The following is a 57671-nucleotide window of genomic DNA, read 5'->3' on the forward strand; positions in this document are numbered from 1 at the left end:
TTCGAGATTTCCTGCAATTCTTTTCTGCGCCCACTAAAATGGAAGAAACCGTCTTTGATGTTCATCGGTAGCGTTTTAAAGTTAATTAAGATTTCCTCGTCTTTATCAAAACTATTTAAAAAACCTTGCGCGCAGACGAGCTGAATATTCGATTTTAATTGACCAATATTACCAAAAGTGGTGTTACCAATCAACGCTTTTGCGGCTTCATCTTCAATCCGTAACGGCTTACTAATGCGGTGCGCTTCGTTTGAAAGTAGGTTCTTCAAGAGATCGACGCGTTCTTTGGCGGTGCGTTCTTCCAAGCTTGGTAAAGAAATCACAATCGGAATCCGCCGAACAAAGGTGCGCAGTAAAGAGGACTCGGGGTCTTCTGTCGTTGCACCAATGATGAGTACGTTCGATTTGCGGCGCCGATCCGTCTCGCCTAACTTATTAAATGTCCCCGTATCCATCAAGTAGAAAATCATCTCTTGACCTTCTGGTGGGAGACGATGAATTTCATCTAGAAACAAAATACCGCCATCTGCTTTTTCGACGAGCCCTTCTTTTTCATTTTCCGCACCGGTAAAAGCACCTTTCGTATGACCAAAAATGTGAGACATCAGGAGCTGCGGGTTGTTATAGTAATCCGCACAGTTAAAAATGATGAATGGAGATTGGCTCGATAAGCGTTCGGCGTGTTGGGAATAGCGATACATCAAGTTTGCAAATAACGTTTTTCCGACGCCAGTTTGCCCAACTATCAACGTGTGCAGACCACTTGGCGGATAGAGTACAGCGGCTTTGGCTTGCTCGACTTGTGTTCGCAAACTGGCGTCTGACCCGATTAAGTCGTCGAACGGGCTTCTTTGTACCATATTATGACGGAGTATTTTTAGTAATGACTGGCAATTTTCAAATTCTAGTTCGTCATCTGGCAGTAAGCGCTCGATTTTTTCCTCGATGGCTTGGCGATCAAAATAGCGAACTGGGCGACCTGCAATTTTGATGATTTTTCCTTGGCGGTGCAGTTCATTGAGCTCCATACTGACATTGTTTCGTAAAATATCGAGTGCATCTGATACTTCGGTTGCAGTGATGCCTTCATTTTGTTCCAGTTGTTGCTTTATATTGTCATAGTCGTGTTGCTTTATATACTGATAAATACGCTCTATACGCTTCATTACGTATCCCTCCACTTCCTCTATTGGAAAAATAGTGTATTAATAACTACGATACACTAGTGAATTTCTGTATTTAGTTTAGCATGCTGTGCTGATTTGTCAAGCGCTTACAGGTTGTAGAGGTAATCTAAATTGACGAGGGAGGCGTAACTAGTATAGAATAATGAAGAAATAACTAAACAGAAAATGGGGTTGAATTCCTTTGACAAAATTATTATTTATTAAAGCATCACCGCTTCCAGATGATGTTTCACGTAGTATGGTTGTAGCAAGTGCCTTTTTAGAGAAGTATAAACAAGAAAATCCAGATGACGTAATCGAGCGTGTGGACGTGTATGAGCAAGATATTCCGTTGATCGACGGTGCTTTCTTGGCAGCTGGGAATGAGTTACGCGCGGGTAAAGCTTTCACTGATTTAGACCCTGCAATGCAAGAGCAGTTGACGAAGTTTGATGCGTTGACACAGCAGTTTATGGATGCGGATCGTTATGTGATCGTGTCCCCGCTTTGGAATCTTGGTATTCCTCCAATGTTGAAAGCCTATTTTGATACAGTGGTTGTTGCTGGGAAAACATTCCGTTATACAGCAAATGGCCCAGAAGCGTTGTTGAAAAATAAGAAGGCGCTACAAATTCACGGTAGTGGTGGGGTTTATTCTACCGGTGAATCGGATCTTGAAACGCATGGCGAGCCTTACATTAACACGATTTTGAATTTCATTGGCGTGGAGACATTGCCGAGCGTGTTTGTAGAAGGTGTTGATTACGATCCAACGCGTAAAGATGAGATTTTGAACGCGGCGATTGAGGAAAGTACTCGTCGGATTAGTTTGTTTTAATAAGAAATAAGGAACTAGGGACTTGCTTTCGGGCGAGTTCCTAGTTTTTACTTTACTTTCTATTTAAAAAATGTGATAAATTCACAAACAAAAAAATAGCTAAAATTACTACTTCATTGCTATAATTTGAACTTAGAACGGGTAAAGGAAAGCATGGAGGAGGGATTCACGATGATTTATTTCGCGAAGCTTGCCGGAATTGCCTTTGTTGTCTTTTTGGTAATAGATGCTGTATGGCTAGGGCTCATCGCCAAGAATTTGTATAAGCAGTATTTGGGCGATTTGATGGCGTCGAACATGCGATTTGGCGCGGCACTTTTGTTTTATCTTTTGTTTGTGGGTGGAATGGTCTTTTTTGTTATTGAGCCAGCGCTTGCCAAGGACAGTATTCCGTTTGCGATTTTTGCAGGAGCGTTCTTAGGGTTGCTCTGTTATGCGACCTATGATTTAACGAACTTGGCGACGCTAAAAGATTGGCCAGTACTTGTTACGGTGATTGATTTAGGCTGGGGTGCGTTTATTACAGCCGCGACATCGGGCATTGTATTTTGGCTAGCAAAAGTATGGCAGATTTCTTGAAAGTGGGGACTAGAACGATGACGGATTTTTTGGATAGTAAAAAGTTGTATCATGCCTTCTTAGGTGGCGCCAGAGCAGTTATTGATGCAAAGGATGGACTGAATGCAATCAATGTTTTCCCGGTGGCAGATGGTGATACGGGAAGTAACCTTGCGTCGACAATGTTATCGATTGTGGAAGAGTCAAAAATAGCAGCATCGGCAAAAGAGACGCTTTATACGATTTCAGAGGCAGCTTTATTTGGTGCTCGTGGTAACTCGGGAATTATTTTTGCGCAATACGTTAATGGTATGCATCTTCATTTATCGGATGATAAGCATGTCTCTTTGGGGTGTTTTGCGAGTAGTGTTTCGGGAGGGGCTGATTACGCGTACAATGCGATGGGAAATCCGGTGGAAGGCACGATGATTACAGTGATTCGGGCATGGTCAGAGGCGATTGCGCAGGCGAAGGATCATGGGGCTACTTTTCAGGAGGTTTTGGTGCATGCGTTGAAACAGGCTAAAACGGCTTTGGAAAGTACGCCAAATATGTTGCGAGTTTTGCGGGATAATGGAGTTGTAGATGCTGGTGCGAAGGGCTTTTTCACGTTTGTTGAAGGGTTTACATCGGTGATTAATGAGGAGACGTATGTGGCGGAGGTGGAGCATTTACCGCGTTTGGTGAGTGGGGATGCTTTGGACCAAGCGCCAGTATTTCGCTATTGCACAGAGGTTTTGTTGCAAGGTGAGGGGCTGGATGCGGACAAGATTCGGATGGGATTGACGTCGTTTGGTGATTCGCTGATTGTCGCGGGGACGGATACGAAAATTCGGGTACATATTCATACGGATGAGCCGCGCCTGGTTTGCGCTTATTTGGCTGATTATGGCGTGATGGTGCAGCAGAAAGTGGATGATATGCAAAATCAGTTTGACGTGATTCATCATCGGAAATATCGGATTGCGTTGGTGACGGATTCGGTGGCGGATTTGCCGCAGTATGTGATGGAGGAGTATCAGATTCAAGTAATTCCGCTACACATAACGCTTGCGGATAATGACTATTTGGATAAGGTCACGATGGATACGGGGACTTTGTTTGCGCGGATAGAGGGCATTGACGCGTATCCAACTTCTTCTCAACCGAGTGTGAAGGCGGTCGCGAACCAGTTATCATTTTTGGCAGACCATTATGAGCACGTGCTGGTTTTGACTGTATCTGGGAAATTAAGCGGCACGTATGAAACGGTGAAAAAAGCGGCGGCTGGTGTTTCGCCGGATATTGTGGTGCTGGATACGCGGCAAAATTCGGGTGCACAAGGATTGCTCGTGAAGGCGGCAGCGGAACAAATTGCGCTCGGAAAAACATTTGCGGAAGTGCAGTCGTTCGTGACGCAAAGCATTTCGCACACGAAGATTTTTGTTAGCGTACCAAATTTGGATGCGATGATTCGGTCGGGGCGCCTCGGTGAAAAAGGTGGCGCGATTGGGAATACGTTGCGTTTGAAGCCTGTTGTTTCGCTGTCTGATACGGGAGCTGGGACGGTGAGCGATGTTGCGTTTAGTTTGCCTAGTAGCACGAAGAAGATCGCGGCGCGCGTGAAGAGAATGCTTGTACGTAATCAGGTTGCTGAATACGCGATTGTCCACGCGGATACGCCAGAACGAGCGGCGGAATATGAGGCGTTGTTTACGGCTATCATCGGAAAGTCACCTGCCTACGTGATGGAGATTTCGTCGATTATTGCGATGAGTGCTGGGAAAGGCTGCGTGGCAATTGCGATTCGAATGCAGTTAGATGATGGGGAGGAAATATAAGATGGTATATTGGATAGCAGGCTTATTATTATGGATTTACTTTACAATTTTGTTCCTATGGGCGCAAAAATTAAAAAATAACTCGATTGTAGATTTAGCATGGGGACCGGGGTTCGTTCTCGTCGCGCTATATACATTTTTTTTCGGCGGCGAGATGACGACGCAAGGTTTGATTGTAACCATTTTCGTTTTTATTTGGGGCATGCGACTATTTCTACACTTGGCGAATCGAAATATCGGGAAACCAGAGGATTATCGTTACGTGAATATGCGTAAACGTTGGGGGACTCATTTTGCTAAATTGAAAGCGTATTTGAATGTTTTTATTCTGCAAGGGGTATTGCTTTATATTATTAGCTTGCCAATCCTGCTTGTGAATACCACATCGGCGGACACACTCGTATGGTGGAATTATGTAGGAATTGCTGTTTGGCTTATTGGCTTCTTTTTCGAAGTCGTTGGAGACGAACAACTACGCCGGTTCAAAAAGAATCCAGAAAATAAAGGAAAACTCATCATGACGGGACTTTGGAAGTATACACGTCATCCAAATTATTTTGGCGAGGCGCTGAGTTGGTGGGGAATTTTTCTAGTAAGCATCACTGGTGCAATGAGTCTTTGGGGCATTATTGGTCCAGCCATCATCACGTTGCTACTTTTATTCGTATCCGGTGTGCCATTGCTTGAAAAGAAATACAAGGACCGCCCTGACTTTCAGGCATATGCCAAGCGCACGTCTAAATTTATTCCAAACATTCCGAAGAAGGGAAACTAATAGATTGTCTCGATGGAAGATAAAAGATAGCGAAAATTTTGCAAACAATTTGTATCGCGCTTTCTTTACAGGAACAGCGCAATAAAAAATGTAGCGTGATTATTTCTAGATAACCCATGAATAAAAACTACTATTTGATATATTTCCGTCTAAATACTTGTAATCTGTAGGGATTCCTTTAAAATAGGAAGAGTATGAAAATAAGGTTGGGAAAAAGGAGTGTATCACATGAAGAAAAAGTTAGCTTTAATGCTTGTCGTTGTTTTAACAGCCGCGATTACCCTAGCTGCATGTGGAAGTAGTGCTGTGGAACCGAAAGAAGCCGCAGACATCGCTGTCAACACAATCATCTATAACAAGGACACAGATAAGTTCAAAGACGTTTTTGGTGAAGATGCGGAGAACTTAGAAAAAGAAATCAAAACAGGCTTCAAAAAAGGGTTTACGAGTAGCCTAAACATTACAGATGGTAGTATCGATGATGAGGTTGATAAATTATACGATACATTTGCCAAACGCGTAAAAGAAGTAACAAAATATACAACAAAAGTAACAAACGATGATAAAGACAAACCAACTGTTGAAATTTCTGTAAACGGTCTGGATATGACAGGCGTGCAAGCAGAAATGACAACTGCTTTACAAGCGAAAGTAAAAGCTGACCCATCGATTCAAACCGATGCGAAAAAAGCCGCTACTGCGATGCTTGATGTTTATCAAGAAACCATCGCAAAAGCAAAAGTTTCCGAGAAAGCTGTTAAAGTGAAAATGAATCTAGAAGCGAACAAAGATCAGTGGAAAATTAAAGATGCAGACAAGTTTGCACAAAATCTTTATTTAGCATTCTTCACTGGAACGGTTCAGTCTTAAGATTTGAAGCGAAAAAGGAAGCACGACTAGTCTCCAAAATTTTGGAGTTAGCCGTGCTTCCTTTTTTTATTGTTGTCCAACTGTGAAACGAGCGCGCACATGTTTGGCGTTTTCTGCTTCGTCAATAAGTGCAATGGCATAGTCTTCCATACTGATATAGCTATTACCATTTGCATCGACAATGAGTTCGTCGGTTCCTGTTGTATAAGTACCTGTACGCTTGCCTGGCTCGAATAATCCAGCAGGGCTAATAAAGGTCCAATCAAACGTTGCATCTGATTTTAAGTGATCTAATTGAATCGTTTGTGCGGCTCCTGTCGCGTAGTAAGGAGCTTCTTTGAACGATGGGGTATCTAAAACGCGTGTCCCTTTATCGTCTACTAATGAGCTGGCTGCACCACCGACAACGATTAGGCGAGGCTTTGTTGTTCCGTTTAATTCAGTAATCAGGTGGTCGATGGATTTCCAATGATTATCTGATGCTTCGATAGGTGCGCTAAAAGCATCCACTAAAACGTCAAAAGTAGCGACATCGTTTTTCGTAAGGCTGAAAATATCTTTTTCAATGGTGGGAATGGATTTATCCTCTAATTTGCCAGCGTTGCGAATGATTGCTGTTACCTCATGCCCTCGATTTTTAGCCTCCGTCAATATGCGTGAACCTGTGCGCCCTGTTGCTCCGATAATACCAATTTTCATAATAAATGACCTCCTCATGATTTGGTTGTAATCGTTATTGTTACAACGATTGATTTTAGTATACCGATAATCCTGCTAAATGTAAAGTATAAAGTTCGTAGCTATAAAAAAGAGGCAAGGAGTCGTTGGTAGACCTTGCCTCTTCGCTATATTAAGATTGGATTGATTTTTTCATTTTTTGTGCGATGAAGACATGTGAGATAGTGAAAATAAGCAGTGCGGCCCAGATGAATAGGAACGCGGTGAATTGTGTGCTGTCGAAGGCTTCGTGGAATACAAAGACGCCTAGGATTAGCATCAGTGTTGGTCCAACGTATTGGATGAAGCCGAGCATGATATAGGAAATTCGTCTCGCGCTTGTTGCGAAGAGAAGTAGTGGAATCGCTGTAACGACGCCGGCTCCGAAAAGAACGAGATTCGTATCCAAACCGAATTGCATGAAAGCATCCTGCGCGAAAAATAATAAAAAAATCAGCGCGAATGGTGTCATAATCAGCGTTTCAATCGTTAATCCACCCCACGCGCTGATTGGAACTAATTTCTTAATGAGCCCGTAAAGCCCGAATGTGACAGCCATTGAAATCGCGGCCCAAGGAAAAACGCCTTGATGAATCGCTAAAATAAAAACGCCGATTGCAGCGGACAGTACAGCTAACATTTCGCCACGGCTAAGTTTTTCTTTTAAAAAGACCGTTGCGAGTAGGACGTTCACCAAAGGATTAATATAATAACCGAGGCTTGCGCTAATCACGTGACCATCATTCACTGTGAAAATAAAAATAAACCAGTTTGCCGTGATTAGAACGGAGGCAACGGAAATAGCTATAATCAATTTGGGACGTTTGAAAATCGAGATGATTTCTGTCCAGACCTCTTTTGTTTTGCCAAGAATGGCGATAATCGCGATCATAAATACGAACGACCAAATAATTCGGTACGCTAGAATCTCACTAGCCGGGACATCTCCAGCCATTTTCCAATATAGCGGTAATACTCCCCAGATGATATAAGCCCCAATAGCAGCTAATATCCCTAACGTTTTCTCTTTTTCTGCATGCATGTCCTCACCTTTTCTATTACAAAATAATAGAACCATTGTAACATATATTTGGGGATGAAAAGTCGGAAATCAAGTATAAGTTGCTGAAATATTTTTTTTCGCATATGATAGTGAGAGGACAAATGGGAGAAGGTGTGTGATTATGCTGACGAAAAAGCAATGGATTGATGAGAAAAGAGAACAATTAACGCCGGATAAACAAGCGTATATGAAGACGGTAGAATGGGTAATTACTGCGGAGAAAAATGTGTCGGAGCAGGAGAAAGATGCTTTTGTGTTAGAAGCGATAGAACAACTAGCAGCATCAGAAAAAGCAGATCCCGCACAGGTTCTAGGGATGGACGCAACAGCTTACGGTAGGCAATTGACGAAACAAAAGGCGGGGCAATCGCCAAATACAAAGACGAATTATACGAGTCAGATTCCGTTGTTTGTTTTGATAGGAATTTTGGCCATGAGTCTCTTTTTAGTCGTTATGGGGATTATCGGTCTAGTCACTAAAGATAGTGTTATTTATGCAGGGACATTTGTACTGACCGTTTTGATGGTTTTTATTTGTATCGTGTGTATTTTAATAGGCGGGTACATATTGTGGAAGCATTATTCGGTCACAGAATCGAAATCACTTGCTGCCTACTTTCTAATTGGCAGTGGTATTGTCGTTATGTATGTTTTTGTACTTGTATTCTTGTTGATGATTTTGCCAGACTTAGGCCCCGTAATGAGCGGCGGCGCTTTGCTTGAATTGATACTAGGCGTTGGAGGATTTATGACAGCAGCATTCGTATGGAAAAAAATCCAGAAAAAATAAAAGGTGAAGTTAGGATACTCATAAATGTTTAGAAAAGGAGATAAATCGTATGCGTCTTTCATTAATTGTACATATATTCGGAAGCATAATATTTTTTCTATTCTTAAGCTATATGACAATCACAAAAGCAGATAAAAGCCTTATACTCTTATCATTAGGAGTCATGATATATTTCATATTGATGACACTAATTACCTACCGAAATTACAAAAAAAATAAAAAAAGCAAGTAACACTAACAAACAAAAAGCGCCCTTATACACCCTAAATAAAGTGGTACCCATGTCAAAGACACTTGTAAAAAAAGAATTAAGCACTTGCTAGAAGATGGTTTCTGTATTGTACAGGAGCCATTTTTTGAGGTTCTATTGATAGCGATAATTATTATGGTAAATCATATAGTAGTCTATTGGATTTTGGCGTTCGAGAATAGTTTTTTTGCTCATGATTGCTTCCTTTATGGCTGAGTTATTGCTTTATTTGAGTATACAAAAAATACCTATAGAACGCACTTCTTTTTTGAAGTGTCCATTCTATAGGTACCATTGTATTAACTCGACTTTTATATTATTTGGAGACTTCGATTTGGATGTTGAGTTTTACTTCATCACCGATAAGTACGCCGCCAGTTTCAAGCACTGCGTTGTAGTTTAGGCCAAAGTCTTTGCGATTGAATTTACCAGTTCCTTCAAAGCCAGCAACCATATTGCCTGACATTGGGTCTTTGCTTGTTCCTTCATATTCCACGTTTAGTGTGATTGGTTTGGTAACGTCACGTACCGTCAAATCACCAGTTACTTTATACTCGTTACCACCATCAGCAACGATATTAGTCGATTTAAACGTAATCGCTGGATATTTCTCTACATCGAAGAAATCCGGGCTCTTCAAGTGACCATCACGTGCTTCTTGACGTGTATCGATAGACGCCACGTCCACGGTGAATGCAAGGCTAGCTGTTGTTAAGTCTTCAGGATCAAGTGTTAAATCAGCGCTGAAATCTTTGAAAGCGCCTTTCACTTTAGATACCATCATGTGTTTTACTTGAAACTCGATTGAACTGTGTGCTGGGTCTACATTCCATTTTTCTACTGTCATTTTAAAATTCCTCCAATTAATATCATTTTTTTGTTGGCGCCATCTTCATTTTGCTCGCCAGTGGGACTCGGCGTTTAGTCCGATTGTTTTTAGCCCCATTATTAATGTTCCCTTCTCTTCCTCGTCTAACACATCGAGTTGTTCGATTATCAATGCTTCAAACTTTGGAAATAGGTTGCTGATAAAAGTTGTGCCTTGTTCCGTTAACTCTGCGTAGACAATACGCCGATCGTTCGGGTCTGTCACGCGAACTAAGTAGTGCTTCTTTTCAAGCTTGGTGACCATATAAGTCGTGTTGCCATTTGAAATCAGGTTTTTCTGCCCAATCGCTTGAAGTTGTTGTGGTCCAAGATGATAAATCTGCTCTAAAACACCGAATTCACTTGGCGTAATACCATGTTCCTCGACCAATCGCGCAGTCAGTTTTTGAATCCACCCCGCTGATCTAAGCAAAACTGTAAACAATTTCAAATCGACATTGTCCAAGGAAACCACCTCGTTCCAACAAAATGTTTTAATATCGAAATATCTTACAAACAAATAATAACATACTTATAAAAAGTAAGTCAAGCGATTTAGAAAAAATTTTAAAAAAAGTAGTTTTCGTTAAGATTATGTAAAGATCATTGTGTATAATAGAAAGTAGCGTAAAATAGAAAAGGAAGAGGTGAAGCTAGATGGAATTGAGTGAAGATAGAGTAAATCGAGTGCGGGACGTGTTGGGCTCGTATTGGGCAATCAATCGAATTACAGCAAAACACGCCGAGCAAAACGCGCTGAGCCTAGGCTTGTCACTACAACAAATGGCGATAATCAATATTTTATACGGACGTCCGGAATCCACGGTAGATGACTTAAAGAAGAAACTATTCACATCGACAGAAGTTATTTCGGCAAACGTGGACGGTCTAGTGCACGCACGATTAGTAGAGAAAATGAATACCGAATTCGTAGAAAATGCCGATGCATGGCGTTTACAGTTGACGGAGAAGGGCAAAGAAATGTCAGAGCGCTCGACGCAGAACGCATTCGCATATAAAGCAATGATGAAGGCGCTAGATGAGATAGAGGATGAGGATATAGATAAGTTGATCGAGATTAACAAGAAGATTGAAGGTTTACTAAAAGCAGACTGAGAAAGCGTACAGCGTATATTTATCGAAGTCGAATATATTTATTAACAAGAGAGTTTATTCATGATGTCACCATTGACTTTATGAGTGAACTCTCTTTGTGTACATATACATCAATGCCTTAACCTATACATAAAATCCGAAAAGAGCGAAATAAAGTAAAAATGTAACCAAATTGACAAATGTGAAGTTCAAAAACAAGAAGTATTGTATTTTTTGGTCCTACCTTAAGTGTTAAGCTATCTAAGTAGAAGATTTCTAACGCTACAAAAATAGTAAGAGGAGGATCGAAACTAGTTTCAGCAAGGTAAAAAATAAAAATTAAAGAGGAGCAATACAAATAATGAATAAGAATATGAAGAAAATCGCACTCGCACTCGTTGTGACAAACGTAGTAGCAAGCACAATTATCACAGCTTTACCACCAGTACAAACACACGCAGCAGAACAGAAATTAACATCCACTTTGAAATCAAGTTCAGGATCAATGATGGACTATGTAACAACCAATAGCACGAAAGTGACAGGACGTGTGCCAGCTGGAGCAGGGAAACAAGTTACAGTGCAAATATTTAGCACCATAACTGGGGCCGTCCGCTATACTTTCGCAGGAATAGCAGATGAATCTGGAGATTATTCTATTCCTGTACAATCATATGTTGGTAATTATTTGAAAACAGATGCGATTCTAGTAACTTTCGATAATGGAAAGACTGCGGAGCAATCGATAACTATAGGTGATATGTCCACTTTCGAACTTAATCCTACGAAAGATTCAGATACGACTATTAAGGGTGTTTTCACTGGACATCCCAACGTGACTTTCTCGGTTTTGCTAAATGCGACAAATCAAGTATTCTTTACTACAGATGCGGAAGGCAATTTTTCATTCAAATTACCAGGTTCACTAACATGGGGTAATTTCGATGGTATGGAGCTTGCAGCATTAGATGCTCCTTCTACTTTTTACTTTTTGTACCGAAAGACTATAATACGCCCTACAGCTACTCCAGCTGTTAGTTTCAATGTCACAGGACTTAACACCGCACCAATGGTAGGAGCTACAGGCAAAATGTCTACAAACGTCTTACCTGCAACCGCCAACCAAGGAGTAACATATTCTTCTAGCAATCCAGGAGTTATGACAGTCGATGGAAACGGAAATTGGGCTGCAACTGGAGCTGGAACGGCTAACATCATTGTTACATCTAATTCTAACAATCAGATTTCAACGACAATTCCAGTAACTGTAGGTGCACTTGATCCAGCTACTGTAGCAGCTGTTAATGACTTGTTCATTAACAATAATCCAGCGAACCACATCAAAGATACAACCGATCAAGCAGCGATTAATGCAGCACAAGCGAAAGTAAATGCTGTAACAGATACAGCGAAAAAAGCAGAGCTCCAAGGTTACGTAACGAAAGCACAAAACGAACTCAATGCTCGTACTACAGTAGAAGCACAAATAGCAGCAGCGAAAGTAGCGTTTCATAGCCTAACAGCATCCACTGCTGGATTTGAAGCGAAAATTGACAGTGCAGAAAGTTCACGCTTCAAATTCTTCTTCTATGTTAACGGCGTTTATTCTGGAAACACCGATGGTGATAAGGGCTACTATCTCATCAATTCCCTCGTTGGTTCTGAACGTGTACTAAAAGGAGGAGGGACTCTGGTAGATGGTGACGTCGTATCCGTGAAACTAGAAGTGAACGGCAATTACTATCCGATCACATCTGCTACTGTTTCAGCAACTTATGATGCCGCGAATGCAGCAGTTAATGGATTATTCATTGACAACAATCGAGCAAATCACATCAAAGACACAACTGATCAAGCAGCGATTAATGCAGCACAAGCGAAAATCAACGCTGTAACAGATGCAACGAAAAAAGCAGAACTACAAACTTACGTGACGAAAGCACAAAATGAACTAAATGCTCGTATCGCAGAAGCAACAGCAGTAGCAACAGCATCTGTCAACGATCTATTCATCAACAACAATCCAGCAAATCACATCAAAGACGCAACGGATCAAGCGGCGATTAATGCAGCGCAAGCGAAAGTCAACGCTGTAACAGATACAGCGAAAAAAGCAGAACTTCAAGGTTATGTGACAAAAGCACAAAATGAACTAAATGCTCGTATTGCAGAAGCAACAGCAAGCGCAGTAGCAACAGCATCTGTCAACGATCTATTCATCAATAGCAATCCAGCAAATCACATCAAAGACACAACTGATCAAGCAGCGATTAATGCAGCGCAAGCGAAAGTCAACGCTGTAACAGATACGGCTAAAAAAGCAGAACTTCAAGGTTATGTAACAAAAGCACAAAATGAACTAAATGCTCGTATTGCTGATAACACAGCTAAATCAATAGCTTTTGAAGCTGTCAATAATCTGTTCATTAATAATAACCCTATTTATCCTATTAAAGACACAACAAACCAAGCTGCAATTGATGCAGCGCAAGCGAAAGTTAACGTTATCGTAGACCCAGTAGTTCGCGGAGACCTACAAAAACAAATCGACCAAGCGAAAGCCGAGCTAGCAGCAAGAACAGCGACAGAGCAAGCGAAAGCAAGTGTTAATAACTTATTCGCAAACGCACCAACGAACACTATTTTGAAAGATACAACAACACAAGCGATGATTGACGCAGCAAGTGCACAAGTAAATGCCCTACCAGCAAGTACAGACAAAACGAAACTACAAGGTGACATTGCAACAGCGAATACGTTGTTTGGCCAAATCACGCAAACAACGATTGCTGGATTAACATCTGACGCGACAACGGTATCGGGTAAAGGTGAGCCTAACAGTAACATCGTTATCAAAAACGGTAGTGCGACAATTGCATCTGGTAAAGTAGCTAGCGACGGAAATTATCTGTTCTTCATCACACCACAAGCAGGTGGATCTACCATCACAGCAACTGTAACGAAAGCATCGAACGGTAAAACATCTAGTGCTAGTACAAAAGTAGTCGATGAAACAATCGTAGCCACTACAATTAACAGCTTATCAGCGACAGATGTCATGGTATCGGGTAAAGGTGAGCCTAACAGCGACATCGTTATCAAAAACGGTAGTGCGACAATTGCATCTGGTAAAGTAGCCAGTGATGGAAATTATCTGTTCTTCATCGCACCACAAGCAGGCGGTTCAACAATTACAGCGACTGTTACAAAAGCGTCAAATGGTAAGATGTCAACGGCAAGTACAACGATTCCAGATGATAGCATTGTTCAAACAACAATTAACACGTTAAAAGCCGATTCTACAACAGTATCTGGAGTAGGTGAACCTAACTCAAATATCGTTATCAAAAATGGTACAGTAACGATTGCATCAGGTAAGACAGCAAGCGATGGTAGATACACTTTCAACATCTCACCACAAGCAGGTGGTTCAACAATTACAGCGACTGTAACAAAAGCATCGAATGGTAAAACATCAACAGCAAGCACAACGATTGCCGATGAAACAATTGCAACAACAACTATCAACGACCTAACAGCTAATTCTACAACTGTATCTGGTTCGGGTGAACCAAATTCAGATATCATCATCAAAAATGGTAACACAACGATTGCATCTGGTAAAACAGCGAGCAATGGTACGTACCTTTTCAACATCACACCACAAGCAGCAGGATCTACCATCACAGCAACAATCACCAAAGCATCAAATGGCAAAGTATCCACAGCGAGCACACTGATTCCAGCAGCGCTTGATTACAGCCTAAAAGCCAACAGCTATAAAATTGGCACAGCGAATCTAACAGGAACATACGGCAAAAACATCGCTAAAGTTCGTCTTTTCGTGAACGACAAACTGGTCATCCAAGCAACAACAAGCAATGGCACGTTTACTTTCCCTAACATCGCGAGCTTCATCACAAAACCAACCGATAAAGTTGAAGTGGTTGGTGTTGATGGCGGATATGTAGAACGCGCTCGTGTAGCTGTAACTGTTACTGGCGATCCAGTCTATGATTACAGCCTAACAGCGAACGATTACACATTAGGAAATGCAACGCTAACAGGTAAATACGGTAAAGACGTATCCAAAGTACGTCTATGGGTCAACAATGTGGTCGTATCGCAAGCAACAACAAACGCAGATGGCACGTACACATTCGACAAAGTACCAAGTTTTGTGAAATTAGCAACGGATAAAGTCGAAGTCGTAGGTGTAAACGCCGCGTACAACGAAGTCGCTCGTAAAACAGTGGTAACTAAAGGAAGCTCTATTTTAGATACGTCTCTGACAGCGAACAACTATGCCAAAGGAGCAGCGAATCTTACTGGTACATTCGGCAAAGATATTTCGAAAGTCCGTCTATGGGTCAATGGAGCGGTGGTACAACAAGCAACAACAAGCAACGGCAACTATACGTTTACAAACATTGCAAGCTTTATCAAAAATAAAGAAGATGTAGTGGAAGTTGTGGGTGTAGATGCCCAATATAATGAGAAAAATCGCATCACGGTTACAAAAACTGGTTTTGACACATTAGACAACAGCTTAACAGCACCAGCCGATTTCACGTTGAATAAAGATACAGCGATCAATGGAACTATGGGTACAAACGTTGCGAATGTTCGTTTATCCGTGAATGGTGTAATCGTGAAACAAGCCGCTAAAACAGGCAACACGTATAGCATCGCAGGCGCAAACAACTACATCACAAGCACAACCGATGTCGTGAAAATTATCGCAGTCGATGCCCAATACAAAGAAGTAGCGAGCAAAAATGTAACGGTAAAAGCGGATAGCACCGTCTATGATTATACTTTAAGTGTAAACCCGTATATATTTGGCGCATCAACCATCACAGGCGCTTATGGCAAGGATATAACTTCTGTCCGTCTATGGATAAATGGAGTAAGTTTTAAAATAGCTACACTAAACAATGGTAATTTTACAATTAGTGGCCTTGGATCTATCACAAGCACATCCGATTTAGTAGAAATTGTAGCAGTCAACGCAAGCTATAAAGAAGTCGCACGTGTGAAAGTACAGTAATAAGCAATATCAATGGTTAATGGGTTTAAACAGCAGGTGAAAATATTTCATCTGCTGTTTTTCTATGTATGGAAAAAAGGTGATACTATTTTGTTAAAAAATAGTATCACCTTTTTAGCATAAATATTGAGTTAGTCACGTTTTCCATCTGTATACGAGTGCTCATCGAAAGAACATTCGTCGAGTGGGATAACTTTTGATTTTTGTGTGTATTTATAAATAAGCCAAAATGCCAAGAAAATAGGAAGTCCAATGTAGGAAATCGCAATTTTCTGCCACCATTGTGGGTTTGTGATATCTGGATGTAAAAAGGCGTTGTAATCTTGCCCAACGATGACTAATAAACACAGCACTAGCGCTAAAATAGGTCCAAATGGAAAGAACTTTGCTTTATATTTCAGTTTATTCAAATCAAGTCCTTGCTTGACGTATGCGCGGCGGAAACGGTAATGACTGATCGCAATCCCCACCCAGGCAATGAAACCAGTCAAACCTGATGCGCTAAGAAGCCATGTATAGATCACAGCACCATTATCGCTTAAAGTCGTGATAAATGTCATCGCACCAACGATTGTCGTCAAAATAAGGGCTGCCATCGGAATACCACGACGGTTTACTTTGGATAGAAATTTCGGAGCTTTACCGTCTTTTGCCATTGACCATAACATCCGAGTGGAAGCGTAAAGTCCGGAGTTACCAGCGGACAAGACGGAGGTTAGAATGACTGCGTTCATCACAGAAGCAGCAATCGCAAGACCAGCTTTTTCGAAAACAAGCGTGAATGGGCTAATTGCAACGTCTGTCGCTTCGCCGCCAAGCAAGTTTGGACTAGTGTAGGGAATAATCATCCCGATAATAAAGATTGCAAAAATATAAAAGAGCAGGATACGCCAGAATACTTGTTTAATCGCTTTTGGTACACTTTTTTCGGGTGTTGCGCTTTCACCAGCTGCGATCCCCACGAGTTCTGTTCCTTGGAAGGAGAAACCGGCGAGCAGGAAGGTTCCGAGAATGGCGAAGAATCCGCCTTTAAATGGTGCATCACCCATCGTGAAGTTTTCAAAACCGATGAAATGACCGCCAAGAATTCCGAGAATAGTAAGTACACCGATGATTAAAAAGACGATGACGGTAACGACTTTGATGATGGAGAACCAATACTCTGATTCGCCGTAAGCTTTGACGGACAGCGCATTTAAGCCGAATATGAGTAATAGGAACACGGCGCTCCAGAGCCAAGCTGGTGCATCTGGGTACCAAAATTGAATAATAAGTGCGGCAGTCGAAATATCAACGGCAAGCGTAATCGCCCAGTTGAACCAGTAGTTCCAGCCGAGTGCGAATCCGAAAGCTGGATCGACAAAACGGGAGGCATACGTACTAAAGGAACCAGACACAGGCATGTACGTCGCCATTTCTCCAAGACTTGTCATTAAAAAGTAAACCATTAAGCCGATCGCAGCGTAAGCGACAAGTGCGCCCCCTGGACCTGCTACTGCTATGGCATTTCCGCTCGCTAGGAATAATCCCGTTCCAATCGAGCCCCCAATTGCAATCATCGATAAATGACGCGTTTTTAAATCTCTACGAATGTGACCTTGTTGCTGTTCTTTTTTCACAAGTAAAACTCCCTTTCTTCTGTATGAAAATGAGGTTTTGGGAACAAAAAAACCAATCCCGTGTGCAACTTTTGAGATCAGTTTATAGATACCAACATCAAAAAGCGTTAGATAGCACATCCGTTTCGTCAAGCTAATGGCAAAAACGGCAGTCCTGTTTCTTTCGATAACAGTCCCAGCTAAAGAGCAGTCATAAACCTGCCTTCACTTCGGCGAGCATCCTTTTTGCGGGGAGTCATCAGTGTGTTATGCACCTCGTCAACCGTTACTTGTGAATTTCGCAACCTCTACCTCACCGTTTGGATGAGGATTTTATTCAGTTTTCATGTTCTATACTAACGAATATAGCGGGTAATTGCAAGGCTTTTTTTGTATTTTAAACGTTTTTTAGAGCTTCGCGAACGGTGCTGAAAGTTGGAATGCTCGGCAGGCGATTATCGTAATTGACCATCAGCATCGCGAATCGTGGTGAAACTCCGGTCAACATGAGGCTTACACCCGTTAATTTCGTTAAGGCTAAAAATTTAATCAGATTCGCAGCAACTTCTTCATTGAAATCAGCGAGTCCCGAAATGTCCATGATTAGATAATCGATGTGACTTACCTCAAGATAGGAGGCTACATTTTGCGTCATTTCTTCAAAGCGGTCCGTTGATAGTGCGCCAACCAAGGGAAGAACAGCAACTCCTTCTTGGACAGGAACGATTGGCGTGGACATTTTGACGATTTCTTCAATCGAATCTTCAAGTAACATTTTGTATTTTTCTTCGCGTGTGACGTCGCGTTGGATGCCAATAAAATAGCTTTTTCCAGATGCTTCGTCATAAATGGGATCAATGGTTAGTTCGTTGAAGAATATATTACCATTTTTGCGATAGTTTTGGAGGAACACACTAACGGTGGTACGATTTTTCACGGCTTGGCTTATTTTGGCTAGCGCGGATTTGTCCGTTTTACGACCTTGGAGCATATGGCAGTTTTTCCCCATCACTTCTTCAGAGGTATAGCCTGTGATGCGTTCGAAGCCACTATTCACATAAATAATTGGATTATCTGGTAGATCACCATCCGTAATGATAACGCCAACACTAGTCATATTTAACGCTTTTAGAATAATATTGAATTGCAATTCTGCTTCTTTATTTAACATCCCAAACAGACCCCCGTTTTCCATTTTTATATACGTCCATCATACCAAAAAGTAGGCCAAATAGAAACGGCTTTCTAAAATTCATTTGTAGTTCATAAAGCTGCGTTACACTTATGGTGCCTCGTATTCTAACAAAATGATGATAATATAGTAAGAAATCTCTTTAATTTATCGAATTACTGTGCGAAACTGCGCAAAATGTAGTAACATAGGAAGGTAGAATAGTGAAGTGGAGAGAGGAGTTATTTTAGTGCAACAACCTTCCGTAAATGAGTTGAAAGAATGGCGTAATGTGATGTTAATGCATCGTTTTGCCTTAGAAGAAGTGAATACGAAATTAAAAATATTGAATGATGAGTTCCAGTTTCTTCATGATTATAATCCGATGGAACATTTGAAATCGCGGGTCAAAAGTTTTGAGAGTTTGACGGCGAAATTGGAGAAAAAAGGGCTCGATATTACACCGGATAATGCGTATGAACATGTGCATGATATTGCTGGAATTCGGGTGACTTGTTCTTTTGTATCGGATATTTATAAGATTTATGAGATGTTGGCAAACCAAGATGATATGACGATTTTGAATGTGAAAGATTATGTGGAGAATCCAAAGCCTAACGGGTATCGGAGTCTGCATTTGATTTGTGAAGTGCCGATTTTCTTGACGAATACGTCGCGCAAAATGTGTGTGGAAATCCAGATTAGAACGGTTGCAATGGATTTTTGGGCGAGTTTGGAGCATAAGATTTACTATAAATATAAATCGACAGCACCAGCGCATTTGACGCAAGAATTGTATGAGGCTGCGGCTATTATCCAACATTTAGATGAAAAAATGAAATACTTAAATGATGAAATCGACCAGTATAAGAATGAGGTTGAAGGGGAATAAGGGGTTGAAAAAAGGTGGACATGTTTTATTATGTACTAATTATGTTAGCGGCGATTTTGATTTCGAATGTGGTGAACCGATTTATTCCTTTTGTATCGATACCGTTGATTCAAATTGGGCTAGGTGTTCTGATTGCGTGTTTACCGCTTGCATTTGAATTAGAATTGAATCCAGAATTGTTTTTGGTGCTATTTATTGCGCCATTACTTTTTAATGATGGGAAGCGAACGGATCGGCAGGCGTTATGGAATTTACGAGCGTCGATTTTAGCATTGGCATTGGGACTTGTGTTTGTGACAGTTCTTGTGATTGGGTATTTTGTGAACTGGATGATTCCAACGATTCCACTAGCGGCGGCTTTCGCACTAGCGGCAGCACTTGCACCGACTGATGCTGTGGCGGTGGGCTCGCTTTCTGGACGCATTGATTTGCCGAAAAAAATCACGCACCTTTTAGAAGGGGAGGCGCTGATGAATGATGCTTCTGGCTTGGTTGCTTTCCAATTTGCGATTGCAGCGATGGTGACAGGTGTATTTTCCATTTGGGACGCTTCTGTTAGTTTTGTGATTATTGCAGTCGGCGGGATTCTTTGCGGTCTCGTGCTGACTTTTATTAAATTTAGATTTTTGAAATGGATTCGTAATTTAGGTATGGAAGATGTTACGCTACATATGTTAATTCAGATTTTGACGCCGTTCGTGATTTATTTAGTGGCGGAAGAATTGCATGTATCTGGGATTTTAGCGGTCGTTGCAGCCGGAATTATGCACGCGTTTGAGAAGCGGAAAATGGACCCGATGACGGTAAAACTGAACGTCGTATCACAAGGCACGTGGTCGGTCATTATTTTCGTGTTGAATGGTTTGGTGTTCATCATTTTAGGAACGCAACTACCGGATATTATTCAAGTCGTGTGGCAAAATTCAGGCGTAAGTAACTGGCAAGTGATTTTCTACGTGCTGATTATTACGTTTGGCTTGATTGGTCTGCGCTTCTTGTGGATCCATTTGGGCTGGCTTATCCCGTATTTAGCGAAAAAGGAAGATGCAGGAAGTATGAATTTACGCGCGACGGTCCTAACTTCATTGTCTGGCGTGCGTGGCGCGGTAACACTTGCCTCGGCGCTGTCTATTCCGTTTGTATTAGGCGATGGCAGTCCGTTTCCGCAGCGATCTCTGATTATTTGTATTGCGTCGGGCGTTATTTTATGCTCGCTTATTATTGCTACGGCGATTTTGCCGATTTTGGCTCGGAAAGATGAGAGTACATCGGATAATCCACGCGCTGAAAAATCGATGAAACTAAGCGTTTGTCGGCATGTTATGGACCAATTAAGTAAAGAAATAACATCGGAAAACAAGGCGGCGACGCAGGTTGTTATCGATGATTACCGTGGTCGCATGCGTGCCATTCAAAAAGAAGATATTGATTTGGGCAAGCGACGTGAAATCGATAAAGAACAGCATGCATTGCGTCTGCAAGTTGTGCAGTGGGAAAAAGAAAATACAGCGCTTCTATTGCAGCAAGGTGAGGCAAGTAAACAGGCAGTTAGTCGTTACAATAATTATCTAGAGGCAATGGAAAAAGCCCTATCAGGCAGAGGTAAATCGCGTTCTGGCATGATGGCCATGATGTTTAAACGACTTACTCGTCAAGTATTGCATCCGAAACAATGGCAAAAAGCGAAAGAGCGAATGAACGAAATGAAGCAAAATCCGGAACAATATCAGGAAATGATAAACGAAATCAGAGACTTGCGCGAGAAAAATACGAGCTTCGTCCATAATAAATTGATGGCGTTGCTGGACGAATCGAATCAAGCGGTGGTTTGGCCGATTATCACGGAAAACAAACGGATTTTGGAACAAATGAAACAAGATCGTGGCAGTATAAAATCGAGAGAATCATTTGAACAAGCGAAAAAAGATGTACAGCTACAAGCCGTTCAAATCGAACGCGATGTTATCCAAAACTTGTTTGAGCAAGGTAAAATTTCACGGGATTTGGCGCGTGAGTTGAGACAGAACTTGAATTTATATGAAACGTATTATTTTGGGAATGAAGAATTAGCATAAGTTTGTAAGCCTGTTGGGAGTCGAGAACTTCCGCAGGCTTGTTTTTTTGTAAAAAAGTATTGCGATTTCGGGATTGGATGATGTATAATAAGCAGTATTGTGGTAAACATGAAGTTTACTTTTACTAAACAATAATGACTCTGAGTTTACTTCTACTAAACTAATGGGAAGGTTGCGACTATGGAGATTGGCAAGCGGATTAAGAATTTACGACTTAGCAAGAATTTGACGCAGGAAGAGCTAGGGGAGCGCACGGATCTGACGAAGGGCTATATTTCACAGTTGGAGCGGGATTTAAGCTCGCCTTCTATTGAAACGTTATTCGATATTTTAGAGGTGCTTGGCTGTACGCCGAAAGAATTTTTTGATGAGGAAGAGCAGGAGCAGAAGGTTGTATATGGCGCGAATGAGCATACTTTTTTTGAAGATGAGGAAAAAGGGTATCAAGTAAAGTGGTTGGTCCCTGAATCGAATGAGAAGGAAATCGAGCCGGTGTATTTAACGCTTTCGGGAAATGGTACTTTTAAGCAGTTCGAACCGTCGTTATCGGAGACATTTGCTTACGTGCTAGAAGGAAAAGTAACGATCAAGTTAGGAAAGAAACGATATATGGCGGAAAAAGGCGAGGCGATTTATTTCCATGCTTCGGATGAACACCAAATTTGTAATGAGGAAGACGTACCGGCGACGCTGATTTTGGTGGCGACGGATTCTTATTTGTAAGGAGGAATACGCAAATGGCAGAAACAATTATTCGCTTTGAAAATGTGACAAAGCAGTTTGATAATGATCCACCAGTGCTTGATAATGTAAGTTTTGAGATTGAAAAAGGGAAATTCTATACGTTGCTTGGACCATCAGGGTGTGGCAAAACCACGATTTTACGCCTGATTGCTGGTTTTTTGGAGGCAAGTGATGGCAAGATTTTTCTGAATGATAAAGTGATTAATGATATTCCGGCGAATAAGCGGCCTGTCAATACGGTTTTTCAGGATTATGCCTTATTTCCGCATTTGAATGTGTTTGAGAACGTGGCTTTTGGTCTGCGTATTAAGAAATTGAAGAAAGACGTGATCCAGCAAAAAGTGACGGAAGCGTTGCGTTTTGTGAATTTGGCGGGCTATGAGCAACGGGAAATTACGGAAATGTCTGGTGGTCAGCGTCAGCGTGTGGCGATTGCGCGCGCGATTGTGAACGAGCCGGAAGTTATTTTGCTGGATGAGCCGTTGTCGGCGCTTGATTTGAAGTTGCGGACGGAAATGCAGTATGAGTTGCGCGATTTGCAACGCCGGCTTGGGATTACGTTTATTTTTGTCACGCATGATCAAGAAGAGGCGCTGGCGATGAGCGATGAGATTTTTGTGTTGAATAAGGGCGAAATTCAGCAAAGTGGGACGCCGATGGATATTTATGATGAGCCGATTAATCGTTTTGTGGCGGATTTTATCGGGGAGTCGAATATCGTTTCTGGCCGGATGATTCAGGATTTTGAAGTAGAGTTTGTGGAACGCCGATTTGAATGTGTCGATCAAGGCTTCCATCCAAATGAGGTTATTGAGGTGATTATTCGTCCTGAGGATTTAGAGATTACAACGGAGGAGAAAGGGAATTTGCGTGTGACGGTAGACTGGGTCTTGTTCCGCGGGGTTCACTATGAAATTGGTTGTATGGATGAGGACGGCAATGAGTGGCTAGTACATTCTACCAAAAAAGCACGAATTGGTGAAAAATTAGGACTGGCTTTTGATCCGGAAGCAATTCATATTATGCGTCTTGGAGAAACCGAAGAAGAGTTCGATGCCCGTCTAGAAAGTTACGAAGAGGCGTAGTGCGATGACGAGACGAGCGCGGACTTTTTATCTGATTCCTTATGCCTTTTGGATTTTGCTGTTTGTTATTGCGCCAATCGTGTTGATTGCCTACTATTCGTTTTTTGATATTGATGGCAATTTTACGTTTTCGAATTACGTGAATTTCTTTACGCCGGTTTATTTAAAAATGACAGTGAGCTCGTTCTGGTATGCGTTTTTGATTATGTTATTTACATTGTTGATCTCGTATCCGACGGCGCTTGTTTTGACAAAATTGAAACATAAACAGCTATGGTTGTTGTTGATTATTTTGCCGACTTGGATTAATTTGTTGTTAAAAGCCTATGCATTTATGGGGATTTTTGGGACGTACGGGACGGCGAATAAGTTTTTGGAGTTTATCGGGATTGGTACGAAGCAGATTTTATTTACGGATTTTAGTTTCTTGTTTGTGTCGACGTATATTTTTATTCCGTTTATGATTTTGCCGATTTATAATGCGCTGGAGGAGATGAATCCTTCATTAACGAATGCGGCCCAGGATTTAGGTGCTACGCGTTGGACGACGTTTTGGCGAGTTGTTTTTCCAATTACGCTGGATGGTGTCAAAGCAGGGTGTCAAGCGGTTTTCATTCCAGCATTGTCGCTCTTTATGATTACGCGTTTGATTGCGGGAAACCGGGTGATTACGCTTGGGACGGCGATTGAGGAGCATTTCTTAGTGACGCAAGATTGGGGAATGGGCTCGACGATTGGCGTGTTCTTGATTATTGCGATGTTTATTATTATGTTTGTCAGTGGTGCGAAACGGAAGAAAGGGGCGATGAAATGAAGAAGCGTAACACGTTAGGGAAAACTTATTTAGCTGTCGTATTCTTTGTTTTGTATGCGCCAATCTTTTATTTGATGTTCTATTCATTTAATGCGGGCGGAACGATGAATCATTTTAGTGGTTTTACGTGGGATTATTATAAAGAGGTGTTTCAAGATACACGATTGTTAATCATTGTGTTGAATACGTTCGTGATTGCGCTGCTTTCGTCTGTTGTGGCAACGATTCTAGGAGTTCTCGGGGCACTGGCGATTCGCTACATGCCGCGGCCGTTTGCTAAAAATTCATTGCTGAGTTTGAACAATGTGTTGATTGTCAGTCCGGATGTTGTCATCGGTGCTTCGTTCTTGATTTTCTTCACGATTTTAGGCGTGAAACTGGGCTTTATTTCGGTGCTGGTGTCGCATATTGCGTTCAGTATTCCGATTGTCGTCTTGATGGTTCTGCCAAAATTACAAGAGATGAGTCCAACGCTGATTGATGCGGCGCGGGACTTAGGTGCGAGCCAGTGGAATGTGCTTAGTAAGGTGATTTTGCCGTATATTTCGCCAGGCGTTTTTGCTGGATTCTTTATGGCTTTGACGTATTCACTGGATGATTTTGCGGTGACTTTCTTCGTAACGGGAAATGGTTTTTCGACGCTTTCTGTGGAAATTTATTCACGGGCACGTCAAGGGATTTCGTTGTCTATTAACGCATTGTCGACATTGCTATTCCTATTTACCATTGTGCTCGTTATCGGATACTACTTTATTAATCAGCGCAATGCGAAGGCTGCACAAGCGATGGAGGTGCCTAAAAAATGAAGCAATTAGTTCGTGTTTTTGGCCTGGTTGTTGTTGCGGCGCTTCTGATGATGGTGTTGACATACTCGCTGAACAAGTCGGAAGGTTATTCGGGCGGGAACACGTTGACCATTTACAACTGGGGTGATTATGTTGATCCTGATTTACTGAAGAAATTTGAAAAGGAATCTGGTATCAAGGTGATTTATCAGACGTTTGATTCGAATGAGGCGATGATGACGAAGATTGAGCAGGGCGGGACAACGTTTGACATTGCAGTTCCGAGCGATTATGCGATTAGTAAGATGCGGGAGGAAAACTTGCTTATACCGCTTGATAAGGCGAAGTTGCCGAATATGAAGTATTTGAATCCGCGTTTTATGGACTTGTCGTTTGACCCGAATAATAAGTATTCAATGCCGTATTTCTGGGGAACGCTGGGCATTATTTATAATAAGAAAATGATTCAGGATATCCCGTTCACGAGTTGGAATGACTTGTGGCGACCGGAGCTGAAAAATCAGATTCTGCTTATTGATGGTGCGCGTGAGGTGATGGGGCTTGGACTTAATAGCCTTGGATACTCGCTGAATAGTACGAAAGAGGCGCAGTTGCAGGAGGCGTTGATGAAACTGAAAGAAATGACGCCAAATGTGAAAGCGATTGTTGGGGATGAAATTAAGATTTTGATGGCTGGTGACGAGGCCGGAGTTGCGGTAACATTCTCTGGTGAAGCTGCTGAAATGCTCGATCAAAATGAGGATTTGGAGTATGTAATTCCAAAAGAAGGCTCGAATTTATGGTTTGATAATATGGTCATTCCGAAAACGGCGAAAAACGTTGATGGGGCCCATAAATTCATCAATTTCATGCTAAAACCTGAAAATGCCGCGCAAAATGCGGAATATGTCGGGTATGCGACGCCGAGTGAAGCGGCTGTGAAACTTTTACCAAAAGAAATTTCTGGTGATGAGCGTTTCTATCCAGACCTAGACCAATTGAAAAATTTAGAGGTATACGATAATCTAGGGAAGAAAATGTTGGCGCATTACAATGAGTTGTTCTTAGAATTCAAAATGTATCGTAAGTAGACCACTTTTGTGAAATCGCCCAACTTTTAGGTTATGCATTGTATTTAATCGAACCATCCTTTATAATCCAGATGTAACTTCAGTTGAAAGGTGGAAAACATGATGGCAAAATTATATTCTTATTTAAGTTTTGATAACGCGAAAGAATCGATGGAATATTACCAAGAGGTGTTTGGTGCGACTTTGCTGGATCGTAAACCAGTGGATGAGAACATGGCGAAAGCTTGGGGAATGTCAACGGATAACTTAGAAGATACAACGATGCATGGTGGTTTTGTTGTATTGGGAAACACGATTTTTTGTAGTGATCGTTTTGGGAAGGGTGAGCCATTTTCCTCTAGTGTCACGCTGATGTTTGATTTCAATTCAGAAGACGCAGAAGATGTTGCGGCACTGGAGACGCTATACCAGAAAGCAACCGAAAGTGGCGCAGAAATTATCGATCCTCTAAAAGAACAATTTTGGGGTGGCAAAATGGGTATTATTAAAGACAAGTACGGCTTACTGTGGATGTTCCACGCGCAACCGTATTCGAAATTTGTGTGATAGTATGCGAAAAGCGATGCGTGTAAATCTAATGTTAGATTTACGCGTATCGCTTTTTTGTTATCATGATTTTCTGGGAAAATTCTCTATATAGGCTATATTCATTGTATTGTTTCGAAATATTTTTTCCCAATACAACTTGATTTCTTTCCCCAAGAAGCATAAAATCAAGAGGTTAGCTTAGCAAAACTGAAAGAGGCAAGGAAGTGAACATATGTTTCAAAATTTACCAGATTCTTTTTTACAAATGAATACGATTTTTATTTCGATTATGATTGAGGCTTTGCCGTTTGTGTTGATTGGTGTTTTTATTGCGGGCCTCATTCAAATGTTTATTTCTGAGGCGCTTATTGCTAAGATGATACCAAAAAATCGATTTTTAGCGGTGATTGTAGGCTCGGTTATTGGCGTGCTTTTTCCGTCGTGTGAGTGCGGAATTGTGCCGATTGTCCGAAATTTGATTGCAAAAGGGGTGCCACTTCATGCGGGAATCGCGTTTATGTTGACGGCGCCAATTATTAATCCAGTAGTGCTATTTTCGACGTACGTTGCATTTGGGAGTACGTGGGAAGTGCCGCTGCTACGTGTTTTAGGGAGTTTAGTCGTCGCGATGGTTGTAGGGAACGCGATTGCTTATTTTTATAAAGGTGAGGGTTTGAAGGAGAAATTTCTTTTGTATGAAACGGCAGGAGAACGCAAGGAAAAAGAGGAGACGCCTGCTGTGATGGCGATTGTGGGAATGGACGGGGCGGTTGCTTCGGGATCGGCGCATACGATGCATACGGAGGCGGAACATCACCACCACGAGCATAGTCATGATGATGCCAAGATGTCGATGAAAGATAAGGTTTGGCATACGTTGCAACATGCGGTGGATGAGTTTTTCTCGGTTGGGAAATTTCTCGTATTTGGTGCGTTGTTAGCGGCGGCTATGCAGACATATATTAAGACGTCGACGCTTGTTTCGATTGGGCATGGGCCTGTTTTATCGATTCTGTTAATGATGGTTTTAGCATTTGTTTTGTCGCTTTGCTCGGAGGCAGATGCCTTTATTGGGGCTTCTTTCCGCAGCGTATTTTCGACGCAATCGATTGTCGCATTCCTCGTTTTTGGACCGATGCTCGATATTAAAAATTTGATGATGATGCTGGCAACTTTTAAAGCGAAGTTTGTTGCTTTTATCGTGATTGGCGTCACGGTTACGGTGTTTGTGTATGCATTATTCTTATAGAAGGAGGGCGCTTTGATGTTTCGTGTTATTATTTTATTTGGATTCGCCTTCTACTTGATGCAACTGCACGTGACGGGCGATATTAGTAAGTATATCAATATGAAGTATTCCTATTTGTCGCTGGCTGCGATGATTGCTGCGTTTTTCTTAGGTTTGGTGCAGCTTATCATGATTTTCCGTGACGAAGATTTGGAGCAGAATCACGAGCATATGGGGCACACACATGACGGCGAAAATACATTTTGGAAAAAAATCTTGGTTTACGGGTTACTCGTTTATCCGCTTATCGCTGGATTTATGTTTCCGATTGCGACGCTGAATTCAACGATTGTGGACGCGAAAGGCTTTCATTTTCCGAAAAATAATGCGGCGGGTGATGATCCATATGCGATGAATCAGTTTTTGAAGCCGGATACGAGTGGTTATTTTGGTAAATCGGATTATGATAAGATGATTGCCAAAGAGAAGGCCGAGATTATTGATGATGATCCAATCAAAGTGACGGATGAGAATTATTTGATGACGATGGAGATTATTTACAGTTATCCTGGTGAATTTGAAGGGAAACGGATTGAATTTACAGGCTTTGTGTATAATGATCCGGTGACGAAGGGCGCGAATCTTTTTGTGTTCCGGTTTGGAATTATTCATTGTGTTGCGGATTCTGGTGTTTACGGAATGCTTGTGCACATGCCAGACGCGGAGACGGATCTTAGCAACGATACGTGGGTGAAAGTGAGCGGCGTGATTGAGCAGGAATACTATGCACCTTTTAAAATGGATATTCCGGCTGTAAAAGTGACCAAATACGGTGAAATTCCGAAGCCGAAAGATGTGTATGTTTATCGCAAATATTAGGTTGCGGAATCGGGTCAGATACGGTATGCTTAAACCTGTGAAAACGAAAACAAACTAGAGAAGGATGGAATGACTATGAATCATTATTCCCCCTACTTTCATTTTCCGCGCGAGGATTGGCGTAAGCTGGAAGTAAGTAAAGACCAGATGTTATCGGCGGATGAGCTAGAGGATATACGTGGTTTAAACGACCGTATCTCACTCGAAGATATCGCTGAAATATATTTACCACTCGTGAAATTACTTGCGATTCATTATCACGAGCAAATCTTCATTCACGGTGAAAAAATGGAATACTTGAAGCGGCACGCGACGCATACACCGTTCGTGATTGGTATCGCAGGTAGCGTGGCTGTTGGCAAAAGTACGACAGCGCGGGTGCTCAAAATTATGCTGGATCGCTGGTTTTCCAAAACGCGTAAGGTAGAGTTGATTACGACGGATGGTTTTTTATATCCGAATGCGGTGCTTGAGGAAAAAGGTTTGATGGAGCGTAAGGGCTTCCCAGAGAGTTATGACCGGAGTAGATTTGTTGCTTTTTTGAGCGATTTGAAAAGTAATAAAGAGAATGTCGAAGTACCGCTTTATTCGCATTTTACGTATGATATATTGGACGAGACGCGTGTTATCAGTCAGCCAGATATCATCATTGTAGAGGGAATTAATGTGTTGCAGGTGGACCCTGAACAAGCCGTTTTTCCAAGTGATTTCTTTGATTTCACGATTTATATAGACGCGGAAGAAAGCGAGATTAAGCGTTGGTATTTGGAGCGATTTTTCTTGCTTCGCGAGACTGCTTTCCAAGATACGAGTTCTTACTTCCATCGCTACACGAAAATAAGTGAAGTCGAAGCACGCCAGTTTGCCCTAGAAACATGGGATAAAATTAATGGTGTGAACTTGAAGGAAAACATCGAACGGACGAAATATCGCGCCCAGCTTATTTTGAAAAAAGGTGCAGATCATTTGATATCAGATGTGTATTTGAGAAAGTAGAGAAAGAGTTGAAAAAGGAAAAAAAATGTGTTAAGATGTTTGTAGGAAAAAGAATCGATGGACACACAGAAAGGCCCCGAATCTGGTCAGAGACGTCGGGGCCTTTTTTTGCGCGATTAGAACTTTGATCGTCGGCTACTCTTGTTGCTGCGATGTTCTAACCAATACTTATAAGTGACGAGCGTTATACCTACAAGAATCGGAGCAACAATGCTGGAAAAAATCAGAATCAATGGAACACACCTCCCTTCCGTGAAAATGGCAATTGAAGGTTGACGGCTTCTTCATTATAGCACGGCTCCCTGACTAAATTAAGTCTTTATTGTAAACTTTTATTTTAATGAATTTGGAGGTTTTTCTTCCCCTATTTACAGCTTTTTACTTTACTTTTATTTTTTTTAGGTTAAAATAAAAGTGAGTAATCACTCATTTGCAGTTTATAACCTAGAGGAGGTTTTAGAAATGGGAGAAGTAGCGATTCGTGTAGCTAATTTGGATGTGTCATTCGGGAAAAAACAGATTTTGACGGATATTGGATTGGATGTAGCGAAGGGCGAGATTTTTGGATTGATTGGTCCTTCTGGGGCTGGGAAAACGACGCTTGTGAAAGTCATTGTTGGAATGGAAAAAGGGGATTCTGGTGACGTGACGGTGCTGGATAAGCGGATGCCGAATCTTAGTGTGATTGCGAATATTGGTTACATGGCGCAGTCGGATGCGTTATATATTGATTTGACGGCAAAGGAGAACATGGAGTTTTTTGCGGCTTTGTATTCATTGAAGGGTGCAAAGCGGAAGGAACGGATTGCTTATGCGGCGAAGCTTGTGAACTTGGAAGGGGAACTGAATAAGCAGGTGAGTGATTTTTCGGGGGGCATGAAGCGGCGTTTGTCGCTGGCAATTTCGATGTTGCAGGATCCTGATGTGCTGATTTTGGATGAGCCAACAGTTGGGATTGATCCGGAATTGCGGAAGTCGATCTGGGAGGAACTGGACATGTTGAAGGGGGAAGGCAAATGCATTCTCGTGACGACGCATGTGATGGATGAAGCGGAGAAATGTGATCGGTTAGCGATGGTCCGTGATGGAAAAATCATCGCGGTTGGGACGCCGACTGAATTGGAAGCGCAGACGTCGACTGGGAAATTGGAAGATGCCTTTTTACAATTTGGAGGTGCGAAATCATGATGCGTGTGATGGCGATTGTGAAGCGGATTGCGAATCAGTTTAGACGGGATAAAAGGACGCTAGCTTTGATGTTTATTGCGCCGCTGATTTTGATTACGTTGATTAATTATTTGTTTGATGGGGATACGGTGAAGCCGAAAATTGGCGTGGAAGGCGTATCGTCGTCGATGGTGACGCAGTTGAAGGATACGGATATGTCGGTGAAGCAATACGGTTCTGTGGGAGACGCGAAGGGGACGATAAAGTCGGATGGGCTGGATGCGTTTGTTGTGCAGGATGGCGCGGATGTAAAACTGACTTTTGAGAATAGTGATCCTGGTGTGAGTAAGCAGATTCAGATGAAATTACAGGCGGCTTTGATGGCTGAGCAAAAGGATGCGATGAAGCAGTTGGGTGTTTCGATGCAGGAGGCGAGCGCGAAGATACAGCAGTCACTGGCCGCGATTGCTAAGCAGTATAGTGCGCAAACAGGGCAACAACTAGACATTCCAGCGGTGAATTTGAAGGTACCTGAACAACAGCAATTATCGATCGATACGGCATATATATATGGAGATGCGGATACGACGTTTTTCGATACGATTGGGCCGATTTTCATTGGATTCTTTGTTTTCTTCTTTGTCTTTTTGATCGCGGGAATTTCGTTCTTGCGGGAGCGGACAACGGGTACTTTGGAACGATTGATGGCGACACCGATTAAGCGTTGGGAACTGGAAACGGGATATTTGCTCGGATTTGGTATTTTTGCCTTAGCGCAGTCGATTATTGTGGCGCTATACTCGATTCATGTGCTGGATATGGTGCAGGTGGGGTCGATTTGGTACGTCTTACTGATTACGTTAATGCTGGCGATGGTTGCCTTGACGCTCGGGATCTTATTGTCGACATTTGCGAATAATGAGTTTCAAATTGTGCAATTCATTCCAATTGTGATTGTACCACAAGTATTGTTTTGTGGAATTTTCCCGCTGGAAGGCATGGCGGATTGGTTGCAGTGGATCGCTCACATTATGCCACTTTACTATGGTGCAGATGCTTTGACATCGATTATGGTAAAAGGAGAGGGATTCAGCGGTTTTGCGACGGATTTCTATATTTTAGTCGGATTTGCGCTTGTATTCATGATTTTAAACATTTTTGCACTGAAAAAATATCGTAAAATATAGAAAGGAATGGCGGCAATGGCTGAAAGTAAAGACATTCTGACGCAAATGTTAGAGGTGGCAGAGCAGGATAAAAAAATGAGCGAGAAGCAGAAAAAAATTGTGGCAGCTGCGATTGAATTGTTTGCGGAACGTGGTTTTGCAGCAACGTCAACAAGTGAAATTGCGAAGCGCGCTGGTGTTGCGGAAGGGACGATTTTTAGGCATTATAAGACGAAAAAGGATTTGCTGACGTCGATTACGGTGCCGATTATGATTGATAGTGTGGCCCCATTTTTAGCGCAGGCTTTTGTAGCGGAGGTTTTTGAGCAGGAATATCCTGATTTCCGGACTTTTTTAACAGCGCTTGTGAGGAATCGGTTTGAGTTTGCCCGCGAGAATAGTCAGGTGATTAAGATTTATATGCAGGAATTACTGTATCACGAGGAGATGCGAGAGCAGTTTTCAAAGGTGTTTATGGTGCATGTGAAGGGGCAGTTTGATCGGATTATTGGCTTTTATAAAGAGGGCGGGGAAATTAATGAGATGCCGAATAGTACGATTATGCGGGCGCTGATTACGAATATTGTTGGGTTTTTGGTGACTCGGTTTATGATTATGCCAAACGCTGAGTGGGATGATAATGCAGAGATTGAGCAGACTGTGAGTTGTATATTGAACGGGATAAGTTAGCAAAAAGAAGGATGGGAGGCCATCCTTCTTTTTGCTAATTTTTTCTAGAATCGGCGACAATGTGAATGCCATCCATATGCACTTGTTAAAAATCGATTTTTAGACGAAAAAATAGCGACCGAAAATCTTGAAACCCTAGTTATACCAGTACTTCATAAAGTGAACTATTATTTCTATTTCGAGCTATGCGACATATCATACTCCTAAATCTGAGAGAAGTAAGCCTTAAATTAAAATAATTTTTTAAAGCGTGGAGGAGCCTCGATTTTTGGACAAAATAAAAAGACGGCAAGAAGTCTAAAAACTTCCTTCCGTCTCACATATACATTTAGGCAAACTGTTTCGAAAGCCAATTCTTACCTTCTACAAAACGACTAACAAGCATCGCACAAACCGTGTTTCCTGTGGAATTCAATAATGTTGCAGGTATATCAATTATTGTACTAATAATCATAATCGTCCCAACGAGTTCAGGATTGAAACCAAACACCGCACAAATCATCAATTCCCCAGTCATACCACCACTTGGAATCGCACCCATTACAGCACCAACAAGGAAGGCGACACCAATAATTGCGAGAATGCTCATCGGTGAGGTCATATCTTTCCCGAACAATGTAAACAGGAAGATAATCTTGATAATACCACCCATAACAGAGCCATCCTTGTGCGTATTAGCCCCAAGAGGAATGACGGTCTCCGCAATATCATCGGGAACGCCCATTTTTTTCGTCGCTTGCAAGTTAACCGGAATACAAGCCGCGCTCGATGATGTAGCAATCGCTGTAATCGAAGGCGTGATAACGTTTTTCCAGTATACTTTGACACCCAACGGACCACCCGCGATAAAAGCGTACAAGGTGAAGGCGCCAAAATAATAAATAACCGCCAGCACTAAATAAAGCAAGAAAGAGTTCAAATAACCATTAATAATCTGCGGTCCAAGTTTTCCGACTGTATCCGCAAAGTAACAACCAAGACCAATTGGCGCGGCGTACATAATAACCTTCACCATTTTTAAAATAACTTCCGTACCAGCGTTCAAGAAATCCGCCACCGGTTTTCCTTTCGCACCTGCCATCGATGTAGCAAGGCCTAGAAGGATCGAAAAGACAATCAATGGCAATAAGTTAGATTTAGAGAATAAGTCTAGAAAATCAGGCACTGTGAACGTTTTGACAATAGTTTCGCCAATCGTCGAAGCAGTCGCCTCTGGAGCAGCCGGTAAGTTCTTGATAATCTGCGACATATCGACACCTTTAAGTGGATTATAAATCGTCGTACCAACAAATGCGATCACAGCAGCAATCAAGGCCGTCGTAAAGAATACCGCAAAAATGGTACCCATAATTTTACCAAGACGCTTCATTCCTTGCATGTTCGCGATAGCACTCGAAACACTCAAGAATACAAGTGGCACAATCACGACAAACATCAAATTAAGAAATAATTCCCCAATTGGCCGCACCACCGATGCCTTATCTCCAAAAATAAGGCCAGCCGCACCACCGAGGATAATTCCAGCGATTAAGAATAAACTGAATGCGTAGTTTTTTAGTATTTTCATTATGTAGTAAACCTCCCTTTATCTTTTTATAGAATAGCATTTTAAAGCGCGAAAGGGAAGTGATTTTATAAAGAAAAAGGCTCCAATCCTAAAAATTGCTTAGAATCGGAGCCTTGATATTATTTCGTTTCTGTAGATGTCTCGTCTGTGCTTTCCTTGTCAGTACTCGTTGTTTTATTCTTGTTGTTGTAGTTATACTTCGAAGGATCTGTCTTCTTGAAGCCTTCCGGTGTGTAGAAACGTAGCAAATCGCCTTGTAACACTTCATCGGAAAGTTCTAGCTCTTTGGCAACATTGTCTTTCGTTGCTTTCATAGCATCTGTCTCGGTTGTGATTTCTTCGCCTGTTTTCTGATTGTAGAACTTGCCACCAATCATAGAATAAGCAGGAGTAATGAAATCACCGTTTCGGAATGGAACAACTTGTTTGGCATCTTTAGAAAGTAAGTCATTACCTAGCTGCACGTAGTTTTTCGTATCTGTACCTAGCAAGTGAAGTAGTGTTGGTAAAATATCGATTTCACCGCCGTACGTATCTTTTACGCCACCTTCAACGCCAGGAACACGAACCATGAATGGCACACGTTGCGCTTGAGCGTTTTGGTAAGCATCGTAATCCGTACCAAGCACTTTACTCATAGCTTGCGCGTGATTGTCAGAAATACCGTAGTGATCGCCGTACATCACGATAACCGAGTTCTCATACAAACCGCTATCTTTCAAATATTGCACGAAACTTTTCACAGATTCATCTAAATAACGCGCTGTTTGGAAGTAACTATCCACCGAAGCATCACCAGTCTCAGCCGGTTTAATCGTTGCTTCATCTTCTGAAATTGGGTAAGGGAAGTGATTCGTTAACGTGATAAACTTCGCGTAAAACGGTTGTTTCAATGTCTCAATATATTTCTCTGATTCTTGGAAGAACGGCTTATCTTTCAATCCGTAGTTGGAAACATCTTTTTCGTTCATGTCATAATAGCTAGCATCGAAGAAATGATTATAACCGAACTGCTTGTAAATTTCGTCGCGATTCCAGAAACTCTTATAGTTACCATGGAAAACCGCTGAATCATAGCCTTGCTGACCTAAAATCGCAGGCGCTGATTGATACGTATTCTTACCTTTTGTCGAGAAGGCAGAACCTTGTGGAAGTCCGAATAAAGAATTCTCAAGCATCATTTCGGCATCGGAAGTTTTCCCTTGACCGGTTTGATGGTAGAAATTCGTGAAACTAAATGTATTTTTGTCCTTAAAGAACGAGTTAATAAATGGTGTAACCTCTTCACCGTGCAGTTTGTAGCCAATCAAGAACTGCTGGAAACTCTCCAAGTGAATGTAAATCACGTTTTTACCCTTCGCTTTACCAAAATACTCTGGGTTCGGCGTGGCATAATTCGATTTCGTATAGTTCAACACTTCATTGACATCGCTACTATCGGCGAGGGCACGCTGCGTCGAGTTCTGCGTACTTTTCACTGCGTCATACAGCTGGAAGTTCGTCATACCAAGATATTTCACGATATACGTCCGGTCAAAAGTACGAGTTAACAGCTCTGGACGATCGATCTCAGCAAGACCTAAGTTAGCGAAGAACATCGCGACACCTAGCACCAAGACACCAACCGTTTTACGAGCACGAATACGCGCTTCTTTATTCGGTTTCACAACGCGGAACACCAATAATCCGATAAGGAAAATGATATCCAAGAAGTAAAGCGCATCAGTCCAGTTCATTAACGCGCCGATACTACCACTCTGTTCGCCAAGGCTTGACGCCTCTTTAATGTTTGGCAGTGTAATAAAATCACTGAAGAACCGGTAGTAAACCATGTTCGCAAACAAGACGATAGTTAATAGTAGATCGATGATGATAATCCAGACAAACGAGCGTCGACCTTTTGCAAATAAGGCAAGTCCCATAAAGAACACAGCCGAACTCAGCGGATTAATAAGTAATAAAAATTGTTGCATGGCATTCTCGATACCAAGATTAAATTCAGTTTGATAAGCAATATACGTTTTTAGCCAGAATAGAATGACGGCTAGAATAAAAAATCCGTAGTTCTTACTTAAGAAGCTGAGGACTTTTCCTTTCCATTCGTTCATAGTTCACCTCTCCTAATACTCTATGTGAGTAAGTACTTTCATATAATAGAATAAAAAAAACTGGGCTCTATATGTAAGAAGCGTTACGCTAATTCCAAACCCACGTTAATCTAATTGTAACATAACTTTAACAAAAACAAAACTAAAAAACATGCGTCTAGAGACCGAGTTCATGTAAGAATGCCTTCGTGGCGCGGAATATCGCTATTTGGATGGGATGTGTTGGGTGGTTTATTAAGGAATGGACTGGGGAATATAGGAAGGAGTTGGCGTGTATAAAAAAGAACGTAGCGTTGGTAGTTCCATCTGGGCTTTGTATCAAGTTAAGCATCTGTGGATCCAGCTTCAAAAGCCAGCCTTTCGAAAATTTCGAGGCTAACGGGCTTTCTTAGCTTTTCAATGTTGCATTAGACACTAAATCTACTATATAATAAAAAGAACAGCAAGGAGGAATATATATTGAAGAAAACGATTGCCATTATCATTTTAATAGTTGGGTTACTTCTTGTGCTTTCGCCGTTCATTAAAAGCGGGATTGTGAAGTACCTAAGTGAACGGGATTCGGTAACGAATTACAGTGCAGAAACGATTGAAAAAAATAATGACAGAGATGCGAACTTTGATTTCGCGAGCGTCGAATTACCGTCGATGACATCGGTTGTGAAAGGGGCAGCGGATTATGACAAAAATGCCGTTGTAGGCTCGATTGCTATTCCGAGTGTGGATCTTAGTTTGATGGTCTTAAAAGGAACAAACACGGCGAATTTACTTGCTGGTGCGACGACGATGCGATCGGATCAGGTCATGGGGAAAGGAAATTACCCACTTGCCGGACATCACATGCGCAACGGCTCGATGTTATTTGGTCCAGTGATGAACGTGAAAGAAGGCGCCAAGGTGTATTTGACCGATTTGACGAATTTGTACACGTATGAAGTGACGAATACAAAAATCGTGAAAGATACAGAAGTTGGCGTGATTGATGATACGCAAGAGCCGCAGATTACGCTGGTCACGTGCGATGTTGCGACGGAGACGGATCAACGTTTTATTGCAACAGGGAAATTGGTTTCGACAGAGAAGCTGACGAAAGAGAAGAAAGAAAAATATTTTGAATAAGATTTCGGAATGCGCCACATGGGATTTAGATTCTATGTGGCGTATTTTTTTGTTGGCATTTAATGTTATATAACTATATTCCTAGTTCAAATAACTACAAATCTCAAATAATGTTAAAGAAATCGCCTTCAATGTTAAATATTTTGTAAAGAAGGTCCATATGTCATTGCTTGATTGGAAATTTTGTGATACTTTTAGCATGCATGTTGGGAAATAGAAGTAGACGGGCATGCGAAAAAAGTGAAAGAGGGAGAAATAAGATGAAGCAATGGCTATCAAGAGTATTTGTAAGCAGTATGGCGATGATGTTGGTATTTTCTAGTGTACCCATCCTTGACGCACAAGCAGTAGACACGGCAGATCATGCTACAGTTACGGCAGAAACAACGAAGACTCATGAGAAAAAAGAAAAGGAGAATTACCTATGAAAAGAATAAGCAGATTTGTAACATCGTTAATTGCAGGAGCTTTGATTATTTCAATACCGTTAGTTGCGGCACAGGCCGCTGTAAGTCAAAATGTAAACTTTACATTTAGTTATAATGTAGTCAGTGGAGCTAAAAATAACAAGTATCATAAATTGAATAAGGGATATGTCAACCTAAAGTTAGCCGTGGCAGGACAGGGGAAATCAACAGAGAAAATTGATGTTAGTCTATTTAAAGAAAGATGGGGGCCGGATGATTATTATGGTGTAAGATCATTTACGCAAGGAAAAGGTGGAGCGAGCGTTACAACCACGCATCAATACTACGTTGGAAGCTCTTCTTCTGATTTTTATGTTAAAGCGGAGAAAATTAGCAATAACTATACGACTAAAGGTGTAGGAACTATTAAAAATAAATAAGGTGGCGCTAGGTTATGTTAACTGCAAAAGATATACTTCTCATTGCGCCTATTATCTATGTATTCTTTTTGATTCGATGGATTAGGAAGAAAGAGCCAATTGAGAAAATAGTTTTTAAATCATGTATGTTTATGTATGTAACAGGTGTCGTAGGCTATACGATGTTTCCAATTATGACAAATAGCATGTTGATTGAAGATACTCGTATTTTAAGAGATGGTGCAACTGGAATTAACATCATACCTTTTGCAACTGTTTGGGATATCTACATTTATAGTGGAGATCTGGATGTTAGTCAGGCTATTTTTCAAGTTGTCGCCAATATGATTATGTTTATACCACTAGGCTGTTTGTACCCACTATGTTCAATGTATAAAGTTAGCTGGAAAAGGATGTTTTTGTTGGCGCTCACTTTGTCAATGTCTATAGAACTATTGCAATTACTGCAAAATATTCTATATCAAGCTGCTTTCAAATATGTAGATATAGATGATTTGATTTGGAATGTGAGTGGTGGAATGATTGGGTACGCGCTATTTCGAATATGTAAACCGCTTTTTCAAAAGTTGAATGTCTATCATTTTTGAATTAATTGAAGAGGTATTCGGGATAGATAATTATAAGTGGGCCAAACGATTGAAATATCCACCACCAGCCTCAATGCAAAACGAATAAAAGAAGAAAACATGTCATAAAAATGGCGTGTTTTTTTCTGGGCGCAAAATCTACCCTCTACCTCCATTTTAGTGTATGATAAAAAGGTAAACTAAATCGAGAGAGGACGTGGCGGCATGAAGTTGACTGTGTTTGGTCATTGGGGTGGCTTTCCGAAAGTGGATGAGGGAACGTCGAGTTATTTATTGGAAGAGGATGGATTTAAATTATTGATTGATGTCGGTGCGAGTGCCGTTTCTATTATGCAAAATTATGTGGACCCGAACGAGATTGATGCGGCGATTATTTCGCATTATCATCCGGATCATGTGGCGGATGTTGGAATTTTGCAGCATTATCGTTTGATTGGCGGGATGAACGCGGATGTTCCTGTGTTGCCGATGTATGGGCATGATGAGGATGCGCGTGGTTTTTCTTATCTTTCGATGCCGAATGTGTCGGAGGGTATGGCGTATGATCCGAACAAGCCACTCACAGTTGGGCCTTTTACGATCACGTTTTTGAAAACGGTACATCCGGTTGTTTGTTATGCGATGCGGATGGAGGCGAATGGGAAGGTGTTTGTATTCACGGCAGATTCGGCGTATCAGGAGTCGTTTGTTCCTTTCGCAAAGGGCGCAGATTTGTTGATGGCGGATACGAATTTCTATAAAGACCTTGCTGGAAAAAGTCAGATTCATATGGCAAGTACGGAAGTTGGGAAATTGGCGCAGGATGCTGGTGTGAAGACATTATTGCTATCGCATTTACCGCAGTTCGGTGAGTTGGCAACGTTAAAAGCAGAAGCGGCGTCGGCATTTGACGGGCAGATTGTGTTGGCTGAAAAAGGTTTGATTATCGAGTTTTAAGGAGGACGTAAGGCGTGTATTTTATTGATAATAAGAATGTGTTGGATCCGACGATAAATTTGGCGGTGGAAGAGTTTATTTTGACGGAGCTCAATTTGGACGAGCCAGTATTACTTTTCTATATTAACCAGCCGTCGATTATTATTGGGCGGAATCAGAATACGATTGAGGAAATTAATACGGAATATGTGGCCGAAAATAATGTCAAAGTTGTGCGTCGTTTATCGGGCGGTGGAGCGGTTTATCATGATGAGGGGAATTTGAATTTCAGCTTTATTACGAAGGATGATGGGGATTCGTTCCACAACTTCGCAAAATTCACGGAACCGATTGTGACGGCGCTTAAGAAGCAAGGTGTGAACGCGGAATTGAAAGGGCGCAATGATTTGTTGATTGATGGCTTCAAAGTGTCTGGGAATGCGCAGTTTGCAACGAAAGGCAAGATGTTTTCGCATGGGACGTTGATGCTGGATCTTAATTTGGATCATGTCGTGGCATCGCTGAAGGTGCGCAAGGATAAGATTGAGTCGAAGGGCATTAAGTCGGTGCGAAGCCGGGTTGCAAATATTTCGGAGTTCATGGAAAACAAGATGACGACGGAGGAGTTTCGCGATTTATTGTTGCTTGATATTTTTGATGTCGAAAGTGTGGCGGATGTGAAGGAATATGTGCTCACGGAGGCAGACTGGGAGAAGATTCATGCGATTTCCGAGAAGCGCTATAATAACTGGGATTGGAATTACGGGAAGTCACCTAAGTTTAATTTGGAGCGGACGAAACGTTTTCCAGTCGGTGGTATTGATGTGCGTCTGGATGTTGTGAAAAGCGTTATTGCGAACGTGAAAATTTTCGGTGATTTCTTCGGGGTTGGCGATGTGACGGAGATTGAGGATAAGCTTCGTGGTGTCAATTATGAGCACCAGGCGATTGAAAATGCTTTGAAAGACGTGAAAATAAAACATTATTTTGGTAATATTACAATGGAAGATTTCTTAGATCTATTATATTAATGACTGTTTTTGAGTCTGGGCCAAGGGGCTTAGGCTCTTTGTTTTGGATGGAGACTTATTTCTCTTCTGTAAATTAGGAGGAATGTCATATATTTTACTAGTGGTATTATTTTCAAAAAGGCGAGAAATCTGGTATATTAGAGATAAGGAAATGATGTGTGATACTTTCCTATTACTTCATATGTGAACGCGACAGAATGATTTTTTGTTTTGAGAAAGAGAAAAAACAGATTATTCAAAAAGGGTGTGATGAAGTGAGCAATAAATTGCAGATCGGTAACATGTCAGAAGCGGATACATATTTATTTAATATGGGGAATCATTTTCAGAGTTATCAGCAACTGGGATGTCAATTTGCAGTGGATGTGAATGGTGAGGAAGGGTTCTCGTTTCGTGTTTGGGCTCCTAATGCTAGGGAAATTGCCATTGTCGGTGATTTTTGCGATTGGGGTGCTGGGATGAAATTGAGGAAAATTGGTGAGACTGGGATTTGGGAAGGGTTTTCGGCAGATGCGAAGTCTGGGCAGCATTATAAGGTTCTGGTGGAGGATGCGAATGGGAACAAGAAGTTAAAGATGGACCCATATGCATTGGCGTTTGAGACGAGACCAAAAGATGCAGCGGTTGTGACGAAAATACCGGATTTTAAGTGGTCGGATGGTCGCTGGATGGCGAAGCGAAAACGTAAAAATGTGTATCAAGCGCCACTTAATATTTACGAGGTTCATGCTGGTTCTTGGCGGAAACCAAAGGATGGTGACGCGGAATTTTATACGTTTGCGGAACTTGCGGAGACGTTGATTCCTTATGTGGCGGAGATGGGTTTTACGCATATTGAGTTTATGCCGCTGATGGAACACCCGCTGGACGCGTCTTGGGGATATCAGATTACGGGATATTATGCGTTGTCGGCGCGTTACGGGAGCTTGGAAGATTTTATGGGCTTTGTGGATGCGTGTCATGCGGCGAATATTGGCGTGATTATGGACTGGGTGCCGGGGCATTTTTGCCGGAATGATAATGCGTTGTCGTATTTTGATGGGACGCCGCAATTTGAGTATTGGAAGTCGTTTCAGGCGGATAATGTACGCTGGGGAACGCTTAATTTTGACTTATCCAAGGCTGAGGTGCATAGTTTTTTGATTTCGAATGCGCTGTTTTGGATTGAGATGTGCCATTTGGATGGTTTGCGAGTCGATGCGGTGTCTGCCATGATTTATTTGGATTATGACGATGGGTATTGGGAAGCAAATGAGGATGGCGGCAACGTGAATAAGGCTGGCGTCGCTTTTGTGCAAAAGTTAAACACGGAGGTTTTTAAGCGGTATCCGGATATGTTGATGATTGCGGAGGAAAGTACGGCTTATCCTGGTGTGACGATGCCGGTGGACGCGAATGGACTTGGTTTTAATTATAAGTGGAATATGGGTTGGATGAACGATATTTTGAAGTTTTTCGAGATGGACCCGCTGTTTCGCAAGGATCATTTTAACCTCGTGACGTTTTCATTTATGTATATGTACAAGGAGAATTATATTTTGGCGCTGTCGCATGATGAAGTGGTGCATGGCAAGAAGTCAATGATGCACAAAATGCCGGGCGATCGATACAACCAGTTTGCGGGGCTCCGAACGTTGGAGGCATTCTTGATGACGCATCCTGGTAAAAAATTGAATTTTATGGGCAACGAGACGGGTCAATTTTTGGAGTGGAAGTTTGCGGAAGAATTGGAATGGTCGGATTTGGAGCAGGATTTAAATCACCAGTATCAGTTTTTTGTGCGGACGTTAAATGAGCTTTATGTGGAGCATCGGGCGTTGTTTGAGTTGGATCATGATCCTGCTGGAATGGCGATTTTGGATGCGGATAATCGGGATGAATCGTTATTAACGTTTATTCGCCAAGGTGCGAAGCCGCGCGATTTCCTAGTTGTGGCGTGTAATTTTGTGCCAGTGGAAAGACAGCGAGTGCGGATTGGCGTTCCATATGAAGGTGTTTACGAGGAGTTGCTGAATACGGAGTCGCATGATTTTGGTGGGACGTGGAATGTGGCTCAGCCCGAAATGCGCACGAGTCATCAAGGATATAACGGGCAACCTTATAGTATTGAAGTTATAATGCCAGCAATGAGTGTACTGATTATAAAACCGAAACGGATAAAAGGATATAAAAAAGGGCGGTGAGAGGGATTCGCTTTGGATAGCGGTCCCAGATAATTATGAAAAATGACATGATTGCAATGATTTTAGCAGGTGGACAAGGTTCGAGACTAGGCGATTTAACGAAAACAATGGCAAAACCGGCCGTTTCGTTTGGCGGGAAATATCGGATTATTGATTTTTCGCTGAGTAATTGTTCGAATTCGGGAATTGATACGGTGGGTGTTGTGACGCAGTACCAGCCACTCGAGTTGAATGATCATATTGGAGACGGATCTTATTTTGATTTGGATTATAAGAGTGGTGGCGTGACAATTTTGCAACCGCATCTTAGTTTGGAAGGCGAGAAGTGGTTTAAAGGAACGGCGCACGCGATTCATCAAAATGTGGGCTTTATCGATAGTCATGATCCAGAATATGTGTTGATTTTGTCAGGTGACCATATTTATAAAATGGATTATGAGAAAATGCTCGATTATCATAAGGCGAAAAATGCGGCGTTGACGGTCGCTGTTATTGAGGTGCCGATGGAAGAGGCGTCGCGGTTTGGGATTATGAACGTGGATAACACCGAGCGGATTATTGAGTTTGACGAGAAACCCGCTGAGCCGAAGAGTAATTTGGCGTCGATGGGGATTTATATATTTAAGTGGAGTCTGTTGAAGCAGTATTTGAAGGATGCGCAGTCTAGAAATATTGATATGAGTGACTTCGGGAAAAATATCGTGCCATCGTATTTGAATAACGGCGAACATATTTTTGCGTACCGTTTTTCGGGCTATTGGAAAGATGTTGGGACAATTTCAAGTCTGTGGGAGGCGAACATGGAGTTCATTAATCCTTGCCATGAGTTGAATATTCGGGATCGGGAATGGCGAATTTATTCGAAAAACCCAATTGCGCCGCCGCAGCATATTACGAAGCAGGCGGATGTGAAAAATGCGCTGATTGTGGATGGCTGTTTTATTAATGGCCGGGTGAAGCATTCGATTCTATCTCAGAACGTGAAGGTTGGCGAAAATAGCGTGATTGAGGATAGTGTTATCATGCCGAACTCGGTTATCGGAAATAATGTTGTGCTAAAACGCGCGATTGTTGGCGAAAATGCGGTTATTGCGGATAATGTGGAAATTATAGGTGAGGACGAGATTGAAGTCGTTGGTCACCATGAAATGATAGGAGTGTCGGAAGATGAAGGCTAATAAAATTTGTGGGATTTTAAATTTATCGGAATGTAAAGCGGGATTGCAGCCTTTGACGCAAAACCGACCTCTTGCGGCGATGCCATTCGCGTGTCGTTATCGCTTGATTGATTTTCCGTTGTCGAACATGACGAATGCTGGTATTAATACGATTGCAATGTTTTTGAATGAGAATAATCGCTCGTTATTTGACCATATTCGGAGTGGTAAGGAATGGGATTTGAACACGATGTACGGCGGATTGTTCGTGTTTGATGAGCGCAATGCGGACGATTTTTCACAGGAGAATTATGATAATAGCTTGAACTTCTTGACGAAATCGGCGACGGAGTATGTGGTTATTATGGGAAGTAAGATGATTTGTAATATCGATTTGAAAAGCGTTTTACAACATCATAAGCAACAGGATGCGGATGTAACGGTCGTTTATAAGAAAATAACGGCGCCAATCGAGGCGGGGGATCATGAGAACTTGATGACGCTTGATCTTACTCCAGAAGGCAAAATTTTGGAGAATACGATGGTGGAGAAATCGGAGCAGGTACCAAAGGGTAGTGCGCTTAATTTGGAAATTTACTTGTTGAAGCAAGAATTATTGCTGAAATTATTGGCTAATTATCGCGAAACAGGGCGTGATTTTTCGCTCGATGCGGTAATGAAACTGGCGGTGGAACATACGAATGCGAGTGGTTTTGAGCATACTGGGTATTTGCGCCAAATTTATTCGGTGAACTCGTATTTTGAAGGGAATTTTGATATGTTGGAAGATCAGAATTTGTCGGCGTTGTTCCAGGAAAATCAGAAAATCCATACGAAGGCGAAGAATGAGGTGCCGACTTTTTACGCGGAGAATTCGGATATTAAGGATTGCTTAGTTGCAAATGGTTGCTTGTTACGCGGGGCGGCGGAGCATTCGCTGATATTCCGGAACGTGGTGTTAGAAGAGGACGCAATCGTGAAAAACTCGATGATCATGCAAGGTGCGAAAGTTGGCGCTGGTGCACGATTGGAGTACGTGATTGCGGATAAGAAGAGCGTGATTGCGCCAGGTGTCGAGTTGATTGGTACGCGGGATAACCCGATTGTCGTGAAAAAGGATGAACAGATTGAGACGAGCAGAGGGGCGGAAGTCGGATGAAAGTCTTATTTGCAGCAGCGGAGGTCTTTCCGTTTGTGAAAGTGGGTGGCTTGGCGGATGTGGCGTATGCGTTGCCGAAAGAGTTGGTGAAGCAGGGCGTGGATATTCGCGTAGTATTACCATTTCACACCAAGATGGCACAGGAATTTAAGGATGAGATGGTCGACGTGACGCAGTTTACGGTGGACGTTGGTTGGCGCAAGCAGTTTTGTGGTGTGAAGACGCTAGTGCGTGACGGTGTGACGTTTTATTTTATTGATAACTTGTATTATTTTGATCGGCCGAATGTGTATGGGGATTATGATGATGCGGAGCGATATGCGTTTTTCTCGATGGCGGTATGCGAGATGATGGAGAAAATTGATTTTATTCCGGATTGGTTGCATGTGAATGATTGGCATACAGGGATTGTTCCGTTGCTCCTTCGAGATAAATATCACTGGATTGAGTCGTATCAAAGGATTCGGACGGTATTTACGATTCATAATTTGCAGTTCCAGGGTATTTATTCGCCGCGTGTGTTGGAGGAATTGCTTGGGATTGGGATGCAGACGTGGCATGAGGACGGGATTAAGTACTATGATGATGTGAACTTTATGAAGGGCGCGATTCAGTTTGCGGACCGGATTACGACGGTGAGCCCGAGTTATGCCGAGGAAATTCAAACGCCGCTTTATGGGGAGCGCTTGGACGGCTTGCTTCGTGCGAATGCTTGGAAATTGACGGGGATTCTGAATGGGATTGATCAGGAGTTGAATGATCCTGCGAGTGACCCGCTGATTCCAAATCACTTTAGTCAGGCGGATATGTCTGGTAAGGCGGCGAATAAGGCGGCTATGCAGAAACGACTGGGGCTGCCGGTTCGCGCGGATGTGCCACTCATCATTATGGTATCGCGATTGACGCATCAAAAAGGATGTCACTTAGTTGAGGAAAGTCTGGATGCGTTACTGCAAATGGATATTCAAATCGCAATTCTTGGCAAAGGTGAAGCTGGTTTTGAGGATTCATATCGCTTTTTCGAGCATGTATATCCTGAAAAAATGTCGGCGAATATTGATTTTGATATCGGTTTTGCGCAAGAGCTTTATGCGGCGGGAGACATGTTGTTGATGCCGTCTTGGTTTGAGCCTTGCGGGATTGCGCAGTTAATTGCGATGCGGTACGGGACGCTTCCTGTTGTTCATGAAACGGGTGGTTTGAAAGATACGGTACAACCTTTTAATCAGTATACGCAAGAAGGAACTGGTTTTAGTTTTCACAATTATGAGGCTTGTGTTTTCCAATCCATTTTGGAGTCGGCAATCACGCTATATGAGACGCAACCTCCTGTCTGGCAAGAACTTGTGACGCAAGCGATGGACAAGGATTTCAGTTGGAAAGTTTCAGCAGAAAAGTATAAGGGTATTTACGAGGAACACTGATCAAGCGCGGCGACAAACGATCATCTCCGTCGTTAAAAGCTCCGTTCCAGTGCTCACATACCTTAGTATGCTCCGCGCTGGTACTCGCTTTTGCCTAGGATCTAATCATTTGTCGCCGCGCTTGTAGTTTGGCGGAAACGCATAGTTTTTTTAAGTCAGAAACCGGTTAAGCCCGATAAGGAGGAATTATATTGGAAATTAGTAAGGAGCATTTTAAAAAAGAATATAGTCGTGCATTGACGAGTCTTTACGCCTCTGAAATTCAGGATTTAACGCCGCTAGAACAATACATCACATTGGGAAGTGTAGTCAAGGAGTATACTTCTCAAAATTGGATGCAGACGAAAAAGAGAAATCAGCAGAGTCAAGCAAAACAAGTTTACTATTTTTCGATTGAGTTTCTACCTGGTAAGCTATTAAAAAGTAATTTATTGAATTTAGGAATATTGGATACGGTTCGAGAAGGACTTGCTGAGCTAGGCGTTGATTTTGCTAGTTTAGAGGCAGCTGCGGCTGATCCGGGACTTGGAAATGGCGGGCTTGGAAGATTGGCTTCTTGTTTCCTAGATTCTATGGCGACGTGTGATATACCAGGAAACGGAAATGGTATTCGCTACCGTTACGGTTTATTTAAGCAGAAATTTGTCAATGGATTTCAAGTAGAGCTACCGGATGATTGGTTGAGACACGCGGATGTGTGGGAAACGCGACGTGAAAATAAGGCAGAACTTGTACGCTTTTTCGGTAATGTCCATTTGGAAGAGGATGAGGAAGGTGTTATTAAAGTTTCTTATTCGAATACAGAGGATATTCTAGCTGTGCCGTATGATACGGGGATACTTGGATATGAAAATGACACGGTGAATAATTTACGGCTGTGGTCGGCTGAGATCCCAACGAACGCAGAGTTAGAGTATTATCCAGAGGAACGCAGGAAGTCTATTCATAGTATTTCCGAGATGCTTTATCCCGATGATTCAAGTTATGACGGCAGATTGTTGCGCTTGAAGCAGGAATACTTTTTTGTGTCGGCGGGTGTACAGAGTATTATTAGATTTTATAGGAGATTAGACGTCCCTATCGAACATTTGGCGGAGAAGGTCTCGATTCATATTAACGATACCCACCCAACGATGTGTATCCCTGAGTTAATGCGGATTTTGCTTGATGAAGAAGGCTTAAGTTGGGATGCAGCATGGACGATTACGATGAAAACTTGCTCCTATACGAACCATACCATTTTGGCGGAAGCACTAGAGAAGTGGCCGGAACGAATGCTGTCTAATTTAGTACCGCGGATCTATCAGATTATTTGTGAGATTAATCGTAGGCATTTGGAGAGTATGACGGTGCTTTACGGAGCAGAGTTTACGCAACGAACGGCGATTATTCAAGATGGTGTTATTCATATGGCGAATTTGGCGATTATTGGTAGTCATAGCGTTAACGGGGTAGCTAAATTGCACACGGATATTTTGAAAGAGAAGGCGCTGCATGATTTTTATTTAGCCTATCCTGCTCGTTTTAATAATAAGACAAATGGCATCACGCATCGTCGTTGGTTGCTTCTGAGTAACGAAGGGCTGAGTGATTTAATCAGTGACTACATCGGCACGGAATGGAAGAAAAAGCCGAATGAACTTTACTTACTGAAGGCGTTCAAAGAGGACACCGTTTTACTGGAAAAATTAGAACAGGTCAAATTGGCGAATAAGGAGCGTTTTGCGGCGTATGTGAAGGAAGAAATGGGTATTGAGATTGATCCAAATGCGGTTTTTGATGTTCAAATCAAGCGTCTGCATGCGTATAAACGCCAACTCCTAAATGTTCTTCATATCATATCATTGTACTTGAAGTTGAAGGAAACGAATGCCCAGGAAGAGATGGTTCCGCGTGTCTTTATTTTTGGGGCGAAGGCAGCACCGAGTTACTCTTACGCGAAGGAAATTATTAAGTTGATTAACGCGGTGGCAGACTTGATTAATAACGATACGACGATTGATAATAAAATCAAAGTGGTATTCGTGGAAAACTATGGCGTGACATTAGCTGAAAAAATTATTCCGGCAGCGGACATTAGTGAGCAGATTTCGCTCGTGACGAAAGAAGCTTCAGGAACGAGTAATATGAAATTGATGCTAAATGGGGCGGTTACGCTTGCGACATTGGACGGCGCAAACGTGGAAATTCACGATAAAGTTGGCGATGAGAACATGTTGCTATTTGGAATGCAGGATAAGGAATTGTATCATTTTTATGACTCTAATTCATATCATTCGCAGGAAATTTATGATCATAATCCACGATTGAAACGTTGTCTGGATGCACTTGTGGATGGAACAATTCCAAATATTGAGGCAGAGGGACGCGAGATTTTTGATTCGCTTTTGAAGTATAATGATGAATATTTCGTGTTGAAGGATTATGATTCGTATGTGCAGGCACAGTCACGGATCGATGGCTTGTATCGTGATCGTAAGAAATGGAATCAAATGTCGCTTATGAATATTGCGAATGCTGGTGAGTTTTCGTCTGATTATACGATTATGCATTATGCCGATGAAATTTGGAATGTGAATCACAATAAAAATCTGTAATGAGAGGGAGTTTAGACAGTGGCAAAAGTAGTTTTTTTTGATTCATGGAATGAGCTTTATAAACGACCTTTTGGCGCAGTGAACGCGAGCGCGACAATTGATTTTCAGATTGACGTCGCGCTTCCTTATGTGTGCACAGTGGAACTTAAAATTCATAAAGATGGTATGGAAGAGCAGAGTTTTGAGATGAAACACACAGATGGAAATGCTTATGAAGTTTCTTTCAAGCCGTATGCAACAACTGGGCTTTATTTTTATTATTTCAAAATTCAACAGAACTTTGACACGCAGTCGCGAACGACGTACTATTTTAATAATAATGGTCTGCACGGTGGGGAAGGCTTTTTCACGGAAAATTATCAGGATCTTCGTACGTATCAATTGACGTGTTTCGAGTACGCGGACAAGGCACCAGAATGGTATCAGGACGCGGTTTTCTATCACATTTTTGTAGATCGATTTTTCAATGCAGACGATCATGTGCGTTCGCCGAAGCCAGATTCGTTTATTTATGCGAGGTCGGAGGACACCCCTTACTATATTAAAAATGCGCAAGGCGAGATTGTGCGCTGGGAATTCTTCGGCGGGAATTTGGACGGGATTACACAGAAATTGTCCTATTTGAAGGAGCTAGGGATTTCCGGGCTTTATTTGAGTCCGATTTTTGAGGCGAAGAGTAATCATAAATATGACACGTCCGATTATAAAAAAATTGATCCAATGTTTGGCGATGAATCGATTTTAGCGGAGTTGATTCAAAAAGCTGGTGAGATGGGGATGCGGGTCATCTTGGACGGCGTTTTCAACCATGTTGGTGAGGATAGTGTGTATTTTAATCGGTACGGGAATTTTGACTCGGTTGGTGCGTATCAAAATGTGGATTCGCCATATCATTCTTGGTTTACGTTTCATCATTTTCCGGATCAATATGATGCTTGGTGGGGAGTCAGTAATTTGCCTGTCGTGAACAAGCAGGATGCCGATTTTCAACGGTTGATTTACGGGGCTGAGGATAGCGTCATTGATTATTGGACATCGCGTGGGATCGCTGGTTGGCGCTTGGATGTCGCAGATGAATTGCCAGACGCTTTTATCGGTGGGATTCGCCAGACGTTGATGAAATATCCAGATCGCGTATTGATTGGGGAAGTGTGGGAAGATGCCACGAACAAAATTGCCTACGATAAGCGGCGACATTATTTAGAGGGTGGTATGTTGCAGGGCGTGATGAATTACCCGTTCCGCCAAATTATTATCGATCTCATAAATGGTAATTTGTCGGCCCAGCAAGCGGCTCAAAAAATGATGGCGATCAAAGAGAATTATCCGATTGAGGCGCTTCAGGCGAACTTGAATAATATTGGGACGCATGATACAGCACGAATTTTTACGATGCTATCGGAGGATAAAGCGAAATTGCGCTTGGCGATTTACATGTTGATTGTGTTGCCAGGTGTACCGTGTATCTATTACGGCGATGAGGCGGGACTTACGGGCGGAGCTGATCCTGATAATCGTAAATTTTATCCGTGGGGACGTGAGGACGCGGAGATTAGCGACTTTTTCCGCGAAGCTATCAAACTGCGAAATCAGAACGAGGCGCTACGAAAAGGGAGATATCATCCGTTTTCTCTAGGTCAAGTATTCGGCGTGATTCGTTATATTGATGAGGACAACTGGCACATTTTTGTAATGAATCCAACTGGACAGGAGCAGAAAATCAGTGCAGAAACGATTTATCCAGATCGCGACGACTGGCTACCTGTTTTGGAAGCTGCGAATATTCATGGGAAAACCATCGAACCATATGGATTTTTCTTCGTTTAAAATGAAAAAGAGAAGTTACGGCATTGTAGAAAAATGCTGCAACTTCTCTTTTCTTATAGGCATGAAATAACTTCCGCGCTCGATCTCAATTTCCCAATTCTCGGGAAAATAGTTTGGCATACATAATCATGCATTTCTTTGTTCGCCGCGCCCATAACATCCTCCACAAAAATTTGATTGTAACCTAGTTGAAAGGCTTCACGCGCGGTTGTATCCACGCCAATTCCGGTAGACACACCACCAAGCACAATCGTATCCACGCCACGGCGACGCAATTGCGAATCAAGGTCTGTACCGTGAAACGCGCCCCATTGGCGTTTTGTCATCGTATACGTGCCGTCGATTGTTGCGAGTTCAGGAACAATGACATCCCAACCATCTGGGTATGCGGCTGCACTTTGCTCCTGATCTGTTGCGGGATGTAGCATATCCTTCCCGTCGAGCGTCGAAACCCGAACTAATACCACGAATCCGCCTTTTGCCACAAAGGCTTTGGCTAGCTCTCCTGCCCGTTTAATAATAGCTTCTGGTGTGTAAGGTGCGCTATGATGCCCAATAATTCCGTTTTGTAAGTCAATCAAGACAAGTGCTGTTTTCTCCATTTCTAGTTTCATTTTGTTTGCTCCTTTACTAGTTGATGTTGTATATTTAGCTTTTTATACACTTTAAAATAAACCCATACAGCGTTGACAAAAAGGAGGGCGCTGGTGATGAAAAAAACATACTGGATGCCGAGCCATGCTGCAATTTGACCACCAAAAACCGCCCCGGTAAAAATCCCTAGATAACCAGCAGAATTTGTGATTCCAAAAACGCGACCAGTAAAATCCGGTGGCGTCATTTTTTTGATCAAAATATTGACGGAAGGATTGAGCCCAGCGACCGCGAGACCGAGTATAAACCGCAACGCAATCAGCTCCCAGGGATGGCTCACAAAGGCCTGAGGTATAAAAACAACGCCAGCCACGAGCAAAGCGACAAAAATAACGCGTTGTGCGCCAATTTTATCAGATAATTTTCCGAGCCGTGGTGCTGCAATGATACTCGCAAGGCCAGATGCAGAGAATGCGAGCCCCGAAAGTAACGCGATATGCGATGCTCCCATTGATAATTGCTGCATGTAAACCGTGATGATTGGTTCCACCGAATAAAGCGCTAATGTCAACGTAAAAAATGTCACGAACATCGTTAAAATAAAGCTTTTGTTAGGCAATGCACGCCATACTTCTTTCGTATTCATCACTTTTTTCTCCGACCGCACAAAATTCTCTTTCACAAACAGCGCTGTTAAAATAAAAGCGATGAAAAGGAGTCCGCCAGTCATGAAAAAAACGTTTTGCAGTCCGAAATGTTCCGCGATGATACCGCCAACAAGTGGACCGAGTAGCGAACCTGTGATGGCGCCAGTGGAAAGTGTTCCAAGCGCCCAGCCAGCGTGTGCCTCATCGGTTTGCGTTGCGACGAGCGCTGTACAAGCTGTTGCAAATCCAGTCACGACACCCTGCAAGGTACGTAGAGCAATCAGTTCATAGACATTATGCGTAAATCCCATGCAGCCAATGATAATCGCCATGCCAAGACTCGCGCGTAGCAACATTGGTTTACGTCCAAATCGATCTGCCGCCTGCCCCCAAATTGGTGAAAAAATAGCGGACATAATAAAAGTAATACCAAATGTCACGCCAGCCAGTTGAGCGACGAGTGCGGAGTTATCAACGCCGAGGTGCTTTATGTAAAGCGGTAAAACAGGAGCAATTTGACTCATCCCGATGCTGGTAACAAACGTTCCAAACCAACAAACAATTAAATTTCGCTTCCAAATCGGCATGTGCCCTCATCTCCTCTTGTTATCTTAGACAATAACAACTTTATTATAGATGAGAAAATGTTGGTAATCCATGCACGATTTTAAAAACCATGGATATTCTTATGATAATATTCCGTCGGGCTAACTCCTTCTAGCTGCTTAAAAAGTCGGCTAAAATAAAATTCATCGCTAAAACCGAGCTGTCTCGCGATATCCTTCACTTTTTTCACGCCATCCATCATCAACTCTTTCGCAGAATCCACCTTCATTTTATTGAAAAAAGCAATCACAGAATAGCCCGTCGTTTCCTTGAAAATTCGGGATAAATAAGTAGGGGAGAGCTGCACAAGATCCGCCAATTCCGTGAGTGTGACATTTTGTTGGATATGAAGTCGCATATAGGCAATCACTTTTTCCACCTTCAAACGCGTAGCATCATTTTTATGCTGTGTCCGAAGATTCTGATCAATCGCGAGGAGCAGTTGGTGCAACAACGTTTTAGCCGTGAATTCATAGCCAGGAAATTTGGCATGCCAGCTGGTAACTAATTTTTCGAAGACTTCACTAACGGCGTAATAATCTTGAAGCGCGGTTGTAGGAGGAAGCGCAAGCCAATCGTGTTCTGGCTGAATCGCCCAAGCCGCATCGCTAAACACAACCCGCGCATAACTAAAATGAACGGTGAACAGGGAAGCTGGTTGCGTGGCGCTCGTTTCAATCGAATGCTGCACATTTGCGGGCAGATAGAAAAGCATCCCTTCATGAAAGGTCCCGACTTTATCCGCAATGCTGTACGTACCAGTACCGCTAGTCACTAGAATCAGCGCGTGGTGTTGCAACGTCCGGGTCAGCTTTTTCGCTAAAATCAACCTCGAACCACCGCCATTGCAATAATGAATATGAAAAAATAGCTCATGTATGTTCATCCTAACCTCCTAAACGGTATCCTTCTTTTTCGTCCCCATCCAACGCTCCAACCGCTTGCCAACGAACCATAAAACAACGACAATCACGATCAAAATAAGCAATTTCACAGGGTGTTGCAAGATGTCTCGCAAATCATAGCCAATATAACTAATCGCAAAAACTTTAATCACTTTCCCGCCGATGAGCGCCATTAAGAATTGGAAAAATCGAATTTCTGATAATGCAGCGACCACATTGACCGCAGAAGAAGGCGTAAATGGCATCACTAGTAAAATAAAAATCGGACCAAATCCGTGCTCATCAATCCAGTCCATCACTTTGCGAACGTGTTTATGGTTTGTCACAAATCGCAAAAATCGAGTTTGCCCAAATCGTCGGACAATCCAGAATACGCACAGACTCCCAAGAATCGCGGCACTACACGAAATCACAAATCCCCAAAATAAACCGTACGCGCTCACGTTAACGATAACAAACAAAGAGAACGGCAAAAATGGCAGAAACGCTTCCAGAAACGGCAAGAAAAAAGCCAATAAAGGTCCAAATGCGCGATACGACTGCATCCACTGCATCACATTATCATACGAGAAAAACTCTTTCATCGAATTATACCAATCCATCATGGCTATCCCACCCAATTCCTAACAGTTTCTATTATTTTCTCATAATACCCGTAAAATTGCATTTTCAAGCTCCCGATGCAAAACAAAACCACATTTTCCGTGAAGTCTAACATCACAAGAAAATATGGTTTTGCGCGTTTTTAATTCGCTTTTTGATTCATAAATACTGTGTCACTTGCCGCATGCGATTTTTCAAAGCCATAATGTTCCGCAACGATATACAGCGGTCGATCCTTGACCTCATCGTAAATGCGACCAATGTATTCGCCAATCATGCCTAGAATAACGAGGACAAATCCGCTAAACAATAGTTGAATAACAATCATTGAAGACCAGCCACTCACCGTCGTACTTGTAAATAACGTCTGGAAAAGCACGATCAGCATGTAGATGAAACCAATGCCAGATAAGACCACACCTGTATAACTCGCTAATTTTAACGGTTGATGGGAAAAAGAAGTAATCCCATCGATGGAAAGTTTGAGCATTTTTTTGAGCGGATATTTCGTTTCTCCGGCCGCTCGTGCATCCCGTTCATACTCTATTGCAACTTGCTTAAAGCCCAGCCAGCTCACCAAACCACGAACAAATGGATTTTTCTCATTTAGCTTTTTCAGTTCTGTATACACTTTCTGGTCCATGAGGCGGAAATCCCCGGTGTCAACGGGAATCTCCACATCTGTCAGTTTATGCAGCGTACGGTAGAACATTTTAGCACTCCATTTTTTGAAAAAAGTTTCACCATCTCGCTTGGATCGTTGTGCATAGACGACATCGAAACCGTCTTGCCATTTATGCACCATTTCAGGAATCAGCTCTGGAGGATCTTGCAAATCGGCATCGATAATAATAACCGCATCGCCACTCGCATAATCCGTCCCAGCCGTAATCGCGACTTGATGCCCAAAATTTCGTGAAAACCCAATACATTTCACGTGTGGGTCAGCGAAACTAATTGCTTGAATGAGTTCTAATGTTTTATCCTTACTCCCATCATTCACGAAGAGGAGTTCGTAATCCAAGGGCAACTTCTCCATCACATTTTTCAAACGCTGATACGTGTGTTCCAAGACAGCCTCTTCATTATAAAGTGGAACGACCACAGAGATTTTTTTCGTCATTGTCCTCAATCCTCCTCGGTAAGTTTGTAGAGTGTACCACCAGATTGTCCACCAGGGCCACCTTGCATGCCGCCGCGACCTTGCGAATTTTCACTTGTTGTCGCGCTCGTTGTTGCATCCGTCGTTTCGTCGCTCCATTCCGAGCTATCCACTTTTGTACCATTTTCCTCGATCCAAGCCACAACATCTGAACTACTCGCCTTATTATTCGATGGTAAATAGAAGTATTTAATTTTGCCATCTTTAATCATTTGTTTCAACTCTTTCACTGTCAAAATTGGATCGGTACCATTGAACCCGCCAAGTGCCATCACAGATTCACCAGTTTTGATAATGTAAGGCGCTGCTGTGGAAGCATCTGTTGTACCAAATAAGAATTCCGTTCCGCTACTGTTTTCTTCTAGATAGGAAATCAATTTCGCGTTCACTGTCGCATCTGCAAAACCACCGCCACTGCTCGTTTTTAGTTGTGGGCCAGCCTCTGGAAGTGCACTATTGCCACCGTACATCATTGGCGTTAATGCCCAATAAGTTGGGGCTAAAAGGAGGGCGACTAAGGACGCTATGGCGATCCAAGAAGTCCATGAGGCTTGTTTATGCTTCACGATAAATAGTGTTGTTGCAAGACCTAGACCAATCACGCCAACGACTCCCATCCAAAGCATCGAATATTGCGCGATGAAGAACATTTGTAGGCCAGTCGTTGCGACTACTGCGCTTGGCAATAAGTAGCCGGGCACGCCATGATTTTTGCGATAGAGCTTGAGTAGGGCCATAAACCCAGCGCCAGTCAACGCTGCGATTGCAGGAGCTAGCATGATTAAATAATAGTGATGGAAGAAGCCTGCGATACTGAAGAATCCGGCAACAGGAATGAGCCATGCAGCCCAGAACGCCATCTCTTTTTGCGCGGTATTCCATTGGAAGAAGCGACGTTTGCGACTCCAATTAGCGATAAAGATAGCCGCCATGCCGAACAATGCCATTGGTAATAACCAGCTGATTTGATCGCCGAGTGCTGTTTGGAAAAGACGTAATGGACCAGCTGTACCAGTACCAAACATCCCTGTGCCGCCCATCATTTTCGAGCCGCCACCTTGTTTTCCACCGTTTTGTCCGCCGCCAGGGCCACCACCGTTGCCACCAGGACCGCCGCCATTCATGCCATTTGTTGAGCCACTAGGAGGTTGAGGTGGTTGCCCAGACATGGATGAGCCATTTTGAGCCGATTCCGTGCTAGCATCAGGTGCGATATTATCGTTATTGGACGATCTGGTTTGTGAATTTGCGCCATCTTGACCGCCACCACCAGTACCCATGCCAGTTTCTTGCCCCAGAAGCCGCTCCATGCCGTTATAGCCAAATGCGAGCTCTAACACAGAGTTTGTCTGACTACTGCCGACATAAGGCCGCGCATCCGCTGAGGTGCTGTCGACGATAACTGCCCATGAGACAGAAACGCCGAGCATCATCACGAGCGCAATCACAAGATGTAGCAGTTTTTTCTTCCAGTTTAATTTTGCTGCGATTAAATAAAATAATAAAAATGCGGGGACAACCATGTAAGCTTGTAACATTTTGACATTAAATCCGACACCGATTAAAACAAATGCCAGTAATAAAAAGCCAATCTTTCCTTTGCGAACAGCTTTAAACAACGCCCATGCGCCGAGCAATAATACGAAAACGAGAATACTGTCCACATTATTCGTCCGGCTAACCGCGACAGCAATCGGCGTCGTAGCCATTATGAGCGCTGCAATCCGAGCCGCCCAGCTACCAAATGTCGGTTTTACGAGGAAATAAAGTAATAAAACCGATCCAACACCTGCGAGCGCCTGCGGTAAAATAACACTCCACCCATGAATCCCAAAAATCAGAGCACTAATCGTTTGTAACCAGAG

At 42.4% G+C, this 57671-nt stretch carries 50 protein-coding genes and 1 riboswitch (2 of these 51 cut by a window edge); of the genes, 34 read left to right on the top strand and 16 right to left on the bottom strand.

What is annotated here, in order from left to right:
* Positions 1-1166, bottom strand: partial view of a sigma-54-dependent transcriptional regulator gene (locus HCJ66_RS08425; protein WP_187132725.1) — the start only. It extends 1645 nt beyond the left edge of the window; only the first 1166 of its 2811 coding nucleotides appear in the window; the start codon lies at positions 1164-1166; its stop codon lies off the left edge, out of view.
* A gap of 202 nt (positions 1167-1368) precedes the next feature.
* Between HCJ66_RS08425 and HCJ66_RS08430 the strand changes: the two genes are divergently transcribed.
* The 5 genes from HCJ66_RS08430 (at position 1369) to HCJ66_RS08450 (ending at position 6027) form a co-directional block, all read left to right on the top strand.
* Positions 1369-2004 (top strand): FMN-dependent NADH-azoreductase, encoded by a 636-nt coding sequence (locus HCJ66_RS08430; protein ID WP_187132726.1) that lies wholly within the window; start codon positions 1369-1371, stop codon positions 2002-2004.
* A gap of 171 nt (positions 2005-2175) precedes the next feature.
* Positions 2176-2583, top strand: a complete 408-nt coding sequence (locus HCJ66_RS08435; RefSeq protein WP_187132727.1) for a DUF2177 family protein — start codon at positions 2176-2178, stop codon at positions 2581-2583.
* Between the two features lie 17 nt (positions 2584-2600).
* Positions 2601-4382, top strand: a complete 1782-nt coding sequence (locus HCJ66_RS08440) for a DAK2 domain-containing protein (protein WP_187132728.1) — start codon at positions 2601-2603, stop codon at positions 4380-4382.
* Between the two features lies 1 nt (position 4383).
* Positions 4384-5157 (top strand): DUF1295 domain-containing protein, encoded by a 774-nt coding sequence (locus HCJ66_RS08445; RefSeq protein ID WP_187132729.1) that lies wholly within the window; start codon positions 4384-4386, stop codon positions 5155-5157.
* A 228-nt stretch (positions 5158-5385) separates the two neighbouring features.
* Positions 5386-6027, top strand: coding sequence for a DUF5105 domain-containing protein (locus tag HCJ66_RS08450; protein WP_187132730.1), 642 nt, complete (start codon positions 5386-5388; stop codon positions 6025-6027).
* Positions 6028-6093: 66 nt separating this feature from the next.
* Here HCJ66_RS08450 and HCJ66_RS08455 read toward each other — a convergent pair whose 3' ends face one another.
* Complete coding sequence (locus HCJ66_RS08455) at positions 6094-6726, bottom strand: NAD(P)-dependent oxidoreductase (protein ID WP_187132731.1); 633 nt, start codon at positions 6724-6726, stop codon at positions 6094-6096.
* Positions 6727-6877: 151 nt separating this feature from the next.
* Positions 6878-7786: an EamA family transporter RarD gene (gene rarD / locus HCJ66_RS08460; RefSeq protein WP_187132732.1), complete on the bottom strand. Its 909-nt coding sequence runs from the start codon at positions 7784-7786 to the stop codon at positions 6878-6880.
* Between the two features lie 142 nt (positions 7787-7928).
* On the opposite strand from rarD, the gene HCJ66_RS08465 reads away from it, so the two are divergent.
* Positions 7929-8597: a DUF1129 family protein gene (locus HCJ66_RS08465; RefSeq protein WP_187132733.1), complete on the top strand. Its 669-nt coding sequence runs from the start codon at positions 7929-7931 to the stop codon at positions 8595-8597.
* A gap of 566 nt (positions 8598-9163) precedes the next feature.
* Here HCJ66_RS08465 and HCJ66_RS08470 read toward each other — a convergent pair.
* Together HCJ66_RS08470 and HCJ66_RS08475 are read right to left on the bottom strand one after the other, a co-directional pair.
* Positions 9164-9694: a YceI family protein gene (locus tag HCJ66_RS08470; protein ID WP_187132734.1), complete on the bottom strand. Its 531-nt coding sequence runs from the start codon at positions 9692-9694 to the stop codon at positions 9164-9166.
* Positions 9695-9739: 45 nt separating this feature from the next.
* Complete coding sequence (locus tag HCJ66_RS08475) at positions 9740-10180, bottom strand: MarR family winged helix-turn-helix transcriptional regulator (protein WP_187132735.1); 441 nt, start codon at positions 10178-10180, stop codon at positions 9740-9742.
* A 191-nt stretch (positions 10181-10371) separates the two neighbouring features.
* Here HCJ66_RS08475 and HCJ66_RS08480 point away from each other — a divergent pair, with 191 nt between their 5' ends.
* Both HCJ66_RS08480 and HCJ66_RS08485 read left to right on the top strand, forming a co-directional pair.
* Positions 10372-10830: a MarR family winged helix-turn-helix transcriptional regulator gene (locus tag HCJ66_RS08480; protein ID WP_187132736.1), complete on the top strand. Its 459-nt coding sequence runs from the start codon at positions 10372-10374 to the stop codon at positions 10828-10830.
* 340 nt (positions 10831-11170) lie between these two features.
* Positions 11171-15859, top strand: a complete 4689-nt coding sequence (locus HCJ66_RS08485; protein ID WP_187132737.1) for a beta strand repeat-containing protein — start codon at positions 11171-11173, stop codon at positions 15857-15859.
* Positions 15860-15990: 131 nt separating this feature from the next.
* Here the strand turns inward: HCJ66_RS08485 and HCJ66_RS08490 are convergent, their stop codons facing one another.
* Together HCJ66_RS08490 and ytvA are read right to left on the bottom strand one after the other, a co-directional pair.
* Positions 15991-17478 (bottom strand): amino acid permease, encoded by a 1488-nt coding sequence (locus tag HCJ66_RS08490; protein ID WP_484549409.1) that lies wholly within the window; start codon positions 17476-17478, stop codon positions 15991-15993.
* A 104-nt stretch (positions 17479-17582) separates the two neighbouring features.
* Positions 17583-17776, bottom strand: a riboswitch (Lysine riboswitch).
* A gap of 78 nt (positions 17777-17854) precedes the next feature.
* On the bottom strand, positions 17855-18628 hold the full coding sequence (gene ytvA / locus HCJ66_RS08495) for a YtvA family blue-light photoreceptor (RefSeq protein ID WP_187132739.1): 774 nt from the start codon (positions 18626-18628) through the stop codon (positions 17855-17857).
* Between the two features lie 250 nt (positions 18629-18878).
* Here ytvA and HCJ66_RS08500 point away from each other — a divergent pair, with 250 nt between their 5' ends.
* The 11 genes from HCJ66_RS08500 (at position 18879) to coaA (ending at position 29745) form a co-directional block, all read left to right on the top strand.
* Positions 18879-19520 (top strand): GTP pyrophosphokinase family protein, encoded by a 642-nt coding sequence (locus HCJ66_RS08500; RefSeq protein WP_187132740.1) that lies wholly within the window; start codon positions 18879-18881, stop codon positions 19518-19520.
* A 14-nt stretch (positions 19521-19534) separates the two neighbouring features.
* The gene (locus HCJ66_RS08505) at positions 19535-21595 is read left to right on the top strand and encodes a Na+/H+ antiporter (protein WP_187132741.1); all 2061 of its coding nucleotides are present in this window, start codon (positions 19535-19537) and stop codon (positions 21593-21595) included.
* A 180-nt stretch (positions 21596-21775) separates the two neighbouring features.
* The gene (locus HCJ66_RS08510; protein WP_187132742.1) at positions 21776-22318 is read left to right on the top strand and encodes a helix-turn-helix domain-containing protein; all 543 of its coding nucleotides are present in this window, start codon (positions 21776-21778) and stop codon (positions 22316-22318) included.
* Positions 22319-22332: 14 nt separating this feature from the next.
* The gene (locus HCJ66_RS08515) at positions 22333-23424 is read left to right on the top strand and encodes an ABC transporter ATP-binding protein (protein ID WP_187132743.1); all 1092 of its coding nucleotides are present in this window, start codon (positions 22333-22335) and stop codon (positions 23422-23424) included.
* Positions 23425-23428: 4 nt separating this feature from the next.
* On the top strand, positions 23429-24238 hold the full coding sequence (locus HCJ66_RS08520; RefSeq protein ID WP_187132744.1) for an ABC transporter permease: 810 nt from the start codon (positions 23429-23431) through the stop codon (positions 24236-24238).
* Positions 24235-25044: an ABC transporter permease gene (locus HCJ66_RS08525; RefSeq protein WP_187132745.1), complete on the top strand. Its 810-nt coding sequence runs from the start codon at positions 24235-24237 to the stop codon at positions 25042-25044. The genes HCJ66_RS08520 and HCJ66_RS08525 overlap by 4 nt, the downstream gene beginning before the upstream one ends.
* Positions 25041-26114 carry an ABC transporter substrate-binding protein gene (locus HCJ66_RS08530; protein WP_187132746.1) on the top strand — a complete coding sequence of 358 codons (1074 nt, stop codon included), beginning with the start codon at positions 25041-25043 and terminating at the stop codon, positions 26112-26114. The genes HCJ66_RS08525 and HCJ66_RS08530 overlap by 4 nt, the downstream gene beginning before the upstream one ends.
* A 102-nt stretch (positions 26115-26216) precedes the next feature.
* Complete coding sequence (locus HCJ66_RS08535) at positions 26217-26660, top strand: VOC family protein (protein ID WP_187132778.1); 444 nt, start codon at positions 26217-26219, stop codon at positions 26658-26660.
* A 214-nt stretch (positions 26661-26874) separates the two neighbouring features.
* Positions 26875-27891: a permease gene (locus tag HCJ66_RS08540; protein ID WP_187132747.1), complete on the top strand. Its 1017-nt coding sequence runs from the start codon at positions 26875-26877 to the stop codon at positions 27889-27891.
* Positions 27892-27906: 15 nt separating this feature from the next.
* Positions 27907-28749, top strand: coding sequence for a TIGR03943 family putative permease subunit (locus HCJ66_RS08545; RefSeq protein ID WP_187132748.1), 843 nt, complete (start codon positions 27907-27909; stop codon positions 28747-28749).
* A 75-nt stretch (positions 28750-28824) separates the two neighbouring features.
* Positions 28825-29745, top strand: coding sequence for a type I pantothenate kinase (gene coaA, locus HCJ66_RS08550; RefSeq protein ID WP_187132749.1), 921 nt, complete (start codon positions 28825-28827; stop codon positions 29743-29745).
* A 116-nt stretch (positions 29746-29861) separates the two neighbouring features.
* Here coaA and HCJ66_RS16330 read toward each other — a convergent pair whose 3' ends face one another.
* Positions 29862-29978 carry a type I toxin-antitoxin system Fst family toxin gene (locus tag HCJ66_RS16330; RefSeq protein ID WP_222717448.1) on the bottom strand — a complete coding sequence of 39 codons (117 nt, stop codon included), beginning with the start codon at positions 29976-29978 and terminating at the stop codon, positions 29862-29864.
* A gap of 229 nt (positions 29979-30207) precedes the next feature.
* Between HCJ66_RS16330 and HCJ66_RS08560 the strand changes: the two genes are divergently transcribed.
* From HCJ66_RS08560 to HCJ66_RS08570, 3 genes are read left to right on the top strand one after another with little or no spacing between them, the layout of a single operon-like run.
* A complete protein-coding gene (locus HCJ66_RS08560; protein WP_187132750.1) occupies positions 30208-30933 on the top strand; it encodes an ABC transporter ATP-binding protein in 726 nt (241 codons plus the stop codon).
* The gene (locus tag HCJ66_RS08565) at positions 30933-32099 is read left to right on the top strand and encodes an ABC transporter permease (protein WP_187132780.1); all 1167 of its coding nucleotides are present in this window, start codon (positions 30933-30935) and stop codon (positions 32097-32099) included. Before HCJ66_RS08560 ends, HCJ66_RS08565 begins: the two co-directional genes overlap by 1 nt.
* 15 nt (positions 32100-32114) lie before the next feature.
* A complete protein-coding gene (locus tag HCJ66_RS08570) occupies positions 32115-32768 on the top strand; it encodes a TetR/AcrR family transcriptional regulator (RefSeq protein WP_425489635.1) in 654 nt (217 codons plus the stop codon).
* Between the two features lie 328 nt (positions 32769-33096).
* On the opposite strand, the gene HCJ66_RS08575 is transcribed toward HCJ66_RS08570, so the two are convergent.
* Both HCJ66_RS08575 and ltaS read right to left on the bottom strand, forming a co-directional pair.
* Positions 33097-34335 carry a dicarboxylate/amino acid:cation symporter gene (locus tag HCJ66_RS08575; protein WP_187132751.1) on the bottom strand — a complete coding sequence of 413 codons (1239 nt, stop codon included), beginning with the start codon at positions 34333-34335 and terminating at the stop codon, positions 33097-33099.
* 119 nt (positions 34336-34454) lie between these two features.
* Complete coding sequence (gene ltaS / locus HCJ66_RS08580) at positions 34455-36443, bottom strand: lipoteichoic acid synthase (protein WP_187132752.1); 1989 nt, start codon at positions 36441-36443, stop codon at positions 34455-34457.
* Positions 36444-36899: 456 nt separating this feature from the next.
* Here ltaS and HCJ66_RS08585 point away from each other — a divergent pair, with 456 nt between their 5' ends.
* The 12 genes from HCJ66_RS08585 (at position 36900) to HCJ66_RS08640 (ending at position 51289) form a co-directional block, all read left to right on the top strand.
* Positions 36900-37562: a sortase gene (locus tag HCJ66_RS08585; RefSeq protein ID WP_187132782.1), complete on the top strand. Its 663-nt coding sequence runs from the start codon at positions 36900-36902 to the stop codon at positions 37560-37562.
* A 260-nt stretch (positions 37563-37822) separates the two neighbouring features.
* Positions 37823-37990, top strand: coding sequence for a hypothetical protein (locus HCJ66_RS08590; RefSeq protein ID WP_187132753.1), 168 nt, complete (start codon positions 37823-37825; stop codon positions 37988-37990).
* Positions 37987-38409, top strand: a complete 423-nt coding sequence (locus HCJ66_RS08595; protein ID WP_187132754.1) for a hypothetical protein — start codon at positions 37987-37989, stop codon at positions 38407-38409. The genes HCJ66_RS08590 and HCJ66_RS08595 overlap by 4 nt, the downstream gene beginning before the upstream one ends.
* Before the next feature lie 14 nt (positions 38410-38423).
* On the top strand, positions 38424-38996 hold the full coding sequence (locus HCJ66_RS08600; protein WP_187132755.1) for a VanZ family protein: 573 nt from the start codon (positions 38424-38426) through the stop codon (positions 38994-38996).
* A 204-nt stretch (positions 38997-39200) separates the two neighbouring features.
* Entirely contained in the window at positions 39201-39932 is a 732-nt protein-coding gene (locus HCJ66_RS08605) for an MBL fold metallo-hydrolase (protein WP_187132756.1), read from the top strand.
* 14 nt (positions 39933-39946) lie between these two features.
* Positions 39947-40942: a lipoate--protein ligase gene (lplA, locus tag HCJ66_RS08610; protein WP_187132757.1), complete on the top strand. Its 996-nt coding sequence runs from the start codon at positions 39947-39949 to the stop codon at positions 40940-40942.
* 197 nt (positions 40943-41139) lie between these two features.
* Positions 41140-43125 (top strand): 1,4-alpha-glucan branching protein GlgB, encoded by a 1986-nt coding sequence (glgB, locus tag HCJ66_RS08615; RefSeq protein ID WP_246438617.1) that lies wholly within the window; start codon positions 41140-41142, stop codon positions 43123-43125.
* A gap of 35 nt (positions 43126-43160) precedes the next feature.
* Positions 43161-44303, top strand: a complete 1143-nt coding sequence (locus HCJ66_RS08620; protein WP_187132758.1) for a glucose-1-phosphate adenylyltransferase — start codon at positions 43161-43163, stop codon at positions 44301-44303.
* A complete protein-coding gene (gene glgD / locus HCJ66_RS08625) occupies positions 44293-45441 on the top strand; it encodes a glucose-1-phosphate adenylyltransferase subunit GlgD (RefSeq protein WP_187132759.1) in 1149 nt (382 codons plus the stop codon). Before HCJ66_RS08620 ends, glgD begins: the two co-directional genes overlap by 11 nt.
* A complete protein-coding gene (gene glgA, locus HCJ66_RS08630; protein ID WP_187132760.1) occupies positions 45438-46865 on the top strand; it encodes a glycogen synthase GlgA in 1428 nt (475 codons plus the stop codon). Before glgD ends, glgA begins: the two co-directional genes overlap by 4 nt.
* A gap of 191 nt (positions 46866-47056) precedes the next feature.
* Positions 47057-49462, top strand: a complete 2406-nt coding sequence (locus HCJ66_RS08635; protein WP_187132761.1) for a glycogen/starch/alpha-glucan phosphorylase — start codon at positions 47057-47059, stop codon at positions 49460-49462.
* Between the two features lie 18 nt (positions 49463-49480).
* Positions 49481-51289, top strand: coding sequence for an alpha-amylase family glycosyl hydrolase (locus tag HCJ66_RS08640; RefSeq protein WP_187132762.1), 1809 nt, complete (start codon positions 49481-49483; stop codon positions 51287-51289).
* A 53-nt stretch (positions 51290-51342) separates the two neighbouring features.
* Here the strand turns inward: HCJ66_RS08640 and HCJ66_RS08645 are convergent, their stop codons facing one another.
* From HCJ66_RS08645 to HCJ66_RS08670, 6 genes are all read right to left on the bottom strand, one after another.
* Positions 51343-51903, bottom strand: a complete 561-nt coding sequence (locus tag HCJ66_RS08645; RefSeq protein WP_187132763.1) for an isochorismatase family protein — start codon at positions 51901-51903, stop codon at positions 51343-51345.
* Positions 51900-53117 (bottom strand): multidrug efflux MFS transporter, encoded by a 1218-nt coding sequence (locus HCJ66_RS08650; RefSeq protein ID WP_187132764.1) that lies wholly within the window; start codon positions 53115-53117, stop codon positions 51900-51902. Before HCJ66_RS08650 ends, HCJ66_RS08645 begins: the two co-directional genes overlap by 4 nt.
* Before the next feature lie 80 nt (positions 53118-53197).
* Positions 53198-54022 (bottom strand): helix-turn-helix transcriptional regulator, encoded by an 825-nt coding sequence (locus HCJ66_RS08655; protein WP_187132765.1) that lies wholly within the window; start codon positions 54020-54022, stop codon positions 53198-53200.
* 9 nt (positions 54023-54031) lie between these two features.
* Positions 54032-54643 carry a TVP38/TMEM64 family protein gene (locus HCJ66_RS08660; RefSeq protein WP_187132784.1) on the bottom strand — a complete coding sequence of 204 codons (612 nt, stop codon included), beginning with the start codon at positions 54641-54643 and terminating at the stop codon, positions 54032-54034.
* Positions 54644-54786: 143 nt separating this feature from the next.
* Positions 54787-55767, bottom strand: a complete 981-nt coding sequence (locus HCJ66_RS08665) for a glycosyltransferase family 2 protein (RefSeq protein WP_187132766.1) — start codon at positions 55765-55767, stop codon at positions 54787-54789.
* Positions 55768-55772: 5 nt separating this feature from the next.
* Positions 55773-57671 carry the 3' portion of an ArnT family glycosyltransferase gene (locus tag HCJ66_RS08670; RefSeq protein WP_425489636.1) on the bottom strand. The gene runs 225 nt beyond the window's last position, so 1899 of the gene's 2124 nt are visible here — the last part of the coding sequence; its start codon lies beyond the right edge, outside the window — the gene reads right to left on this strand; it ends in the stop codon at positions 55773-55775.

It is taken from the genome of Paenilisteria portnoyi, assembly GCF_014322795.1.
Lineage (GTDB): Bacteria > Bacillota > Bacilli > Lactobacillales > Listeriaceae > Listeria_A > Listeria_A portnoyi.

What these genes read in the sequence shown, in the direction of transcription:
- HCJ66_RS08435 (WP_187132727.1), top strand. Translation starts at nt 2,176, where the DNA reads ATGATTTATTTCGCGAAGCTTGCCGGAATTGCCTTTGTTGTCTTTTTG.
- HCJ66_RS08440 (WP_187132728.1), top strand. Translation starts at nt 2,601, where the DNA reads ATGACGGATTTTTTGGATAGTAAAAAGTTGTATCATGCCTTCTTAGGT.
- HCJ66_RS08445 (WP_187132729.1), top strand. Translation starts at nt 4,384, where the DNA reads ATGGTATATTGGATAGCAGGCTTATTATTATGGATTTACTTTACAATT.
- HCJ66_RS08450 (WP_187132730.1), top strand. Translation starts at nt 5,386, where the DNA reads ATGAAGAAAAAGTTAGCTTTAATGCTTGTCGTTGTTTTAACAGCCGCG.
- HCJ66_RS08455 (WP_187132731.1), bottom strand. Translation starts at nt 6,726, where the DNA reads ATGAAAATTGGTATTATCGGAGCAACAGGGCGCACAGGTTCACGCATA.
- rarD (WP_187132732.1), bottom strand. Translation starts at nt 7,786, where the DNA reads ATGCATGCAGAAAAAGAGAAAACGTTAGGGATATTAGCTGCTATTGGG.
- HCJ66_RS08465 (WP_187132733.1), top strand. Translation starts at nt 7,929, where the DNA reads ATGCTGACGAAAAAGCAATGGATTGATGAGAAAAGAGAACAATTAACG.
- HCJ66_RS08470 (WP_187132734.1), bottom strand. Translation starts at nt 9,694, where the DNA reads ATGACAGTAGAAAAATGGAATGTAGACCCAGCACACAGTTCAATCGAG.
- HCJ66_RS08480 (WP_187132736.1), top strand. Translation starts at nt 10,372, where the DNA reads ATGGAATTGAGTGAAGATAGAGTAAATCGAGTGCGGGACGTGTTGGGC.
- HCJ66_RS08485 (WP_187132737.1), top strand. Translation starts at nt 11,171, where the DNA reads ATGAATAAGAATATGAAGAAAATCGCACTCGCACTCGTTGTGACAAAC.
- ytvA (WP_187132739.1), bottom strand. Translation starts at nt 18,628, where the DNA reads ATGTTAAATAAAGAAGCAGAATTGCAATTCAATATTATTCTAAAAGCG.
- HCJ66_RS08510 (WP_187132742.1), top strand. Translation starts at nt 21,776, where the DNA reads ATGGAGATTGGCAAGCGGATTAAGAATTTACGACTTAGCAAGAATTTG.
- HCJ66_RS08515 (WP_187132743.1), top strand. Translation starts at nt 22,333, where the DNA reads ATGGCAGAAACAATTATTCGCTTTGAAAATGTGACAAAGCAGTTTGAT.
- HCJ66_RS08520 (WP_187132744.1), top strand. Translation starts at nt 23,429, where the DNA reads ATGACGAGACGAGCGCGGACTTTTTATCTGATTCCTTATGCCTTTTGG.
- HCJ66_RS08525 (WP_187132745.1), top strand. Translation starts at nt 24,235, where the DNA reads ATGAAGAAGCGTAACACGTTAGGGAAAACTTATTTAGCTGTCGTATTC.
- HCJ66_RS08530 (WP_187132746.1), top strand. Translation starts at nt 25,041, where the DNA reads ATGAAGCAATTAGTTCGTGTTTTTGGCCTGGTTGTTGTTGCGGCGCTT.
- HCJ66_RS08535 (WP_187132778.1), top strand. Translation starts at nt 26,217, where the DNA reads ATGGCAAAATTATATTCTTATTTAAGTTTTGATAACGCGAAAGAATCG.
- HCJ66_RS08540 (WP_187132747.1), top strand. Translation starts at nt 26,875, where the DNA reads ATGTTTCAAAATTTACCAGATTCTTTTTTACAAATGAATACGATTTTT.
- HCJ66_RS08545 (WP_187132748.1), top strand. Translation starts at nt 27,907, where the DNA reads ATGTTTCGTGTTATTATTTTATTTGGATTCGCCTTCTACTTGATGCAA.
- coaA (WP_187132749.1), top strand. Translation starts at nt 28,825, where the DNA reads ATGAATCATTATTCCCCCTACTTTCATTTTCCGCGCGAGGATTGGCGT.
- HCJ66_RS08560 (WP_187132750.1), top strand. Translation starts at nt 30,208, where the DNA reads ATGGGAGAAGTAGCGATTCGTGTAGCTAATTTGGATGTGTCATTCGGG.
- HCJ66_RS08565 (WP_187132780.1), top strand. Translation starts at nt 30,933, where the DNA reads ATGCGTGTGATGGCGATTGTGAAGCGGATTGCGAATCAGTTTAGACGG.
- HCJ66_RS08570 (WP_425489635.1), top strand. Translation starts at nt 32,115, where the DNA reads ATGGCTGAAAGTAAAGACATTCTGACGCAAATGTTAGAGGTGGCAGAG.
- HCJ66_RS08575 (WP_187132751.1), bottom strand. Translation starts at nt 34,335, where the DNA reads ATGAAAATACTAAAAAACTACGCATTCAGTTTATTCTTAATCGCTGGA.
- ltaS (WP_187132752.1), bottom strand. Translation starts at nt 36,443, where the DNA reads ATGAACGAATGGAAAGGAAAAGTCCTCAGCTTCTTAAGTAAGAACTAC.
- HCJ66_RS08590 (WP_187132753.1), top strand. Translation starts at nt 37,823, where the DNA reads ATGAAGCAATGGCTATCAAGAGTATTTGTAAGCAGTATGGCGATGATG.
- HCJ66_RS08595 (WP_187132754.1), top strand. Translation starts at nt 37,987, where the DNA reads ATGAAAAGAATAAGCAGATTTGTAACATCGTTAATTGCAGGAGCTTTG.
- HCJ66_RS08600 (WP_187132755.1), top strand. Translation starts at nt 38,424, where the DNA reads ATGTTAACTGCAAAAGATATACTTCTCATTGCGCCTATTATCTATGTA.
- HCJ66_RS08605 (WP_187132756.1), top strand. Translation starts at nt 39,201, where the DNA reads ATGAAGTTGACTGTGTTTGGTCATTGGGGTGGCTTTCCGAAAGTGGAT.
- glgB (WP_246438617.1), top strand. Translation starts at nt 41,140, where the DNA reads ATGATTTTTTGTTTTGAGAAAGAGAAAAAACAGATTATTCAAAAAGGG.
- HCJ66_RS08620 (WP_187132758.1), top strand. Translation starts at nt 43,161, where the DNA reads ATGAAAAATGACATGATTGCAATGATTTTAGCAGGTGGACAAGGTTCG.
- glgD (WP_187132759.1), top strand. Translation starts at nt 44,293, where the DNA reads ATGAAGGCTAATAAAATTTGTGGGATTTTAAATTTATCGGAATGTAAA.
- glgA (WP_187132760.1), top strand. Translation starts at nt 45,438, where the DNA reads ATGAAAGTCTTATTTGCAGCAGCGGAGGTCTTTCCGTTTGTGAAAGTG.
- HCJ66_RS08645 (WP_187132763.1), bottom strand. Translation starts at nt 51,903, where the DNA reads ATGAAACTAGAAATGGAGAAAACAGCACTTGTCTTGATTGACTTACAA.
- HCJ66_RS08650 (WP_187132764.1), bottom strand. Translation starts at nt 53,117, where the DNA reads ATGCCGATTTGGAAGCGAAATTTAATTGTTTGTTGGTTTGGAACGTTT.
- HCJ66_RS08655 (WP_187132765.1), bottom strand. Translation starts at nt 54,022, where the DNA reads ATGAACATACATGAGCTATTTTTTCATATTCATTATTGCAATGGCGGT.
- HCJ66_RS08660 (WP_187132784.1), bottom strand. Translation starts at nt 54,643, where the DNA reads ATGGATTGGTATAATTCGATGAAAGAGTTTTTCTCGTATGATAATGTG.
- HCJ66_RS08665 (WP_187132766.1), bottom strand. Translation starts at nt 55,767, where the DNA reads ATGACGAAAAAAATCTCTGTGGTCGTTCCACTTTATAATGAAGAGGCT.